At 52.3% G+C, this 57,671-nt stretch carries 45 protein-coding genes and 1 pseudogene (2 of these 46 only partly in view); 18 read left to right on the top strand and 28 right to left on the bottom strand.

Annotated features, from left to right (window positions below; translation table 11 throughout):
* The 5 genes from MKY12_RS07715 to MKY12_RS07695 all read left to right on the top strand — a co-directional run.
* On the top strand, positions 1-1,022 hold the 3' end of the coding sequence (locus MKY12_RS07715) for a hypothetical protein (RefSeq protein ID WP_339313355.1). Its footprint begins 5,698 nt before the window's first position; only the last 1,022 of its 6,720 coding nucleotides appear in the window; the start codon falls outside the window, past its left edge; its stop codon occupies positions 1,020-1,022.
* The gene (locus MKY12_RS07710) at positions 1,019-2,704 is read left to right on the top strand and encodes a DUF11 domain-containing protein (RefSeq protein WP_339313354.1); all 1,686 of its coding nucleotides are present in this window, start codon (positions 1,019-1,021) and stop codon (positions 2,702-2,704) included. The genes MKY12_RS07715 and MKY12_RS07710 overlap by 4 nt, the downstream gene beginning before the upstream one ends.
* Positions 2,705-2,818: 114 nt before the next feature.
* The gene (gene yhbH, locus MKY12_RS07705) at positions 2,819-3,979 is read left to right on the top strand and encodes a sporulation protein YhbH (protein ID WP_209872814.1); all 1,161 of its coding nucleotides are present in this window, start codon (positions 2,819-2,821) and stop codon (positions 3,977-3,979) included.
* Positions 3,980-4,261: 282 nt separating this feature from the next.
* Positions 4,262-4,594 carry a PadR family transcriptional regulator gene (locus tag MKY12_RS07700; protein ID WP_036692768.1) on the top strand — a complete coding sequence of 111 codons (333 nt, stop codon included), beginning with the start codon at positions 4,262-4,264 and terminating at the stop codon, positions 4,592-4,594.
* The gene (locus tag MKY12_RS07695) at positions 4,594-5,169 is read left to right on the top strand and encodes a DUF2812 domain-containing protein (RefSeq protein ID WP_036721413.1); all 576 of its coding nucleotides are present in this window, start codon (positions 4,594-4,596) and stop codon (positions 5,167-5,169) included. Before MKY12_RS07700 ends, MKY12_RS07695 begins: the two co-directional genes overlap by 1 nt.
* A 661-nt stretch (positions 5,170-5,830) precedes the next feature.
* Here the strand turns inward: MKY12_RS07695 and MKY12_RS07690 are convergent.
* The 6 genes from MKY12_RS07690 to MKY12_RS07665 all read right to left on the bottom strand — a co-directional run bounded on the left by MKY12_RS07690 (position 5,831) and on the right by MKY12_RS07665 (position 13,059).
* Entirely contained in the window at positions 5,831-7,336 is a 1,506-nt protein-coding gene (locus MKY12_RS07690) for an alpha-glucosidase/alpha-galactosidase (protein WP_339313353.1), read from the bottom strand.
* Positions 7,337-7,488: 152 nt separating this feature from the next.
* Positions 7,489-8,385 (bottom strand): AraC family transcriptional regulator, encoded by an 897-nt coding sequence (locus MKY12_RS07685; protein ID WP_339314819.1) that lies wholly within the window; start codon positions 8,383-8,385, stop codon positions 7,489-7,491.
* Positions 8,386-8,629: 244 nt separating this feature from the next.
* A complete protein-coding gene (locus MKY12_RS07680) occupies positions 8,630-9,283 on the bottom strand; it encodes a Type 1 glutamine amidotransferase-like domain-containing protein (RefSeq protein WP_339313351.1) in 654 nt (217 codons plus the stop codon).
* Positions 9,284-9,464: 181 nt separating this feature from the next.
* On the bottom strand, positions 9,465-10,313 hold the full coding sequence (locus tag MKY12_RS07675; protein ID WP_076155095.1) for a sugar ABC transporter permease: 849 nt from the start codon (positions 10,311-10,313) through the stop codon (positions 9,465-9,467).
* Complete coding sequence (locus tag MKY12_RS07670) at positions 10,310-11,623, bottom strand: sugar ABC transporter permease (protein ID WP_036721402.1); 1,314 nt, start codon at positions 11,621-11,623, stop codon at positions 10,310-10,312. Before MKY12_RS07670 ends, MKY12_RS07675 begins: the two co-directional genes overlap by 4 nt.
* A gap of 101 nt (positions 11,624-11,724) precedes the next feature.
* The gene (locus tag MKY12_RS07665) at positions 11,725-13,059 is read right to left on the bottom strand and encodes a maltose ABC transporter substrate-binding protein (protein WP_339313349.1); all 1,335 of its coding nucleotides are present in this window, start codon (positions 13,057-13,059) and stop codon (positions 11,725-11,727) included.
* A gap of 855 nt (positions 13,060-13,914) precedes the next feature.
* Between MKY12_RS07665 and MKY12_RS07660 the strand changes: the two genes are divergently transcribed.
* The 4 genes from MKY12_RS07660 (at position 13,915) to MKY12_RS07645 (ending at position 21,245) form a co-directional block, all read left to right on the top strand.
* The gene (locus tag MKY12_RS07660; protein WP_339313348.1) at positions 13,915-15,663 is read left to right on the top strand and encodes an alpha-glycosidase; all 1,749 of its coding nucleotides are present in this window, start codon (positions 13,915-13,917) and stop codon (positions 15,661-15,663) included.
* Between the two features lie 449 nt (positions 15,664-16,112).
* Positions 16,113-17,147, top strand: a complete 1,035-nt coding sequence (locus tag MKY12_RS07655; protein WP_076079097.1) for a LacI family DNA-binding transcriptional regulator — start codon at positions 16,113-16,115, stop codon at positions 17,145-17,147.
* A 425-nt stretch (positions 17,148-17,572) separates the two neighbouring features.
* Positions 17,573-18,235, top strand: a complete 663-nt coding sequence (pgmB, locus tag MKY12_RS07650) for a beta-phosphoglucomutase (protein WP_339313347.1) — start codon at positions 17,573-17,575, stop codon at positions 18,233-18,235.
* A gap of 691 nt (positions 18,236-18,926) precedes the next feature.
* Positions 18,927-21,245: a glycoside hydrolase family 65 protein gene (locus MKY12_RS07645; RefSeq protein WP_339313345.1), complete on the top strand. Its 2,319-nt coding sequence runs from the start codon at positions 18,927-18,929 to the stop codon at positions 21,243-21,245.
* Here the strand turns inward: MKY12_RS07645 and MKY12_RS07640 are convergent.
* Complete coding sequence (locus tag MKY12_RS07640; protein WP_339313344.1) at positions 21,235-21,942, bottom strand: HAD family hydrolase; 708 nt, start codon at positions 21,940-21,942, stop codon at positions 21,235-21,237. The genes MKY12_RS07645 and MKY12_RS07640 overlap by 11 nt on opposite strands.
* Positions 21,943-22,122: 180 nt before the next feature.
* Here MKY12_RS07640 and MKY12_RS07635 point away from each other — a divergent pair, with 180 nt between their 5' ends.
* From MKY12_RS07635 to MKY12_RS07625, 3 genes are all read left to right on the top strand, one after another.
* The gene (locus tag MKY12_RS07635; protein ID WP_339313343.1) at positions 22,123-22,299 is read left to right on the top strand and encodes a hypothetical protein; all 177 of its coding nucleotides are present in this window, start codon (positions 22,123-22,125) and stop codon (positions 22,297-22,299) included.
* Between the two features lie 109 nt (positions 22,300-22,408).
* Entirely contained in the window at positions 22,409-23,269 is an 861-nt protein-coding gene (locus MKY12_RS07630; RefSeq protein WP_339313341.1) for an AraC family transcriptional regulator, read from the top strand.
* 155 nt (positions 23,270-23,424) lie between these two features.
* Entirely contained in the window at positions 23,425-24,270 is an 846-nt protein-coding gene (locus tag MKY12_RS07625; protein WP_339313340.1) for a DegV family protein, read from the top strand.
* Positions 24,271-24,351: 81 nt separating this feature from the next.
* On the opposite strand, the gene MKY12_RS07620 is transcribed toward MKY12_RS07625, so the two are convergent.
* From MKY12_RS07620 to MKY12_RS07585, 8 genes are all read right to left on the bottom strand, one after another.
* Positions 24,352-24,579: a hypothetical protein gene (locus MKY12_RS07620; protein WP_339313339.1), complete on the bottom strand. Its 228-nt coding sequence runs from the start codon at positions 24,577-24,579 to the stop codon at positions 24,352-24,354.
* A 92-nt stretch (positions 24,580-24,671) separates the two neighbouring features.
* On the bottom strand, positions 24,672-25,472 hold the full coding sequence (locus tag MKY12_RS07615) for a class I SAM-dependent methyltransferase (RefSeq protein ID WP_339313338.1): 801 nt from the start codon (positions 25,470-25,472) through the stop codon (positions 24,672-24,674).
* Positions 25,473-25,965: 493 nt separating this feature from the next.
* Positions 25,966-27,783 (bottom strand): ATP-binding protein, encoded by a 1,818-nt coding sequence (locus tag MKY12_RS07610; RefSeq protein WP_339313337.1) that lies wholly within the window; start codon positions 27,781-27,783, stop codon positions 25,966-25,968.
* Positions 27,784-28,024: 241 nt separating this feature from the next.
* Complete coding sequence (locus tag MKY12_RS07605; RefSeq protein WP_339255015.1) at positions 28,025-28,717, bottom strand: ABC transporter permease; 693 nt, start codon at positions 28,715-28,717, stop codon at positions 28,025-28,027.
* A complete protein-coding gene (locus tag MKY12_RS07600) occupies positions 28,710-29,627 on the bottom strand; it encodes an ABC transporter ATP-binding protein (protein WP_076079106.1) in 918 nt (305 codons plus the stop codon). The genes MKY12_RS07605 and MKY12_RS07600 overlap by 8 nt, the downstream gene beginning before the upstream one ends.
* A 104-nt stretch (positions 29,628-29,731) precedes the next feature.
* Entirely contained in the window at positions 29,732-30,667 is a 936-nt protein-coding gene (locus MKY12_RS07595; RefSeq protein WP_209872862.1) for a sensor histidine kinase, read from the bottom strand.
* The gene (locus MKY12_RS07590) at positions 30,664-31,413 is read right to left on the bottom strand and encodes a response regulator transcription factor (RefSeq protein WP_339313336.1); all 750 of its coding nucleotides are present in this window, start codon (positions 31,411-31,413) and stop codon (positions 30,664-30,666) included. The genes MKY12_RS07595 and MKY12_RS07590 overlap by 4 nt, the downstream gene beginning before the upstream one ends.
* A 356-nt stretch (positions 31,414-31,769) precedes the next feature.
* Positions 31,770-34,730 carry an S-layer homology domain-containing protein gene (locus MKY12_RS07585; RefSeq protein WP_339313334.1) on the bottom strand — a complete coding sequence of 987 codons (2,961 nt, stop codon included), beginning with the start codon at positions 34,728-34,730 and terminating at the stop codon, positions 31,770-31,772.
* A gap of 290 nt (positions 34,731-35,020) precedes the next feature.
* Between MKY12_RS07585 and MKY12_RS07580 the strand changes: the two genes are divergently transcribed.
* A complete protein-coding gene (locus MKY12_RS07580) occupies positions 35,021-35,512 on the top strand; it encodes a DinB family protein (RefSeq protein ID WP_339313333.1) in 492 nt (163 codons plus the stop codon).
* A gap of 76 nt (positions 35,513-35,588) precedes the next feature.
* On the opposite strand, the pseudogene MKY12_RS07575 reads toward MKY12_RS07580, so the two are convergent.
* The 4 genes and pseudogenes from MKY12_RS07575 to MKY12_RS07560 form a co-directional block, all read right to left on the bottom strand.
* Positions 35,589-35,684, bottom strand: a pseudogene (locus tag MKY12_RS07575) (phosphoribulokinase); the annotation flags it as partial.
* Entirely contained in the window at positions 35,681-36,808 is a 1,128-nt protein-coding gene (locus MKY12_RS07570; RefSeq protein ID WP_339313331.1) for a glycoside hydrolase family 88 protein, read from the bottom strand. The gene MKY12_RS07570 and the pseudogene MKY12_RS07575, both read right to left, overlap by 4 nt.
* A 35-nt stretch (positions 36,809-36,843) precedes the next feature.
* Entirely contained in the window at positions 36,844-37,878 is a 1,035-nt protein-coding gene (locus MKY12_RS07565) for an alpha/beta hydrolase family protein (RefSeq protein ID WP_339313330.1), read from the bottom strand.
* A gap of 56 nt (positions 37,879-37,934) precedes the next feature.
* Entirely contained in the window at positions 37,935-38,825 is an 891-nt protein-coding gene (locus MKY12_RS07560) for a pectinesterase family protein (RefSeq protein WP_339313328.1), read from the bottom strand.
* Positions 38,826-38,898: 73 nt separating this feature from the next.
* Here MKY12_RS07560 and MKY12_RS07555 point away from each other — a divergent pair, with 73 nt between their 5' ends.
* Entirely contained in the window at positions 38,899-39,768 is an 870-nt protein-coding gene (locus MKY12_RS07555; RefSeq protein WP_339313327.1) for an AraC family transcriptional regulator, read from the top strand.
* A 25-nt stretch (positions 39,769-39,793) separates the two neighbouring features.
* On the opposite strand, the gene MKY12_RS07550 is transcribed toward MKY12_RS07555, so the two are convergent.
* The 5 genes from MKY12_RS07550 to MKY12_RS07530 all read right to left on the bottom strand — a co-directional run bounded on the left by MKY12_RS07550 (position 39,794) and on the right by MKY12_RS07530 (position 45,175).
* Entirely contained in the window at positions 39,794-41,245 is a 1,452-nt protein-coding gene (locus MKY12_RS07550; RefSeq protein ID WP_339313326.1) for a glycoside hydrolase family 28 protein, read from the bottom strand.
* 30 nt (positions 41,246-41,275) lie between these two features.
* A complete protein-coding gene (locus tag MKY12_RS07545) occupies positions 41,276-42,841 on the bottom strand; it encodes a glycoside hydrolase family 43 protein (RefSeq protein ID WP_339313325.1) in 1,566 nt (521 codons plus the stop codon).
* Positions 42,842-43,105: 264 nt separating this feature from the next.
* Positions 43,106-43,474: a hypothetical protein gene (locus MKY12_RS07540; protein ID WP_339255007.1), complete on the bottom strand. Its 369-nt coding sequence runs from the start codon at positions 43,472-43,474 to the stop codon at positions 43,106-43,108.
* 57 nt (positions 43,475-43,531) lie between these two features.
* Positions 43,532-44,272 (bottom strand): GNAT family N-acetyltransferase, encoded by a 741-nt coding sequence (locus tag MKY12_RS07535; RefSeq protein WP_339255006.1) that lies wholly within the window; start codon positions 44,270-44,272, stop codon positions 43,532-43,534.
* Between the two features lie 105 nt (positions 44,273-44,377).
* Entirely contained in the window at positions 44,378-45,175 is a 798-nt protein-coding gene (locus MKY12_RS07530; protein WP_339313324.1) for an AraC family transcriptional regulator, read from the bottom strand.
* A gap of 138 nt (positions 45,176-45,313) precedes the next feature.
* Here MKY12_RS07530 and MKY12_RS07525 point away from each other — a divergent pair, with 138 nt between their 5' ends.
* A complete protein-coding gene (locus tag MKY12_RS07525; protein ID WP_339313322.1) occupies positions 45,314-47,566 on the top strand; it encodes an FAD-dependent oxidoreductase in 2,253 nt (750 codons plus the stop codon).
* A 294-nt stretch (positions 47,567-47,860) separates the two neighbouring features.
* Here MKY12_RS07525 and MKY12_RS07520 read toward each other — a convergent pair whose 3' ends face one another.
* The 3 genes from MKY12_RS07520 to MKY12_RS07510 all read right to left on the bottom strand — a co-directional run bounded on the left by MKY12_RS07520 (position 47,861) and on the right by MKY12_RS07510 (position 51,556).
* Positions 47,861-48,490 carry a hypothetical protein gene (locus MKY12_RS07520; RefSeq protein WP_339313321.1) on the bottom strand — a complete coding sequence of 210 codons (630 nt, stop codon included), beginning with the start codon at positions 48,488-48,490 and terminating at the stop codon, positions 47,861-47,863.
* Positions 48,491-48,609: 119 nt separating this feature from the next.
* On the bottom strand, positions 48,610-49,725 hold the full coding sequence (locus MKY12_RS07515; RefSeq protein ID WP_339313320.1) for a glycoside hydrolase family 88 protein: 1,116 nt from the start codon (positions 49,723-49,725) through the stop codon (positions 48,610-48,612).
* Positions 49,726-49,759: 34 nt separating this feature from the next.
* Positions 49,760-51,556 (bottom strand): sugar-binding domain-containing protein, encoded by a 1,797-nt coding sequence (locus MKY12_RS07510; RefSeq protein WP_339313319.1) that lies wholly within the window; start codon positions 51,554-51,556, stop codon positions 49,760-49,762.
* A 367-nt stretch (positions 51,557-51,923) separates the two neighbouring features.
* Between MKY12_RS07510 and MKY12_RS07505 the strand changes: the two genes are divergently transcribed.
* Both MKY12_RS07505 and MKY12_RS07500 read left to right on the top strand, forming a co-directional pair.
* On the top strand, positions 51,924-52,841 hold the full coding sequence (locus tag MKY12_RS07505; RefSeq protein WP_339313318.1) for a helix-turn-helix domain-containing protein: 918 nt from the start codon (positions 51,924-51,926) through the stop codon (positions 52,839-52,841).
* Between the two features lie 94 nt (positions 52,842-52,935).
* Positions 52,936-54,333 carry a SpoVR family protein gene (locus tag MKY12_RS07500; RefSeq protein WP_339313317.1) on the top strand — a complete coding sequence of 466 codons (1,398 nt, stop codon included), beginning with the start codon at positions 52,936-52,938 and terminating at the stop codon, positions 54,331-54,333.
* A 176-nt stretch (positions 54,334-54,509) separates the two neighbouring features.
* Here the strand turns inward: MKY12_RS07500 and MKY12_RS07495 are convergent, their stop codons facing one another.
* Positions 54,510-55,082 carry a Uma2 family endonuclease gene (locus MKY12_RS07495; RefSeq protein WP_339313316.1) on the bottom strand — a complete coding sequence of 191 codons (573 nt, stop codon included), beginning with the start codon at positions 55,080-55,082 and terminating at the stop codon, positions 54,510-54,512.
* A gap of 243 nt (positions 55,083-55,325) precedes the next feature.
* Between MKY12_RS07495 and MKY12_RS07490 the strand changes: the two genes are divergently transcribed.
* On the top strand, positions 55,326-57,671 hold the 5' portion of the coding sequence (locus tag MKY12_RS07490; protein WP_339313315.1) for a transglutaminase domain-containing protein. 72 nt of this gene lie beyond the right edge of the window; only the first 2,346 of its 2,418 coding nucleotides appear in the window; the start codon lies at positions 55,326-55,328; the stop codon falls past the right edge of the window.

Genomic DNA, 57,671 nt, shown 5'->3' with positions numbered 1-57,671 from the left:
TTACCGATGCCGTAGTGACCGATACCGTTCCGTACAGCATCGCAGTCACCAATAATGGAATTGCACCGGTTAACAATGCAGTGCTGAGCGATCCGATTCCGGCCGGTTCTTCCTTTGTAGCCGGCAGCGTGGTCGTGGACGGCACTCCGCTGCCGGGGGGCAACCCTGCAAACGGGATCTCGCTTGGCACTATCGCCCCTGGTGCGGTGGTCCAGGTCACCTTCAATATTCTCGTCAACAGTCTTCCTAATCCGGCCACACTGAATAATCAGGCTTCGGTCAGCTTCACCTCCGGGGCATTCTCCGGCGCCTCTTATTCCAATAATCTAATTACCCCGGTATTCCAGCCGATTATCGGTGTCCTGAAATCTGCGGATACCACTAATGCCACAGTTGGAGATACTGTCACTTATGCACTCAGCGTCACCAATACAGGTAATCTTGCAGCAGTCGTCACCTTAACCGATTCTATCCCTGCGGGAACTGTTTTCATACCGAACAGTGTACTGGTTAACGGCCAGCCCGTTCCCGGCGCTGATCCGACTACCGGAATCAATCTGGGTACAGTTCCAGCGGGTGCCACAGTTACTATGCTCGTCACCCTACAGGTAACTGTCGCTTCCCTGCCTTCACCGCAGCAGCTGGTGAACCAGGCGGCGGCAACCTTCACCTTCACGCCGCCTGATGGACGTCTGCTCTCAGGCTCTGCACTATCAAATACACTCGTCATTCCAGTCTCTTCACCGGACGTAACGGCAGTCAAGAGCACTCCGGCTGTCGATGCTGTAGTCGGCGATATCATCACCTATACGATTGCCGTAACCAACAACGGCATTGTTCCCGTCAACAATGTGGTCCTTGTTGACCCGATCCCGGCCGGCAGCCAGTTCGTTGCAGGCAGCGTAACTGTGGATGGCACTCCGCGTCCCGGAGCAAATCCGGGCACCGGTATTGTGATCGGAACGATCGCCCCGGGAGCGACCACAACGGTAACCTTCCAGGTTCAGGTCATCGTCATATGACAGACGGCTCACAGCTCCAGCCTGTCGTAAGTAATCAGTCCATGGTTCTGTACAGCTCGGCAGAGGGCACTGAATCGGTTACCTATTCCAATACCGTCAATACGCTTGTGGTGGGCCCGGTATTATCACTGCAAAAGCAAGCAGACCGCCTGAGCGCCTCCCTGGGGGAGACGCTCGTCTACACTGTGACCGCCAGGAATAGCGGCAATACCGGGGCGGTTGTCACCATCACGGATGTGCTTCCCCCAGGCGTCTCGTTCATTGCCAATAGTGTGCTTAGAGACGGAGTCCCCCTTCCGGGGGTCACTCCGTCTTCCGGCATTCCCCTTGGCGTACTCGCCGCCCATTCGGGAGTCAGTATCGCCTTCCAGGTCATTGTTATCTCGCTTCCGCCTTCACTCGCGCTGCATAACAGGGCGGTTGGCACGTATTCCTTCACTACACCTGAAGGAAGAACGGTGAACGGGGAGATCCGCTCCAATCCGGTCAGTGTCTCCCTGCTGTCCTACCAGTTGTCCTCCCTGCTCTCGGCCAGCACTCCCACTACCTTCATTGGGGATGTCGTCACCTATACCCTTCAACTCAGGAACGAAGGCACCCGGCCGCTGACCGGAGTCCTTGCTGCGCTCCCCCTTCCGGAGGGCACCTCCTTCCTTCCCGGAAGTGTTATTGCAGGCGGGATTTATCAACCTGAGGCTGACCCGGCTTCAGGCATCGGACTGGGTTCGCTCCCGACAGGAGCAGGCACCGAGGTCTCCTACCGTGTAAGGGTGGCCTCGAACCCTCCAGGATCGGCGATTATGGCGAACGCGCAGATCTCTTATGAGGTCAACGACAACAGAACCTCCACCACAAGCAACACGGTTCAGATTACAGTCATCCAGCCCGGATTATCGGTAAGGCTGAAGGTTGATCTCTACAGCGCAGCGCCCGGTGACAACTTGCGGTACGAGTTCACTGTACAGAATAGCGGTAATATGGCGGTGAACGCACTGCTGGCGGACGCCATTCCGCCAAGCGTACTGTTCATCTGGGACAGTGTCCGTATTGACGGGGTTCCCCAGAGGGGCGTCCGCCCCGGGGACGGAATTCCGCTGGGCACCTTACGGGCAGGCGCTGTTATGGCGGTAGATTTTCTCGTATCTATTCCAGGTGCCACCGATATCCGCCAGACGCCGGCCATTCAGAATCAGGGAGTGGTCCAGTATACGTTCTCCCTGCCGGACGGGCGCAATGTCGGGCAGCTCTCCCGCTCCAATGCGGTGACCACGTTGCTGTTCACGCCCATCATTTCCATTCAGATTGAGGGCGAGCCGCCCATCGTCGAGCCTGGAGGTATCGCGGAATTCAACATTTACGTGTCCAATAGCGGGAATTATCCGGCAGAGGTCTCGGTGATCCGAATTGTACCGCAGGGTACCGTCATTAATCCCGATATCGTTACCATAAGCGCTATCGCCGTGCCCGGTACGCCATATAGCGGAACAGTTGCTCTGGGAACGCTGGAAGCGGGGCAGACCGTCACACTCACTTACTTTGTCACAATAAATGCGGATTATATGGGCAAGGATCTTCAAGGCTCCACGGCTGCCCTGTATCTGTTCACCATCGACGGACGCCGGTACTCCGGCGAAGCCCGTTCTAACAGCTATAAGCTGCTCATTGAAGAAATCAGTGAATAATACAGCTCACATATCCCCCATCTCCCTGAATATACTTTAGTTACAACCTGCTGCTTCGTCTTAGTCTCCGTAGTGACATTACCGAATAACACAGTCCATGGGAGGTGGTCATCCTTGTCCCAGCCGTCCGGTCCATACGCATTTGTCGTATCCAAAGAAGACTGGTCCCTTCACCGCAAAGGCCATCAGGATCAGGAGCGTCACCAGCAAAAGGTCAGAGAAGCCATCAAGGGCAATCTGCCCGATCTGGTTACCGAGGAGAATATTATTTTGTCAGGCGGCAAGCAGATTGTGAAGGTGCCGATCCGCAGTCTGGATGAATACCGGATTATCTATAATTTCCGCAAGCAGAAGCATGTCGGACAGGGAGACGGGGACAGCCAGGTGGGCGATGTCCTCGGGCGCGACTCCCAGTCGGCCCAGCCGGGCAAAGGGGATAAGGCCGGCGATCAGCCTGGAGCGGATACCGTTGAGGCCGAGGTCGATCTCGAGGATCTGGAGGATATTCTGTTCCAGGACATGGAGCTTCCCCATCTGAAGCCGAAGGATAAGGAAGAGATTGAGGTCAAGTCGATTGTCTTCAATGATATCCGCAAAAAAGGCATGATGTCGAACATCGATAAAAAGCGTACACTGCTTGAGAATCTGCGGCGCAATGCCAGCAGCGGCAATCCCGGAATACACAGCATCAGCCCTGATGATCTGCGTTACAAAACCTGGGATGACATCACGGTCCCTCACTCGAATGCCGTGATTATCGCCATGATGGACACCTCAGGCAGTATGGGCACTTTTGAAAAATACTGCGCCCGCAGCTTCTTCTTCTGGATGACCCGCTTCCTGCGCCGCCAGTATGAGAAGGTGGATATTGTGTTCCTGGCCCATCATACGGAAGCCAAAGAGGTCAGCGAGCATGACTTCTTCACCCGGGGGGAGAGCGGGGGGACGATCTGCTCCTCGGCGTATCAAAAAGCACTGGAGATTATCGACAGCCGCTATCCGCCTGCCAAATACAACATCTATCCCTTCCATTTCTCGGATGGCGACAATCTGACCTCCGACAATGAGCGCTGCGTCAAGCTGATCGGCGAGCTGCTGAAGCGCAGCAACATGTTCGGCTACGGCGAGGTGAACCAGTACAACCGCAGCAGCACCCTGATGTCCGCCTACCGCCACCTGAAGCAGGAGCAGTTCATGCATTATGTGATTAAGGATAAGAAGGAAGTGTATCTGGCGCTGAAGGCTTTTTTCGGCAAAAAAGCAATCGAAGCCTGAGCAGCTGCTCTCCAGACTGACCGTAGAATGAGCGTTACGCGCAGATTCATACTGTAAGAAGGATCCCCTGCAAACCGTGTGAACGGCGGGCAGGGGATTTTTGGTGCGCGGATGTTGGCTGCAAAAACCCTGTTGACTATTATATCGGCAGCCGATATACTAAATGTATCGGTTAACGATATATCGACACATGGTATAACGTCAGATGCTATAACGTCGAATGATACACAGGAAATTTCCGGTCTGTGAAATGAAGCTCAAAGATACGCGATAAGGAAGGTGATGGCATTGTCCGGCAACAATGAATACGGGGCGCTGACCGAAGGCGTCTATTATATCCTCTTGTCCCTGCTCACCCCGATGCACGGCTACGGGATTATGCAGAACGTGAAGCTGCTGAGCAATCAGCGTGTGGAGCTGGGTGCAGGCACGTTATACGGGGCGTTAAGCACACTTGTGGAACGAGGCTGGATCAAGCTGCTGGCTGGCGGAGAAGATTCCCGCAAGAAGGAGTATCAGATTACGGAGCTAGGCAAATCGATCGTCCAGAGTGAAATGACAAGGCTTGATGAGTTGCTCACTAATGGAAGAAAACTACTGGGAGGCGAAGTGTAATGAGTCAGGTGGTGCGCAAATTTTTCATGGATTTCGAGAAGGAAGAAGCGTGGCTGAATGAAATGTCGGCCAAGGGATTGGCCCTGGTGGAGCATTCTTGGGCCCGTTATGTGTTCGAAGAGAGCGCTAAGGGGGAGTATATTTACCGGATTGAGCTGCTGGAGAAGGACCCGAAGGAGGCGGCAGGCTACTTGCAATTCATGGAGGAGACCGGAGCCGAGCGGGTGCCATCCGGGACCCCTACCAAGGCCAATCGTGCCTTCATGAACCAACGCTGGGTGTTCTTCAGAAGGAAGGCCTCGGAAGGCCCCTTCCAGATCTATACCGATGCAGATTCCAAGATCAAGCACTATCAGAGAATCTATAAAGTCTATCTGTCCCTCGCGTTCATGGAGCTGATCATCGGCTCTTTAAATCTCATGCTGATTATGCTGAACACTTCTTCTAACATCTACAAAATCAACCTCGTCGTGGGAGTGTCCGTTATCATTCTGGGCCTGTTCTTCATCTGGCTCAGCCTGCCTATCCGCCGCAAGATCGCGCGGCTGCAGCAGGAGAAGCTGATTCGGGAGTGAGGAACTGCTTTACAATCTCGCAAACCAACGGAAATAGTAGAATTAATACTCCTGCGGGCTAACCATAGCTACAGCATCCACAACCACTGCAGATAACAAGTGGATTAATGCAGCTTAATTCTTCAACGTTTGACGATTATAGGGAACTAAGTGGAAAAACAGCATCTGCTATTGCCGATTTGGCTGCTACCGGGAGAGGTATGAATATTTAAGTGTTGTTTTTCCAACTCTCGCCGGAGTATCGTCTATTTATTGGTTAGCAAGTGCCCAATATCCACCTATTTCCCCCATCACAGCAAGGGGAGCCGTTTTTCGCATACATTTGGCCCGCGTGCCTGCTCTCCAGCACATTGTGTTCGTTTTTTCGCATACATCTGGACCGCGTGCCCGCTCCCAGTAAATTGTGTTCGGTTTTTCACACACATCTGGCCCGCGTACCTGCTCTCCAGCAAATTGTGTTCGGTTTTTCGCATACATTCGGCCCGGGTCGCTGCTCCCAGCATATTGTGTTCGGTTTTTCGCATACACCCGGACCCTGCGCGCTCGCCCCCCACCTCCACCTACCCCAAAATAAAGGGCTATCCCAAGCAGTCATCATGACTTTTGGGACAGCCCTAATTCCAATCTTTCTCCGCTCCGACCAGGCTTATGCCTGCTCCGCTTACTGCACCTTCTCGCGGTCCTTGCCCTTGTCGGATTCCCCGGCGTTCTTGTTCGCGGCTTCGCGGTCCTGCATCATCTCGTCTACTGACTTCACCTTGAGCCGGGCGGCGCCTTCGTTGCCGGCATTCGTCGGGATCAGGTCACCGGAGGCAAGGCGTTCCTTCGCTTCTGCAATAGCTGCGCTGTACTGCGGCAGCCACTGTTCTCCGGCCACCAGCATCTCGTCAACCATCTGCCAGATCTCCTTCGGATTGCAGACGGCGCCGACCAGCGGGTCCATCATGAACGCCTGGCGCAGCAGCTTGTCGTCGCCATGCACAGCTGCTTCTACCGCCAGGCGCTGCACAGAGATGCTGACGTTGCAGACCGCCGCCGGTCCAAGCGGCAGGTCACCGACCAGCGGCATCGAGATGCCGTTGCGGTCCACGTAGCCCGGCGCTTCAATAATGGCATCATCCGGCAGATTGGAGATCACGCCGTTGTTCACCATGTTGAAGTGGCCTCTGTACACACGCCCTGTCTCCAGCCCTTCGATAATAAACGAGCCATGCTCCTCGCCCCGCTTCTCCGGGATGTACTCCAGCGCCGGGTCCTTCATCCAGTTCGGAAAGTCCGTCTCGAACCAGTTGCGGCCTTCCGTGCAGACCCGCAGGTACCCGCCCGTCTCCCCGTTGATCCACACGCCCAGATCAATCCAGTCCATGATCTCGCTCGGGCGCTTGCGGTACCAGGGCACATATTCGCTCAGGTGACCGTTCGATTCCGTGCTGTAATAGCCGAAGCGGCGGAGCATATCGATCCGTACCTTCTCGGTACGGCTGTACTCAGGATGCTTCTCGAAAGCCTCGAGCAGACCTGCCGTCAGATCCTTGCCTTCATGCTTCGCAGAGATGTACCAGGTCTGGTGATTGATCCCGGCACAGATAATGTCCACCTGCGATTTCTCCAGGCCGTACACCTGAGCGATTTGCTGATGTCCATGCTGTACGCCATGGCAGAGCCCGATGGTCTGCACACCGCCGTATTTATTACAGGCCCAGGTCAGCATAGCCATCGGATTCGAGTAGTTCAGCAGTAATACATCCGGCGCAGCTGTCTCACGGATATCACGGCAGATCTCCAGCATCTCCGCAATCCCGCGCTGCCCGTACATAATCCCGCCTGCGCACAGCGTATCTCCTACACACTGATCCACGCCATACTTCAGCGGAATATCCACATCGGTAGCGAAGGCCTCAAGGCCCCCCATACGAATAGTACAAAATACGTACTTGGCCCCCTTGAGCGCTTCCCTGCGGTCCGTAGTGGAAGAGATGGTGATATCCAGACCATTCTCCTTAATATCCCGCTGGCACAGCTCAGTGACCATGTCCAGGTTATGGCTGTTTATATCCATGAACGAAACTTCGATATTACGGAATTCCGGCACAGTCAGCAGGTCGCGCAGCAGTCCGCGGGTGAATCCGATACTGCCTGCCCCGATAAAGGTTACTTTAAAAGACATAATAATCATCCTCCGGCAATGAATTATTGACTCCTGTCCATTGTAACAAGGGGACTGCCGGAAGCGTAACCAATATCATGACCATTTTGCGGGTAACCTGTCAACAATCCTAACCTTATGCGCAGAATAACAAGCCCGGAATGGACGCGTAGCTATCCTTCACTCCAGTAGTGGCGTTCGATAGAGTTGCGGTATTCGATAGGAGTGCAGCCTGAATATTTCTTGAATAGCAGATGAAAATACTGCCTGCTGCTGATCCCCACATAGTCGGCAATCTCCGCAACCGGAATCTCCCCCTGACCCAGCAGCATCCGGGCCTTCTCCATACGCAGCTGGTTCAAGTAGTCCGTCAGGGTCTGCCCTGTGTGCGTCCGGAAGATGCGGTGCAGATAACCCGGGTGAACATTCACGGAGAGCGCAACCTCCTTAACCTGAATGCTCCGGTCATAATTCTGATGCAGGAACTCGATCGCCCGCCGCACATAGAGCTGTGAGGGCTGCTGGCTGGACGGGAGCGACTCCATGCGCAGCCGGGCCAGACGCAGCAGCAGCTCCGCAAAGAGCAGATGCACCATGCTGCTTCCCTTCCGCCCGCGCTGATCCAGCTCCAGCACCAGCGCCTTCAACACATGGAAAACCTCCTCCTGATCGGACAACACCAGACTATCGAACGGATGCCGCAGCAGCTCTGCCAGCACCTCCTCCTCCCGGGCCAAGCTGCCAATGGACGGAACTACGCCCCCATATTCGGTAAAAGCAAATTCCACATTTAGCATCCGGCATGAGGAGCCCTCTTCCACAATCAGCCGGTGCGGCACCTCCGCATCCAGCAGAATCATCTCTCCCCGCTTCAGCCGGAAGGGCGTATCGCCGCCCGCTTCATCCCGCACCTCCACTACACAGCTGCCCGAGATAAGATACATGATCTCCGTGGAGTTGTGATGATGGTAAGCCATCGTATAATTGCTCCATTGCTTATAATAGTAAGCCAGAAAGTGCGGGCTATAATCCCGCTCCAGCAATCCCTGCTCAAAAAAACTCCCGTTCATCTCCGCCACACCGCCCGCCTCCCCTCTGCCAGTATCGATAGCACAAGTGTATCGCTTGAGCGCATGCAGGACAAGCAGCGGGTTAACCCCTCCGGCCCGGATGCCTCCTCCCAACACATTGTGATCGGTTTTTCGATTACTTTCCGCCTACATGCCTTCATACCAGTCTGGAGCCTACATGCCCAGGCTTCCCGGCAAAAAACAAGAGCAGAAGGCCCGCGCCCTCTGCTCCCGTTCATCATCCTTAGTGGATTCTTGTCAATATTCCATTCACCAGACTATACACCCCTCCGCCCTCTATCTCTTCGGGCTGTCCGTTCAGCAGGTAGATGCCGGTCTCTTCGTCTATTCCGTAATTCGGCAGCTCGCCGAGGGTACGGACCGCTGTCCGTAAATGCTCCTCCTCATCCCACTGGGTGAAATGGACGGATAGCAGCAGATCAGGAATCAGATGGAGACCCTTGCGGTGTTTGAATTGTCTGCTCTCATTATCCTTGGCGGAAATTACACACCGCTCCGGGCTAATCAACGCTCCTGCCGAGAATCCCGCAACCGGTATTCCCGCCTCATAACGCTGCCGGATCACCTCACCGATAGGGGTATCCACAATCAGGTCGGCATACAGATCCGTATCCCCGCCTCCGATAAAGATCCCGCCGCAAGCCCGCAGACTCTCCATAGCTGTCTCCATAGCTGTGGATTTCAGCGGCAAATAACGGATCTCGGATATCCCCGCATCAACCAGTGTCTGCATGCAAGCAGCCATATAGTCCGGCCAGTCTTGGCCTTCTTCAAATAATACAACGACTGGTCCTGCTGCCATCACGCTTACGAACCTCCGTGCCAGTCCACGGGTAAACGGAGGACCTCCGCCGTTCAGAAATAAATGTTTGTCCATGACATCACCTTCAGTATTCAGGATATCCTGCATCTAACCTCATCCATCTTATAGAAAAGCGCAGGTTCCCGCAATACACTTCCACACCCGCTCCCCCTTCATCCTTTTATCCCATCAGCCCCTCAGAACTGCTTCAAGGCCGCACCTGTTATTCGTACATACATTCACTAATTGCTATGTCCTACCCCTTGCTGGCCCCCGCCGTCAGGCCGTCAACCAGCAGACGCTGCAGGAAGCCGAAGAGAATCATAATGGGTACAGAGATCAGCACAGCTCCCGCCGCGAACAGCGTGAAGTTGGAATTCTGCATCGTATTGACCATGTCCCACATCCCCACGGCAACCGTCCAGTTCTCCTTGGTCCGCAGAATCAGCTTGGCGAAGATGAAATCGACCCATGGGCCGACAAACAGGGTCAGCGCTATATAAGTGATCATCGGACGGGATAACGGCAGAATAATCCGGGTAAAAATACCGAAGTTGCTCGCCCCGTCAATCCGCGCGGCTTCATCCAGCGAACGCGGAATTGTGTCGAGGAAGCCTTTGGCGATCAGCGTTCCTCCGAGCGGCGCTCCGGCTGCATAGACGATAATCAGCGCCAGATGGGTATCCAGCAGATTGAACTCCTTCAGCAGCAGATAGATGGCAATCATGCTCATGAAGCCCGGGAACATCCCGAGGATCAGCAGAGTGGACATGGTAGTCTTGCGGCTTTTGAACCGGAACCGGGATAAGGCATAGCTGGTCAACAGCGTCAGCACCACCCCAATCAGCATCGAGAACACTGCAATCTTGAGCGTATTCGCATACCAGGTTCCAAACATGTAGACCGGTGAGGTGAACAGTTCCTTATAATGGCTGAGCGTGAACGTTTCGGGAATCAGCGTCTTGCTGTACAGGGATTTACCCGGCCGGAACGAGGCAAGCAGGATCCAGAGTGCCGGATAGATTGCAGCAACCGCCAGTGCAACAAGAACGATATAGCTTAAGCAGAGACGAATAAAATTCGCTGCCTTGCGTCCGATGATCATTGAATCATGTCCTCCTCTTGGAACGATTTGGTCCGGCGGTAATTGTACAGGGAGAACCCGGCAACAATGATGAACAGAATAATGCCGATCGCAGACGCCATATTATTCTTGTTCTGATCCAGCGTCAGCTTATACAGCCAGGTAACGAGCAGATCCGTCGAGCCGGCGTACTGGTAGTTCCCGTTCACCGGGTTCCCTCCCGTCAGCAGGAAGATCGCATTGAAGTTGTTGATGTTACCGGCGAACTGCATAATCAGCGTAGGGGCGGTAGAGAACAGAATCATCGGCAGTGTAACAATCCGGAACTTCTGATAATTCGTAGCCCCGTCCACTTCAGCTGCTTCGTACATATCCCGCGGTATCGTAGTCAGCACGCCCATAATCAGCAGCATGGATACCGGAATACCCACCCACATGTTCACGACAATAACCGTAACCTTGGCCCAGAATGGATCAGTCAGCCAAGGCAGGCCGCCTAGTCCGAAGTAGCCGAGGTACTGGTTTATCGGGCCGAACTGCCCGTTGAACAGATTGCGCATCAAGAGGAGCGAGATCATCTGCGGAATGGCGTAAGGAATGATCAGGAGCATTCTCCACATGCCTTTGAAGCGTATGCCTTTTTGGCTGATCAGCAGGGCAACCAGCATCCCGCCGAAATAAGTAGTTACAGTCGAAAGAACCGCCCAGATAATGGTCCAGGTAAGTACACCGTAAAAGGTATGGCTCCATGATTTCAGCACCAGCAGATTGCGGAAGGTCTCGAACCCTACCCAGTCTACAAGCTTCGCCGGAGGAATGTGGTTCGGTGCAGCATAGTTGGTAAAAGCCAGCATGATCATAAAGATGATCGGCATAATGGTGAAGAACAGAATGCCCATACCAGGGAGCAGCAGGAAGCTCTGGGCGAATTTATAATCGAGGATATAACGTACAGATTGTTTAAATGTATTGGACGGACGGCCGTTTTCGCGTTCTGCTCCGATTTTATAGGCATCCCTAATATTCATATACCAGACGATCAGGAATAACACAAAGAACAGCAGGGTGATCAAGCTTTCAATCAGAATGACGATGGAATGGTCCCCGGGAACCATTTTGGCAATCCCCTTTACCTTTTCCAGACGGCTTGGAGATTCCCCGAGCGTAGTAATCCCCCAGAAGGCTCTTCCCAGATTGCTAATGAAATAGATAAGTGCCACAGCTTCCACAGCTATGAACATAAGCCCTTTGATGAATTGGCGGTTATATATTTGCCCGAGTCCCATAAAAATGGCCGACAGTATTCCAGCTCTCGCTTTGTGTCGCTGCATTTCCCTTCCGTTCTCCTCTCCGTGCGGAATTCAAGGAAACTGCCCGCCGCAGGCTATGCGGCGGGCAACTCTAATTCCACGGTAAGCTGATGGTTGTGTAGTTACTGGGCGGATGCCCCGTTGTTCAAGTCCTTAATTTGCTCTACAGCTTTGTCCATGGCTGCCTTCGGATCGGTATTGTTATCCCAGATGGCCGGAAGTGCTGCATTCACCGGGCTCCAGACGTTCCCCATTTCAGGAATCGAAGGCATCGGCTGGGAGTTCTTCGCCTGTTCTGCGAACGCGGATACGAACTCGTCACCCGTAATCTGCGGATCTTTCAGCGCTTCGAGGTTCGTCGGCACGGAGCCGACCAGCTTGTTAAGTGTCAGCTGCGAATCTTTGCCGGAAGCAAAGTGTGCATAGAGTTTAGCCGCATTCGGATACTGAGTGTAGGCGTTGACGGTAAAAATTTTAATCCCGGAGAAGGTAATGGCGGTTTTGCCGTCAATGGTAGGAACCGGAGCGATTCCAAGGTTGTCGCCCAGCGCTTCTTTATATCCGGCAAGCTCCCAAGGTCCTGTTATATCCATGGCGACATCGCCGCTGTTGAACAGGCTGCGCTTGATGTCCGGGTTAATGTCACCGCTCTTGATCGGCAAGACTTCCTTCAGCTTGGCAAATTCAGTCAGGCCTTTGATCGCACCTTCATTGTTCAGGCCGATATCGTCTTTGTCGGTACCGTCTTTGCCGAACAGGTAACCTCCGGTAGTGGCGATGAACGGATAGTTGAAGTACATATTGCCGACTTCCCACATAATGCCGTAACGGTTCTTGGCTTTATCCGTGAACGTTTTGCTGAAGGCAATAACGTCATCGAAGGATTTCGGAGCTTCTTTGACCAGAGACTTGTTGTAGAACAGCGCATAGGTCTCCGCCGCTCTCGGATAGCCGTACAGCTCGCCGTCATAGGAAGAACCCACGATGGAAGCCTCAGTGTTCTCCGCCTTGGTCTGTTCTGCAAAAATATCATTAGGGAGCAGCAGACTCGCGCTTGCCGCCTTGCCGAGATTATCATGAGGAATGATGATGACGTCCGCAGCCAGGCCGGAAGGGCCATCCTGTGTGAGCTTGCCAACCTGATCCGGCGGGGCTACCTCTTCAATTTTGACCGGAACGTTATACTTGGCAGTGAACTGCTTCGCAACTTCTTCAGCGAACTGTCTTTCTTCCTTACTCTCCCAGATCACAAGTGAAGCGCCCTCTTCCGGGACGATCTCACCTGCTGCCGGTGCGTTGCTGCTGCCTGCTCCTGCATTATCGGTAGCTGCTGCATTATCCGCAGGAGCATTAGTCGCTGCCGCATTTCCTCCGGCATTGTTGTTTGAGCCGCACGCCGTAATTGACATTGCCATCGAGCACGCTGCGGTGAGAACCATAAGTTTTTTGAGATTCATTCCTTTTAACCCCTCCTGTGTGTGTATATCACTTGATTTGACGATGATGCTTCTTTGACTTGACGATGATGCTCCCTGGTTTGCGCAAACGATTTCAGAGGATTCAAAAAAAATTCTGCTTTATCCAATTACCTCTTCCGGATACGTTATACCCGGTTTAGAAAGCGCTTCATTCCTGAATCCATAATACATCAGCTAACTCTCAGTTGTAAAAACGTTTGCACATAGCAAAATCGATGAAATTTAGCCATTTAAAATGTATATTGTTACCTTTACTCTCTTTATCGCATGATTTCTTTAAATAACTTGGATATACTTCGGTTTAAAAATTCTTTTCTGCATTTTTTGTCGTATTTAGACGAATATTGTTGTATAATTGCTAAATATTATCAATTTACAGACTTTGGAAATCGGTTTCCCCTTCCTGAAACTTTGTGCAACTGTTTGTACAAACCTCTTGAACCTCATTTTGTTCCGTGCTATAATCCAAACCATCATGAAACACCTCATTCTTCACCAATCTAAAGGCACTGTCCCTTCTCGGGTACAACCTCGGCGTAGTCTAACCGGCGGTTGTGCCTTTTTGTTGTGTGCAGAATCGGGTGCGTAATCTATATAAATTGAACTACTGGTTTTTATGTTTTGGGATTAGCCGTGACTCCAGAGAAGTTTTGGACTTCCGGCCGCTGTTGTCTGCAGATTTCATGATTTATACCGCTGTTCGCGGTCGAAATCCGCAGACAAAGGCGGTCGCTATCGCTCCTCCAGTTCCAAAATTCCCCTCCGCCACTTTTCCCTTAACTTAATTTTTTAAGTTCAATCTATATAGCCAAACTAAATCTAGGAGGAATTAATATGTTATTAGAAGCCGTGTATCATCGTCCCCGCCTGAACTGGTCGTATGCCTATGATCACAACACCATCCACCTGCGGCTGCGTGCCAAGAAGGGGGATCTAACCGAGGTCTTCGCCTGGGCGGGTGATAAATATGCCTGGGACACCACCAAGGAATTGATCCCGATGACCCTGTTCACTTCCGATGCAATGTTCGATTACTGGGAATGCGAATCGGTTCCGCTCTACCGCAGGCTGAAATATGGCTTCCTGCTGCAGCAGGGCCAAGAACGGATCTGGATGACAGAGAGTGATTTCCAGAAGGAGCGTCCCGCGAACCCCAACCGGCTGTTTGAATTCCCCTACATAAGCCGCGGTGATGTCTTCACGCCTCCGGCCTGGGTCAAGGATGCGGTGTTTTATCAGATTTTCCCGGAACGGTTCGCTAACGGCAATCCCGGCATAAGCCCTGCTAATGTGGAGCCTTGGGGCGGAACCCCCCGGCCGGATAATTTCTTCGGCGGAGATCTGCAGGGTGTCATAGATCATCTCGACCATCTGACGGAGCTGGGCATTACGGGCATTTATTTCACACCGGTCTTCACTGCCACCACCAATCACAAATATGACACGGAGGACTATATGCAGGTCGATCCGCATTTCGGTGATGTGGACACGCTGAAAAGATTGGTCGATGCTTGTCATGAGCGCGGCATCCGTGTGCTGCTGGACGCGGTCTTCAACCATGCGGGCCGTACCTTCGCCCCGTTCGTGGACGTACTGGAGAAGGGCGAGGATTCGGAATATAAGAACTGGTTCCATATCAGGGAATATCCGCTCCAGGTCGTGAACAATATTCCAACCTACGATGCCTTCGCCTTCGAGCCGCTGATGCCGAAGCTGAACACAGAGCATCCTGAGGTGAAGGAGTATCTGCTGAAGGTTGCCGAGTATTGGATCAAGGAGGTCGGCATCGACGGCTGGCGTCTGGATGTGGCCAACGAGGTGGATCACGAATTCTGGCGTGATTTCCGCAAAGTCGTAAAGCGTGCCAATCCCGAGGCTTACATTCTGGGCGAGATCTGGCATGAATCAGCCCCTTGGCTGGAAGGCGACAAATTCGATGCCGTCATGAACTACCCGTTCACAGACGCGGTGCTTGACTTCTTCGTCTACGGAACGCTCGATGCGGAAGGCTTCGCCCATTCGATCGGCAGACAGCTGTCCCGGTATCCGCTCCAGGCCAGTGAGGTCGCCTTCAATCTGCTGGACAGCCATGATACTGCGCGTCTGCTGACTGTAGCCGAGGGCGATAAGAACGTCATGAAGCTGGCTGCACTGTTCCAGTTCACCTTCATGGGCACGCCCTGCATTTACTACGGGGACGAGATCGGAATGGATGGCGGAGGAGACCCGGACTGCCGTAAATGTATGGAGTGGGACCCGGAGCGGCAGGACCGCAATTTATTCAATTTTTACCGTAAGCTGATTGAGATCCGCGGCAGCCATCCGGCGCTGCGCACCGGACGCTTCACCTTCCTTGAAGCCTCAGCCGGGGGCAGCAAGCTGGCCTACGAGCGCAGTCTGGGTGATGATCTGATTATCGTACTGATTAATACGGAGGAGACGGTGCAGACCTTCCGGCTGGACGTTCAGGAACGCAATTGGGAGAACCTGTGGACCGGCGAAGCGATCCATGCCGAACGCGGCAAGCTGTCATTGAGGCTGCCGGCATACGGCTTCGCTGTGCTTCAGGCCAATATGTCCTAAACTCTGATCGGTTTCTTATGGGCTGATTCAGAACATTTTGGCGCAAACGTTTGTAGAATGAAATAGAGCTACTACTTAGTACAGGACACAATAGAATCAATTCTGTTGTGTCCTCTATAGAATGAGTATTTATAGGTGTCTGCTGAAATTTTCGAACCAGCTAATCTTCCGGAGAAGTAATGTTCAACTGCTTACTTTTTAGAGATTGATAAGCCAAACCCTACTCTATTTGCACTAATTTTGCACAAAATCCCCTTCTTCATTGCACAGATTTGCATACTCCTCTGCTCCACTTCCAGATTCACAATAGCTTAAGCCGTATCGCTGTGTAGTGCTCAGAACGTAGAAGCCACGGGGATTACGCCCTATGCGAGGTTTCACTATTTACAATCATCCCCACTTCGATTAATATTACTGTGTAAAGCAAACGGTTCCATTAGGAGGTTTCTATGACAGTTACCATTAAGGACGTTGCCAAGAAAGCGGGGGTCTCACCCTCCACGGTGTCCCGGGTGTTGTCAGGCCATCCCAGAATCAGCTTAGAAACTTCCCGTAAGGTCAAAGTGATTATGGAAGAAATGGGCTACACCCCGAATATGATGGCCAAAAGTCTGGTATCCAAGACCACTAACAGCATCTGCATCATTCTTCCGAAACCGGCTGAAGAGCTGTTCTCCAATTTGTTTTTTATGGAATTAATCCGCGGGATCGTCACTCAGTCCAGCCGTTCCGGCTATGATGTGCTGATCAGCTCCGGAGCAAACGAGAAGGAGGAGCTTGAAGCTGTCTCCCGTCTGCTCAAGGGACGCCGCGTGGACGGCGTTATTCTGCTGTATTCCCGAAAAGACGATGCGGTGATCGATTTCCTGCAGTCGGGCGGTTATCCCTTTGTCCTGGTGGGACGGAGCGACCGCTACGAGGATATTCTGTCAGTGGACAATGATAATATCATGGCCGCCTATGATGCGACGAATCATCTCATCTCCATGGGGCATGAACGCATCGGCTTCGTCAGCGGGCCGCCGAACCTCATCGTCTCGCGCGACCGGCTGGAGGGTTACCGCAAGGCCATGCAGGGCAAGGGTCTGGAAATGAAGGATGAATGGATCGTTGAAGGCGAATTCCTGCAGGACAGCGGCTATAGGGCGATGTCCTTCTTTATGAATCTTCCGAACCGTCCGACAGCGCTTGTTGCGGTGGATGATATGGTCTCATTCGGGGTACTCCGCGGATTGAACGAGCTGAAGTACAAGGTCCCTGAGGATCTGGCGATTGTCAGCTTCAACAATATCCCGCTCTCCGAGCTGTCCAGTCCTCCGATCAGCAGCATTGATATCGGGATTTATCATCTTGGCTATACGGCCTCTCAGGTACTGATTCAGAACATTCAGAAGCCGGATAATCAGGACGGATATACGAATCGTTTTGTCATTCCCCACCGTCTAATCGTACGGGAGTCCTCTATGCATGCTCCGGGAAATTAAGGCATGTACAAGAAAATGAATGAAGCAGAGTTACGCTTCATTTATTTTTTGGAACTTTGCACAAACGTTTGCGCTAAAGTTCAGAATGTTGCTGGTAGGGGGATTCCCGCCTGCGGCTACTGGCGGTGAGGCTGGGGCTGATACACACTTTTTTAGTTTTCACTGTTCGGCCCTCGTGTGAATAGGAATTGTTGCACATTTTGCAGGAATTCCACCAGCAGGGCACGATTCGCAGAGAAATGTTGCATATTTTGCAGGATTCTTGCCCAGTTGGCACCCAGCTTTCACCGATTGTTGCATTTTGTGCAGGATTTCCGCCAGCGGGGCATGATTCGCAGAGAAATGTTGCATATTTTGCAGGATTCTTGCCCAGTTGGCGCGATAACCACATCTAATTGTTAACTAATCATATTAGGAGGTTCAACATGTCAGATATCAAAGCCTGCCTGTTCGATCTGGACGGTGTTCTCGTGGACACTGCCCGGTATCACTATATTGCCTGGAGGGAGCTGGCCGAAGAGCTTGGATTTGTCTTCACAGAGCAGGATAATGAGCGGCTCAAGGGCGTCAGCCGGGCCGCTTCGTTGAATATTCTGCTGGAGATCGGCGGCATCACACTTGGTGAAGACGAGAAAGCCCGGCTGGCCGAGCAGAAGAATAACCGCTATGTCGAGTATATCGCCAAGATGGACAGCTCGGAGATTCTGCCCGGCGCCCTGGACTTTCTGCAGGAATGCCGGACCGCCGGCATCAAGGTAGCCCTCGGCTCCGCCAGCAAGAACGCCATGACCATCCTGAACAATACCGGCCTGACCCCATACTTCGATGCCATCATCGACGGCACGCATACCAGCGCGGCCAAGCCTGACCCGGAGGTCTTCCTGCTGGGCGCGAAGGCTCTGGACACCGTTCCCGCACACTGCGTCGTCTTCGAGGATGCCGCTGCCGGTATCCTGGCCGCTTCCCGTGCCGATATGCGCAGCGTGGGCATAGGCTCACCCGAGACGCTAGGCGGAGCCACACTAGTTGTCCCTTCCCTGCGGCAGCTCACTGTTGCCACGCTGAAGGAATCTTTTGCCACTGTATGACGAATAGTAACAGAGCCTGAGCCTAGCCGTGAGCCCTTCCGCTCAAGCGGCATCTCTAGTCCGCCGGACAGCCTAACTGTACTTTGTACAACTATATTGCCAATTTATCCCCCGGTTATCGGCTTAGTTGTACTTTGTACAATTATGCTATCCCTTTTAAGCTGATATGACCATTTAGGGCAGATTTAGTTGTACAGACTACAGTTATACGACTCAAGTCCCTCTAATCGCACCTTTTAAATGCACAGAATACAACTAACTCTAAGTCTGAACCTCTGAGCTTCGCTCATGGTGCAGAAAGCGTCAATTACTCCCTGCACTCATCCGTTCAGATCATCAATTTAGATCATCAGCTCAGATTATCAGTCAGAGCGAATGCTGCACTTGCATCTTCTACCCTACCATCAGTAAAAGAACTGAAGGTAGTTATTAAACTCATGGGGATGAAGCTGCGGAGTGAAAGTTTGGAGCTGTAGGAGCGTTAGCGACCGCCTGAAAGCTTTCCGTAGGAAAGCTCGCATCGGAAGCATATGCTTGAATCAGATTTCATCCGCTGAGAACCACTTCAATAAAGAAATCTGATTATAACAGCGGCCGGAAGCCCAAATCTTTCGCGCAGTGGCGATGTAGTCCCCATAATTTTATTACGAGGTTCAGTTCATTTCATATCCCCCTTAAAGGAGCCAAAATCATGAAACAATACTTAACAATCAACGAATGGTCCATTATCGAAGAATCCTTTGATCCGCAGACCCAGGAAATATCCGAAAGCGTATTTAGTATCGGGAACGGATACATGGGCGGCCGAGCCAACTTCGAGGAGCAGTACAGCGGACCCAGCCTGCAAGGCAGCTATATGGCCGGCGTCTATTACCCTGACAAGACACGGGTCGGCTGGTGGAAGAACGGGTACCCGGAGTATTTTGCCAAAGTGCTGAACAGCACCAACTGGATCGGAATTAACATCGGGCTGGACGGAACCCCGCTGGATCTGGCCAACTGTACGGTCAGCGAGTTCCGCCGCATACTCAATATGAAGGAAGGCACGCTCTCACGCAGCTTCACCGCAACCACTCAAGACGGCAAAGAAGTGAAGGTTGAGAGCATCCGCATCGTCAGCATGGTCCGTCAGGAGATCGGGGCGATCCGCTATTCGCTCACTCCGCTCAATTTTGCAGGGAATATTACCGTAACCCCTTACCTGGACGGCGATATCAAGAACAAGGACTCCAACTATGACGAGAAGTTCTGGAACGAAGTGGAGAAGAAGGCCGGACCAGAAGGCGGACATTTGACCCTGAAGACCAAAAAGCTTGATTTCCATGTCACCTCCGCCTTCGTCTTCGACATTCTGCTGAATGGGGAGCCGGTTGCGGCCGAAGCAGAGGTACTGGAGCAGGACAAATATGTGGGCAGTACAGTGAATGTTCCGGTACAATCCGGCGAACAGCTGGTTATTTATAAGTATGCTGCGAATGTTACCTCCCGCAATTACGGGCTGGGACAGCTCGTAGATGCCGCCGGGTCGGCACTGCAAAGTGCGCGGGAGGCGGGGTTTGTGGCGCTTTTGACAGAACAGGCTGCGGCTTGGGGCGACAAGTGGAAAGAGAGCGACATTATTATCGAGGGTGATGTGTCGGCGCAGCAGGCGATCCGGTTCAATATTTTCCAGCTGAATCAGACGTATACGGGTGAGGATGACCGGCTCAACATCGGGCCGAAGGGCTTCACCGGGGAAAAATACGGCGGCAGCACCTACTGGGATACGGAAGCTTATTGTGTGCCGTTCTATCTCAGTACCGCCGACTCCGCGATTGCCCGCAATCTGCTGATCTACCGCTACAAGCACCTGGAGAAGGCCAAGGAGAACGCCCGTAAGCTCGGCTACCGCAAAGGCGCGCTCTATCCGATGGTCACGATGAACGGTGAGGAGTGCCACAACGAGTGGGAGATTACGTTCGAGGAGATTCACCGCAACGGCGCGATTGCCTATGCCATCTATAACTATGTGAATTATACCGGCGACAAGGCTTATCTGGCTCAATACGGCCTGGAGGTGCTGGTGGAGATTGCGCGCTTCTGGGAGGAGCGTGTGAACTATGTGGCGCATAAGGACAAATACGTGATGCTGGGCGTCACCGGCCCGAATGAATACGAGAATAACGTCAATAACAACTGGTACACGAACCGGATGGCCGCCTGGACGATGGAATACACGCTTGAGGCTCTGGCCTATGTGCAGGAGAATGAGGGTTCGCGTTACGCTGAGCTGGCCGACAAGCTGGAGCTGCTGGAGAGTGAAACGGCCAAGTGGAGTGAGATTATCGGCAAAATGTACTATCCCGCTGACGAGGAACGCGGAATCTTCCTCCAGCAGGACGGCTTCCTTGACAAGGAGATCATTCAGGTCAAGGATGTGCTGCCGGAGAACCTGCCGCTGAACCAGAAATGGTCATGGGACCGGATTCTGCGCTCCTGCTTCATCAAGCAGGCAGATGTGCTTCAGGGACTCTACTTCCTCGGCGACCGCTATGATCTGGAGACCAAGAAGCGCAACTTCGACTTTTACGAGCCGATCACCGTGCATGAGTCCTCCCTCTCCCCTTGCATCCATTCCATTCTGGCCAGTGAGCTGGGCTACAAGGAGAAGGCGTATGAGATGTACCTGCGGACCTCACGCCTGGATCTCGACAATTACAATAACGATACGGAGGACGGCTGCCATACAACCAGCATGGCGGGTACATGGATGTCCGTTGTTCACGGCTTCGGCGGACTTCGCGTGCTGAACGACCGGCTGGTTCTAAACCCGTCTAATCCTGGACACTGGACCTCCTATTCGTTCAAAATTATGTTCCGCGGCTCCCGGCTAAAAGTGACCGTGACCGATGCACAGGTTACCGTCAGCAACGAAACCGAGGTTCCAGCCTCCCTCACCATTCACGGCAAGGAGTATATGGTGAACGGACTAGGCACTGTCAGTGCCGGGGGCGCTTCTGTCACGGTGTAAGCTTATCAGCCCCGAAGATGTATGGCTTCTTCGGGGCTTTTTTTAATAAGAGCTCCACTAATTCTGCCAAATCATCAATAACTGCATCCGCTTCGGCCACTGTGACAAACTGTTGATTCCGTTTCCAGACGGCCTTCATTCCCGCTTCGCGGCTTGCCCGAATATCGTTATCCGGATGATCGCCAACAAAAAGAGCATTGCCCGCGTCTACACCTAATCTTGTTAATGCACGATGAAAGATGGCCGGATCTGGTTTACGGAGTCCCTCCCATTCGGAGATAAGCACCTCATCGAATAAATGCCCGATGTTCAATGCCTTGAAATTATCGTATTGAAATTGACCATAACCGTTCGAGATTAAGGCAATCTTCAGATCATGATTCTTCAGTTCAGTAAGCATACTTAATAAATTCGGGAAACCTGTACAGTGTTGCTGGAAGTTGTATAAGTAATCATCCAATAGCAAGTTCCAGTCCAGCTTCGAAATAGAGAACTCTTGTAAGATCTGTTGATATACTTTGTCCTTCCACAGGTAACCGTGATTATCAAGCTCGATAAAGCGCTGAACAAACAAATCATAATCAACAATCTGAAGCTCCGGGTAACGCCGGTATTGATCTTGTACGAACTTTAACAGGGATGTATCCCGGTCTAGCAATGTTCCATCCAAATCAAAAAGAACCGCTTGAATTGTCAATCCAATCCCTCCATTCCCTTGCAACCTATAAACCTAATATACCATGGTAATCGAGCTACATTTATGAAAAGAGCCTTTTGGAAAGAAGCCGTAGTCTACCTGATCTGCCCGCGCTACACCGAGATTAATGTGCAGTAGGCGCTGGCTGATCCGGACTCGGGATTTTATTATTATCAAGAATTGATTCGTCTGCGTAAGCAGCATCCCATTATGGTCTATGCCGATTATGAGCTGCTGCTGCCGGTGCATGAATATATCTATGCCTATACCCGCACCCTGGAAGGTGAAAAGTGGCTAATCCTAGAGCCTGCCGGATCGGGTAGTCTAACGAATGCTGACAAACCCCTTCAAGTATGACATCATAGGTGGATAGGACGCAGGCGGAACCCTGTCATTAATGAGCAGAGAATAACAGGAACATCTGTGCGGTGGTATGATAGGATGATTTCAGAAGGAGATGGGGAGCTTGGAATGGCTGATCCGAATGAAGAATGCACTGGACTATATGGAGCTGAAAATGACTGAAACGCTGCGCATTGAGGAAGTGGCTGAGGTGGCCTTTGTCTCACCGTTCCACTTCCAGCGCATGTTCAGTATGCTGACCGGCTTCACCGTGGCCGACTATATCCGCAAGCGCAGATTGACGCTGGCCGCCCAGGAGCTGGCCGTGTCCAAGGTCCGTGTGCTGGATGTGGCGCTGAAATACGGTTACGACTCGCCGGAGTCCTTCGCCAAGGCGTTCCGCAAAGCCCATGGGATTACCCCCTCGGAAGCGCGTAAGTCCGGTGTACAGCTCAAAGCCTTCCCCCGCATCTCGTTCCACCTATCATTGAAGGGAGATCAGGACATGGACTACAAAATCGTGGATAAACCAGCTTTTACCGTCATCGGCAAATCAATAGAGGTAACTACCCGTGACGGGGAGAATTTCCGCAGAATCCCGCAGTTCTGGGACGAATGCAATGAGGACGGCACTTCCGATAAGTTGATCGAGCTTTCGTCTTCCCGCGAATGGCTTGGCATCTGCACGGATATGGATATGAAAAAGGAACAGCTTACCTACTGGATCGGGGTGGAAGGAACGCCGAAGACAGATGCACAAGGGTATGAGACCACTGTCGTTCCGGCCGCCAGCTGGGCAGTCTTCCGGTCCGAGGGCGCTTTGCCGCATGCCATTCAAGGAGTCTGGCAACGCATTTTCCAGGAATGGTTCCCGGGAACCGGCTACGAGCATACCGGCGGCCCTGAGATCGAGTTATACCCGCCCGGCGATACGAAATCAGAGGATTATGTCTGTGAAGTATGGATTCCAGTGATGAAGAAATAAGAGCAGTGCTGATATTTGGGGAACGGCTTCGCTGTCTGCTTGGACAGTGGAGCTGTTTTTTTGTTTTGAGATTCTTCCCAAGCTTGGTATAATAAATAGATTATAGTTTTCATAATCTAGTGTATTCTCATCCGAGATCGGTGAAGGAGATATTCATGTCTATCGTAAAAATCTTTTCAGACAGCACTTCCGATTTGCCGCAAGGCTGGAAGGACACATATGATATCGGCATTGTGCCGTTATATGTAGTTTTTGAGAACGGTACCTTCAAGGACGGGGTCGAAATCACCCCCGAGGAGGTCTACCGCCGGGTTGCTGCGGGCGGTGCCCTGCCTAAGACTGCTGCGCCTTCCCCTGCTGATTTCATCGCCGCGTTCCAGCCGGTGATCAGCAGCGGCCATGATATTGTCTATATCAGTCTATCCTCTGCTCTATCTTCTACATATCAGAATGCACTGCTGGCAGCGGGTGAATTCCCGGAGGGCCGGGTGCATGTCGTAGATTCTGAGACCTTATGCGGCGGAATTGCGCTGCTGGTCATGAAGGCTGCACGTGCCGCAGCCGCAGGCGAGAGCGCTGCCAACATCGCAGCAATGATTACCGAAGCCCGTAACCGGGTAGAATCAGAATTCGTTGTCGATACGCTGGACTACTTATACATGGGTGGCCGCTGTTCTGGAATGCAGAACTTTATCGGCAGCCTGCTGAAGATCCGTCCGGTTCTCCGGCTGGTGGACGGAGCCATTGTCCCCGTTGCCCGCATCCGCGGCAAGAAGGAGAAGGCCGTGGAACAGATGCTCCACCATGCGCTGGCGAATGCCGCCGATATGGACAAGGAGCTGCTCATTATTGCCCATACGCTGGCAGAAGAGGATGCCAAGATGCTGGAGACCGCGCTGCGCGCGCAGACTGATGTTGAGGAAATCGCCGTCATTCATGCCGGCTGTGTCATCGGGAGTCACTGCGGACCTGCTACGGTAGGTCTGATGTATATGCGCTAGAGCGGGTGGGCCCACACAATACATTTGGGCCCACTTGCCATAGCGCCAGTACAATGTGATCGGTTTTTCGATTATATTTGGCTAACTTGCCTCACGATTGCACAATGTGATCGGTTTTTCGATTACATTTGGCTCACTTGCCTCACGATAGTGCAATGTAATCGGTTTTTCGATTACATTTGGCTCACTTGCCTCACGATAGTGCAATGTGATCGGTTTTTCGATTACATTTGGCTCACTTGCCTCACGATAGTGCAATGTGATCGGTTTTTCGATTACATTTGGCTCTCTTGCCTCACGATTGCACAATGTGATCGGTTTTTCGATTACATTCTGCCTACTTGCTTCAAGCTAACAGCAGGTCCCCAAATGGAGACCTGCTGTTAGCTTGCTTGATACTATTACGTTGTCCTATCAGGATATAACGGTCTTAACAGTACCTCAACAGCATCGGCAACCAGCGTGTAGAATTCGGGGAATCCCGGGTGCTCGGCACTCTTGATTTCTTCGAAGGTACGGATATATAATCCTTGCGAAGCGACAGAGGTCAGGATATCCCCCAGCGTCCAGCTCCGCACCACCACTTGTCCTAAGCCGGAACGCTCCTCTTCAGGAAGCAGCTTGGCGAACGCAACTTCACTTTCTCTAAGCGTATCGTCAAAATAATTGCCGGTGGGATGCTGAAGCGTCTTCGTGGTCAGCCATGCCCTGGCGAACGGGTGAAAGTCGGTCAGCAGAAGTCGTCCATTTACCTTCAGCCGTCTGCGGACCAAGGCAAACACCGCATTCAAATCAGTGAAATAATGCAAAATCCCAAACTCCATCAGCACCACGTCGAACGTTCCCAAGGCTTCTTCTTCTGGGATATTCATGACGTCTGCACAGATGTAATCCAGCTTCACCCCCGCTGCTTCCGCTACCTCGCAGGCATATAAGCGGTTCTCTTCCGAAATATCCACGACGGTAACATCAGCGCCAAGCAACGCGAAGCAAATGGCCTTCCTGCCGTGAGAGCCAAGCAGATTGAGCACCTTCAAGCCTGACGGATCGCCCGTGTACTTGAGCCAATACCGCAGCGTATGTGCGGGATCCTGCTGCAGCTGCACTGCAAGCTCCTCAGGTGAACCATGGTACTGCGTCCAAGCCTGATAGGCTTTTGTCTCCCAAGCCGCCTTATTCGTAAGTGACATCTGCTCTTGCATGTTACTCCCCCTTGTAAGAAGAATTTGGAAATGGCACTTTCTGATTTTACTATACTCCGCTTATAATGCAACAAGCGGAATGGCCGCGCCAAATAAATTCTTACATATGAACCAAGAAGTCTGAGAAAAGATGGCCGTTGCCAGCAAGTAAATAGAAAAACGTAGCTTATTTCGCCGGATTCAGCGGATCATAGAGCAACAAGTGGAAAAACAGCAACTAAAATTGACATTTTTTCCTCTCAAGCTGAATTGGGCTGAATTAAGTGCTGATTTTCCAACTGCTGTCCCAGTAAGAGCCTATCGAAGATAAGCAAGTGGAGAAAATCCAATTATTTGCGCTGCCCATGCGTCAGAGTGGATATAGCGGACAGAAATAACCCGCCCCACTGTATCTTGGGAAACGGGTTGTCTGGCTTGATAGTTGAGAATACAGGTGATTGTCCTCGATATACGAGAACACAAGTGAGCGTCAGCCCCCGGCTCCGGTTAACCCTCAGGAGAGTAACTCCGGCTCCAGCTCCGCCTCTTCCTTCATAAAAGGCAGCATGAACCGGAAGATCGATCCCCGGTCCTCCTCGCTCTCCACGAAGATCGTTCCGCCCATCAGCTCCACGAGCTGCTTACAGATGGCAAGTCCCAGTCCGGTTCCGCCGTATTTGCGGTTAATGGACGGATGCAGCTGGGAGAAGGACTGGAAGAGCAGATTCAGCTTGCTGTCGGCAATGCCTACACCGGTATCACGGACCGAGAACTCCAGCAGATATTCCGGTGAGGCAGGCAACGGGATGTTCTTGACTGACAAGGTGACACTGCCCCGATCGGTGAATTTCAGCGCGTTGCCTACCAGATTGACGATAATCTGGCGCAGCCGGCTCGGATCGGTCGTGACGATGTCCGGCACACTGGTATCTGCCCACCAGCGCAAAGAGAGCTTCTTCTCCTCCGCCTTTGGAGTGAACAGATCAATAATGCCCTCCAGCATCTCCCGCAGATCGAAGCGTTCGGATTGCAGCGGCATCTTGCCCGCCTCCATCTTGCTGAAATCAAGGATGTCATTGAGAATCTGCAGCAGGCTGTAGCTGCTGCTGCGCAGAATCTCGGCGTAGCTGCGCTGCTCCTCCCCAAGCTCGGTCTCCAGCAGCAGGTCGGCCATACCGATCATTCCGTTCATCGGCGTACGGATCTCATGACTCATCATTGCCAGGAAATCCGACTTGGCCTGTGCGGCCCGCTCTGCCGATTCCTTGGCGCGGAGAATCTCCCGCTCGTTCGTAATATCGCTGAAGGAAATAACCACACCGCAGATCATCCCTCTGTCCAGCAGCGGAGCGATCCGGTAATTCACGAAGAAGCTGGTCCCATCCTTGCGCCAGAACACTTCATCCGCCTTGCTGCGGGTAACTCCGTCTTGCAGGGTAAGCGTGATGGGACACTCCAGCAGAGAATGGAGGGGCGCGCCTCCATGCATGTAATGGATTATCTCCATCATCGGCAGCCCGGTCAGCTCTGACGGCTCGTAGCCCAGCATCTCTGCCCCTTCACGGTTAATGAATATGGTCCGGCCGAGGTTGTCCAGGCCGAAGATTCCGGCAGAGACGGAGTTCAGAATGAGGCTAAGCCGTTTGTCCTCGGCCATCTCGAACACGAATTCGGCCTGCGGCAGCTCCTCGTCATCCTTCGCGGCGGCCACTTCATCCGCGTACGCAGAACACTCGTCTCCTGCCTGCACATTCCGCTCAACACCTGCCGCAAGACTGCTGCTCATGCTCACCCAGCTATGCAGCAGTCTGGACAGGGGGCGGTTCCCGGGATCATGGAGGATAGCGAATACACCGGCAATGCCTTCGTCTGTGTGAAGCGGCACATAGCGTACCGTAACCCCTGAACCGCAAGCACTTCCCGTCCCCTTGGCACTTCCAGAACTCCCAGCACTCTCAGCACTTCCAGCACCAGCACTTACCACATTTCCAGCACTGGTACTTCCCGCACTTCCAGCACCATAATTTCCCCCAGGCTCAGCACCGCCGGCCCCTCTCCCCGTCTCTTCATGTCCTTCCGAGGCTTCCACGGCCAGCTCGAAGCTCGATGTAATCCCGGCCAGGGCAGCTGCGAAATGAGCCTCACCGGGCGGATGCATCCGGCAATCGTTCAGTCTGCCTGCCTCCTCGGCACTTAACATCCGGTTACTGTCCCTGTACCTTCCCTGCCTGTCCAGCACAATGATGAAGTCCGGATGATGATCGAACAACGCCCTATAAGCACTTTCACCAGATAGCGCGTTGTCCAGAATAGAAGCCCAGTCCTTAAGCATAGCCCACCTCCTCCGCTGCTCCTTCAACCCTGCTATCGTTAGCGTCCGAAGACTGCAGAAACGCTCTGATTATGTAGAACCCTTTGAATTAGTTCCTATTATAGCAAAAAAAACGTTAGCGGTCGCCAGAAAAACATAGCATTAACCGGGCTGTACAACAACAAAAACAGTGCAAGTCCTTCAGGAGGACCGCACTGTCTGCTTCATTTCTAAGAGTGGACCGGCTTCGATTCCGGCAGCCTCAGCTTACATCCTGATGCTCGATATTGCGGATCGAGAAGTAGGCAACCGCCACCCCGGCCAGGGCCAGGCCAACCGAGATCCCGAGCAGGTCACCCATGCGGAAGCCGCCGAAGCTGTTGCCAGAGGATATCAGCGAGACGATCAACACGGCGGAAACAATCGTGGCCGTTACGGATTTGCGGCGCATTCCGAAGTATAACGGAATCAGCCCGATGCCTGCCGCGTATAGCGCATCCGTCCCCGCGCTGAGCAGGTGAGTAGTAATCAGCTCCCGGGTCAATGTCTCCTGAATAACATTCGGGAACACATACAAGCTTCCTGCTAGAAGGCTGCTGATGGCAATATCCGACAGCAAAATGCCGAAGAAGGTAAACAAAAAGACAATGATCAGCTTGGCGGCCATGAGCATTTTGCGCGGTACCGGGTACGTGAACAACACAGTAATCGTATTGTTTTTGTATTCGTCGATGACCAGCTTGCTAAGCAACACAGAGGCGAAGACGATATAAGTCGCTTTTACAAATATGAATACTCCTTGAAAAATCTCGCCATAAGTATCGAATTCCCCATCATCCATCCCTGTAAAAATCAGCAAGATCATAGCAGTAAGAATGGCCAGATCCGCAATCAGCACGCCCTTAAGAAAAGTGAATTTACTCTTGCGCAGCTCCAGCCGGATTAACTTAAACATGGTTGACGCCCCCCATCAGTTCCACAAAATGATCCTCCAGCGAATGATGCTTCTTGCTCATACTCTCCAGCTCCACCTCTGCTGCGGACAGGGCCCGGCTCAGCTCTAGCTGCGGGATGTCTTCATAGACACGAATGGTCCGCGGGTCAAGCACCTTGTAATTGCGGAGACCCAGCTTCCCCTCCAGGACGAAGACGGCCTTCGTGCACTCGCTGGTCACCAGCTCGATATACTGGGTTTGCTGGCTCCGGATCGTATCCATTGCCACCTGCTCCACCAGCACCCCTTCACGAATTACGCCGATCGTGTCGGCAATCTGCTCGATTTCGCCCAGAATGTGGCTGGAGATCAGCAGGGTCATGCCATAATCACGGCTCAGCATACGGAACACCTCGCGCAGCTCCTTGATTCCAAGCGGGTCCAGCCCGTTAATCGGTTCGTCAAGAATCAGCAGCTCCGGCTTGGTCATGACCGCTCTGGCAATGCCCAGCCGCTGCTTCATCCCCAGGGAGAAATTCTTCACCGGTTTGCTGTCCACGGCTCTCAGCTTCACTAATTCGAGCGCTTCCTCTATCGCATTGGCATCATAAAAGCCCATATACTCCCCATGCAGCGCCAGATTCTCGCGGGCACTCAGCTTGTCGTAGAACACCGGGTATTCAATAATGCTGCCCATGCGCTTAAGCATGTCGTAAGAGCGGTGGGTCATTTTCTCCCCGGCAAATTCAATCTCGCCCGCCGTCGGCTTCACCAGATTCGTGATCATTTTCATCACCGTTGTTTTGCCGGCGCCGTTCGGTCCCAGGAACCCGTAAATTTCACCCTGCTTAATCTCCATATTCACACTGCTAACAATTTCCTTATCCTCATAGACCTTGGTCAGATCCCATGTCCGGAGTATCGTTGTCATTTTCCGTTATCCCCTTTAGCATCGTCTTGTTCTTCCTGGTATTTATTCTACAGGGCGGAATTTGCTTTTTTCTTACTGAAATCTTACTTAATTCTTAAGAAGCTTCAGAAGGACTGTCTGGGAAAAGAGAGCGTAAATGCCGTACGCACATTCGGCTGGCTGCTCAGGGAAATAGTCCCGTTCATCTGCTCGGTCAGCCGCTTCGTAATCGTCAGTCCCAGGCCGCTGCCCTGATAGTCGCGGTTACGCGAATCCTCCAGGGTGTACAGCCGCTCGAACACCTTATCCTCGTGGCCTTCGGCGATGCCCTTGCCCCGGTCCCACACTTCTATGCAGACCCGTCCGGCGTCAGGGTACAGCTTCAGCCCCAACACTCCCCCTGCATTACCGTAGGTAATCGCGTTGGAGAGCAGATTCGTCAGAATCCGGTCCAGTGCCTCATCGTTGCCCATGATATGAAGCGGCTCTTCCGGGATCTCGATCTGCACTTCCGTGCCGCTCTCACTAAGCAGATCATAGAAGGAGAGAATATTCCGGCGGCAGACCTCGCCCAGCTCTACCCGCGAGAGCGGGATATCCCGGTCCCCCGACTCCAGCTTCGCCAGATCAAAGAACCGGTTCATCAGCACAATGACCTCACCGGCCTTGGTATGAATCGTCCGCAGCATCCGTTCCTGCTCTTCCTTGGATATCGCCTCATCATGCAGCAGCGTCTCAATATAGCCCAGCACCACCGTCAGGGGCGTCTTCAGATCATGCGACACATTCGCCAGCATTCCGCGCATGGATTGCTCCAGCTTACTCCGCTTAGCCGCTCCCTGATGATTGACATCCAGCAGCCGGTTCAGATCGGTCAGCAGCTGCTGCACCTGCGGACTGCTGCTCATCAGCAGCAGCCGCTCATGCGATCCGCCTTCTATAATGCTCTCCAGCTTATAGTGAATGTAGTCCAACTGGCGGGCATGCTGCCGTGATTTCAAGAACTGTAACGTAGTGACCACAAGCAACAGTACAAGCAGAACCAGCAACAGAATGATCACAGCAGCACATCTCCCAGCTTGTAGCCGATCCCCCACAGCGTTTTGATATACTCCGGATGGGAGGGATCATCCTCAATTTTCTCGCGCAATCTGCGCATATGTACATTAATTACATTCTCATCGCCATAATAATCCTCTTCCCAGACTTGGCTGTAGATCTGCGCCTTGGTGAATACCCGGCCCGGACTGCTCACGAACAGCTTCAGGATGTGGAACTCCTTGGCGGTCAGCTTCAGCTCTTGCCCGTTCTTCCGCACCGAGAAATTATCCAGGTCCACACTCAGCCCGCGCAGCTCGATTCCCTTCGGCTTCTCCGGCTGTGTCTCTCCGCCATCCTGCACCCCGCTCCCGGCAGCAGCCTGGCTTCCAGATGCAGCATACCCCGCCCGGCGGATCGCCGCCTTCACCCGGGCTGCCAGTTCAATCATCGAGAACGGCTTGGTAATATAATCATCCGCGCCGAAGCCCAGCCCCAGCGCCTTGTCCACATCGCTGTCCTTTGCCGACATAATCAGCACCGGCACAAGGCTGCCGCTGCGGATCATCTGCAGCACATCCGTGCCGCTGCGCTTCGGCAGCATCAGATCCAGCAGAACCAGATCATAAGGAAGACCTCCAACGAACTTGCTCACCGCCGCTTCCCCGTCATATGCGGTCTCTACCTCATAGCCCTCTTTGGTCAAATAAGAATGAACCATTTCGCTGATCGCTTCATCATCCTCGATCAGCAGCACCCTCTGTTGCATAATGAACCTCCCGTACTCCTATTTGACGCCGCCTGTAGCAGCAGGCAGCTCTAAGAAACTAACACCGGCTTCTACAAGCCGGATTATATAAATCTGCGACGAGCCACAATCGCTGATTTCGATGACAATACCGTTCAGCATATCTTATACAAGTGGCTGATTCACCGTAGAATTCATGATTGGATGGAGCTTTGTTAAAGTATACCAATGCTGCAGACGCGATTCTACTAAAAAGAGAGCTATCGGAGGACTGGCGTTACAACAGTGACCCAGTACTGCATGCAACAAAGCAGCGGCTCTCTTGTAACGGGAGAAGCGCTGCTCTGTTTTTCCAGATCATCTGCTGTATTCGTTTATTATTCCTTAGTCAAAATAATATCGAGGGGATCAACAAGCAAGCCCTCTTTAACTTTAAATTTACAATTGATTTCGATCCTCTTCTGATGCTTGGTGTCCCAATAGATAAATACATCGTATTCCCCATCCGGAAAATCAGCACCGAAAACCCCGTTTTTCAACTCAACCGTTTTGATATAATCCATACCGTCAAGGCCACTGCCTAATTCAATATAGCCGTCCGGCAGCGCGGTCCCATCTTCATATTTCAAAGTACCGGTGACATTATTCGCCGGCAAATGAATTACAAGCTCACGCGGATCAGACTGTCCATCCAGCACCGAGAACCTGTAATACGGGAATTTGGCATTGTAGCTGGAGTACATTTCTTCTGCTAAAAGACGTACACGGTATGCGCCATCCGGCAGATAGAAATCAAACATACCCTTCTTAATAGTGGCCGAATATAGAAGCGGTGAAGCAGTACCAACCTCTTCGATCATTAATACTCCACCAGCATATGGAGTTCCGTCCTCATTATAGATCTTGCCTGATATTGCTAAAGGTACTTTAATATCAATCGGCCCGGCGGCAGGTTCACCGTTAACAATTTTTATCTGCGTACGCAAATCTATAGTTCTTGCCTCGTCAGTGTTTAACGCCCGAATGTTATAATCGCCATCCGGTAAATAAAGATCAAACTTACCTGCAACCACAGGGACCCTGTAAATTCCGTAATTCTGAGCATTCATTTCTCTAATTTCCAGCCATCCATCGTCAATCGGGGAGCCATCCACGAAGCTAATGTTTCCTTCAATTTTTGGAGGCAATTTTATATCCAGATTGCTCTTCCCGTCAATGACCTCAAATAAATAATTAATTCTTAATTGATTGTTGGTTTCGCCATAGATTAACATTTCTACGTTATAATGACCGTCCGGTAAATAAAAATTAAAGTTGCCTGCTTGGATTTCGGCACTATACCAGCCAAGCGGTCCGCTGTCTAAGCGCTGTACAATAATTTCCCCATTCTCAAATGCGGTCCCGTCCGAATACTGGATCGTACCTGACTGCTGCTCAGGAATGAGAATATGCACTTCTCTATCTGCCTTGCCATTCATAACGTAAAACATATAGTAGAGTGAAATGATCTCTTGTGTAGTTGTGGAACGCAGCGAGTAAATCTTGTACGGCCCATCCGGCAAATCTATTGAGAATTCCCCGTTCGTCAGTGCAGCGGTGTAAATCATATGATCGCTATCCCGTTCTAGGTACAAGATGCCTGTATCAACAGCCTTCCCGTCTGCACGCTCAATGAAACCTTTTACAACCCCATGATTTACAATGGGCGGTGTGGGTGCCACCGTTGACCCAGGTGTTACTATGGGTGTTACTACCGGCCACGAGGATGGGGATGGCGACGGTGAATTCACCGCTGTGGGTGCTACTGTAGCTGTTGGTATTGGTGTTGCTATTGGTGTCGGCGTTGCCGTTGGTGCTGGCGTTGCTATTGGTGTCGGCGTCGCTGCTGGCGCCGGTGTCTCTACCGTACTGCCACCTCCATCGCCTCCACCAGTTCCTCCCCCTCCGCCGCCAACTAGTACAGCCGCTGTTGGGGCCGCCGAAGACGTAGCAACCGTTAGATCAGAACCGGCTATATTTACTCTCACATCTGCCGGAACATCTGTGCCGATCGTAAGTTTACCTGGAGCATTCTCCATTGTAATGCCCGAAGCGTTGACAACCGCATTCCCGATGTTGCCTTTACCTGATATTTGTATACCGGCGTTCATTGTCATGGACTTGATATTGCTGCTATTGGACAATTTATTACTGCCCGCTGTTTTATCAAGATTGACTGCCTCCACAGTGCCCCCGCTGAGTTCGATGTTAAGGCGTGAGGCAAGAATATTTACAGCCTTGAAGCTGCCGGTCAACAGAATGCGGGCATCCGCTGGAATTTCAGGAGATAACGTGAGAGTGCTGATCTCAGCTCCGGTGAGGGATTCAATGGCAGCAGCGGACTGAATCTGAAGGTTATGGATTTGGGTCTTTCCTTCAGCGACCACTCTTACACTGCCATCTTCCTTGTCAACACGTACAGAACCCAGTGTGGAATCGGCAAGATGAATACTGTTCACCCCGCCGCCTTCAATTGCGGTATTGCCTTTTACTGTTACATTCTGGAGCCGCACATCGCCTTCAGCTATACCTTCTCCCAGCAGCAGATCTCCAGTGATATTCATATTACGGAGTGTGATACCCGGCACGCTGACCACTACATCACTATCTACTTCCGACATTCCTGACAACGGACCATATATACCTGGTGTTTCATAGATGATTACATATTCATCGGAATCTGCATTTAGCACCGATAGAGCCCTATCCAAAATGACTACGGTCTCTGCCCGGGTTGTATAAGCGAGAGGCCGAAAGTTCCCATCACCGGAACCCTTCATGATACCTTGTTCGCTGACAGCCCCGATCGCACCTTTGCTCCAAGCTGCACTCTTAGTAATATCCTTGAAATCAGGAGCCGCAGCCGGTGCTGTCAGCTTAAGCAACTTGCTGATGATCACAGCCAGCTCTTGCCGGTTGATCTTCTGATCAGGCTTAAAGGTCCCATCCTCGTAGCCTTGTATGTAACCTGCAGCATTAGCCTGCAAAATACTTGAATAATACCATTTACTGCTGGAGATATCGTTAAAATTAGCTTTTTTCGTTTTAGTGAATCCAAAAGCCCTATTAATCAAAACCGTTAATTCCGCCCGGGTGACCGGGTTATCCGGCTTGAATTCCCCATCCGGGTAGCCGGAGATCAGACCTTGATCCATCCACCTGCTGATTTGATCCTTCGCCCAGTTTCCTGCCAGATCCGGCGCATTACCCGCAAAAGCTGCGCCTGCCGGCAATATCGCAAGACATATGGCTAGTGCTCCAGCGACTACTTTTTTGCTTACACTTCTTTTGATAAACAAACTGATTCCCCCGACTATGTAGTTATAAAAGCATACAAATTATAAATTTCCTTGCTCTAACTAATCCTTAAGCCCTATGAATCCGTTAAAATTATAGCATGATTCCGGTAAAAGATTGGTATATTTCCGGATTTTATTTTCTAACCGGGAAAGTGAAAAAAAACCTCCTAATGACTGATTTATCATCCAGTCTATGAATTCTGCGAACCTGACAGGCTGTCGTCCAGTTCCTCCTATTATAATGAATGATATAATCTCTTATTCAATCTGACAGACAAGGTGGTATGATCATGGCAACCAAAACCAACAAGCAGCTCATTCTTGAATTCGAATCCTTCATCCCCTATATTCAATCGCTGGACAGCATGGAAGATGCAGACTGGGAGGCTCCGCTGGAGGCCGGAAAATGGTCCCTGCAGGATGTCCTTTGCCACATCATGCTGTGGGACAAATACTTTTATGAGGAGGCCCTGGTCAAAATTCAAGAAGGCCTGCCGCTGACAGCCGCACATCTGGACTTCAATGCATTCAATGCCAATGCGGTTCTATACGCCAGGACAGTAACCCGGCAGGAAGCCATCCGGCAATTCGTCCTGTACCGGACCAAGATTACCGGACTTGCGGCCTCCTTCAGCGATGCGGCGCTAGAACAGAATCATCCCGATGGGGACGGCAAGAAATTCAGCATCCGCAAGTATCTGAGAGATTTCATCTCCCACGACAAGCATCATAAGAAGCAGATAGAGAAATATGCAGCATCAGTTGCGGTCCCTAAATCATAAAACTGCGGCCCCGTCTGTCCTCTGAAATCTGGATAGATGGAGCCGCAGTTTTTATCATTCTTTTGAATATAGATGCTTAATCTTGATTCCTAATCACAATATCGAACCTCTCATGATACGGATGCATGAATAATTCATACTGAATTCTACGCTGTTCGTGGGACTTCATTATTGCCCGGCAACATACCTCTCCACTTCAAGAGAAGCCAGCAGCAGCGGCGCAACACCCATAGGTACATCTGATACAACCGCTTCGGAAATGTAGTAATCGTAGGAGCCGTTGCGGTCTTTGCTGAGCCCTGCCCCGTGACAGATCTGGTGAAGATGAACGCCTTGTTCATCTTCGGTGATCAGATGCTTAAGGATTCCCTCGTAGCCGCTTAGCATCGCTGCCTTGAAGGAAGGCTCCAGATAACGCAGCCGCAGGGCTTTGGCCATCGCATAGACGAACATGCAGGAGCCTGTTGCTTCAAGGTAGTTGCCCTTACGTCCCGCCTGATCCAGCACCTGATACCACAGGCCGCTCTCCTTATCCTGCACCTCAACCAGCGCACCGCACATCCGCTGAAAAATCCCCATCACCGTTCCCCGCTGCGGATGGGTCAACGGGAAGTGCTCCAGGCAGTCCACGGCGGCCATCGCATACCAGCCCATCGCCCGGCTCCAGAAATGGGCCGACAATCCGGTGGAGGAATCCGCCCACTCCTGCTCCCGGGATTCATCCCAGCCGTGATAGAACAGGCCGGTACGGGGATCACGGGTTCTGCGCTCAATTAGCAGCAGCTGACGGGCGGCTTCATCGATCAGCTCCGGACGCCCGAAGACTGCCCCGTATTCGGCCAGGAACGGCGAAGCCATGTATAATCCGTCCAGCCACATCTGGAAGGGATATATTTTCTTATGCCAGAAGCCGCCTTCAGAGGTCCGGGGCTGTCCGATGAGCTGCGCTGCCAGCAGATGAGCGGCTTCCGCGTAGCGCTGCTCACCCGTCTGACGGTACAGCCAGAACAGATTCTTGCCCTGATTGATCTGATCCAGGTTATATTCCTCCAGCGAATAGGAGCGGATGCTTCCGTCCTCCCCGATGAAGCTGTCCATATGCCGCTGCATGAACGAGAGGTACTCAGGCTCGTTATGCTGCATCCCGGCCCGGGCCACTGACATCAGCAGCATGCCGGGGACATACGCCCAGCGCTCCATTACATACTCGTGTTCCCCTTGTTCATTGCATTGTCCGATGAAGGTATCCGCGATTCTGCGGGATAAGCCTGTGCTTACTGCTTCTGATATAGACATCTCTATTCCTCCTGTCATTTGCGCTAACTGTTACCCTACTCCTGCGGACCGGCAAGCTGCTTAAGCAGCCACGCATACGCCGGTTCCCCATGAATCTCATGCCCCCCTGTGAAAAAATCCGCCGCAAGCCGCCCTCCATAGCCCTCTGCCGCATAAATCAGCTCCAGCCGGTCCAAGGCTTGCCTCGCGGCGGCGGGACCAAACAGATGGTCCGCATCCCCCGCCTCCAGGAACAGCCCGCGCGGTGCAATCAGGCCCAGCAGATCCGGCATCTCCGCTTCCAGCAGAATGCCCGGAATGTAATTGTCCAGACAATGATTCCGCGTGAGAATGCTGTCTTGGAACGTATTGGCGTAGCCGCTGACCACCGCACTACTGATCCGTTCATCCAGTGCAGCCGTGAAGCCTGCCACCAGCCCGCCGCCGGAGATGCCCATAATGCCGATCCGCTCACCGTCCACCTCATCCCGCTGCTGCAGATAATCCAGCGCCCGCATCGTCTCATAGATGCGGAAGCCTGCCATCGTCTGCCCTGTCATCAGCAGCGCCGCGGACAGGCGGAAGCAGGAATTACGTCCGGGCTCGCCGCTGGCAAGATCCTCAGCCAGACGCCTGTCTCCGAATCCGAGCACCTCAGGAGCCGCAACGACGAAGCCCTGCTTCACCAGAGAGACGGCAAAATCCTTATGCAGTCCCGGGTCCCCCGTCCGCTCCGACCCGTCCGGGTTCAAGCCGGTAATCTCGCGGCTGCCGTAGCCATGCCCGTGAATAGCCAGCACAGCCGGGCAGGGAGAGCCTGCCGGCTCTTCCGGGATCAGGAGATACAGGGCCATTCTAAGTCCTTCATAGGTGGTGATCTCTATACGTTCACGGATATATCCGCTGCAGACTGTACGCTCCAGCCGTACCGGTTCAAGTGCCGCCCTCTGAGCAGGGAATCCGCCCAGCCGCTCTATGAACCTCGCGGTAAGGGATGCCCGCCATTGTCCGAATGGAAGGTCTGCGCTGAAGGCAGAGCTGCGCGGTGCAGACGCCGTCAGTTGATTGATATATTGTTCAAGTGATTCCATCAGGGAAATCCTCCAATCCTGAATGCCTGGGTCCGGGTGTACCACGGTCCAAGTGATTAATAGCCCTCGGGATGCCAGCCGTCCAGCACAGACAGGATCCGGTACTGTGCGGCTTCCTGCGCAGTTAACTGGCGAGACCACGCCACCCGGCCTTCGGGGCAAGCGCCCGGGCCGCTGCTGCCGTACTCTTCATAGCGGCTGGACTGCTCCCGGTCCGGCTGCCCCCAGTTATGCCAGCCTTCTCCGGTCACCGATCCGTCCATCACCGTGCGGATGAAGGCGACATGCGCGTAAGGGCGCCAAGGGCGTCCGAGATAGCACTCACTTACCCCTTCGCCGCCGGTAATCCGGCAATCCAGGAACACATAACCGAAGGCGGCTCCCTCCGGCGTTGAAGCCGCTGTGATATACCCTCTGGAGCGCTTGTTATGGAGATGGCAGCGGTCAAACAACGCGGTGGCCGGGCCAAAAATATAATCCACATCCCCCTCAATGTAGCAATCATCATAATATTGCCGCCCCGGCCCGGTATATAGGGTATCCTGGTCCCCTAACAGACGTACACGCCGGAACACAGCCTGCCCGGCATCCACGAACGCCGCGACCGCCTGTCCTGTTCCCGGGCCGGAAGTGTTGCGGATGGTCAGATTCTCGGCAGTGAAGCCTTCTGCGAACACGTTCAGCGTCCCGGTGCGGAAGGTACGCAGCGGTTCACCGTCCGCACCGAGCGTATGGGCATTATCATTCCACGAGATAATCGTGGAATGCTGATCCTCTCCCAGCAGCAGGATGGGCGGGGCTTCGCGGGCGACCGTAACCTTTTCCTCATAGATCCCGGGCTTAATCCGTATGGTTACGGCTTGCTTCTCCCCCGGCGGAATGGAAATCAATGCCTCCTGCAGACTGCTGAATCCTTCTCCGGCATTCTTCGAGACTATCATTAACATGGACGGCTCCTTTCACAGCAACCTGAATGTATTCTATAATAACTGTAACAGCTTCCAGGAGAAGAGGAGATGTATGAACAGCGTATCTGGCCCTAATCCCAAATATTATCTTGAAGACGGACGCTTCAGCATCCAGCATATGAAGCGCAAAGGCATCACTGCGATGCCGCGCCCCCACAGCCATGAATGGACTGAGCTGTATTATCTGACGGACGGGGAGCGTGTATATTTCGTGGACGACCGGGTGGTTACGGTCCACAAAGGCGAGCTGATTCTGATTCCCGGCCGCGAGCTCCATTCCACGGCAAGCTCCGAGAAGGCCGAGTTCGAGCGTATTCTGATCAACTATGACCCGCTGCTGCTGCCTCCGGTGCTGAGGGATGAGCAGCAGTGGTTCCAGAGCCGCCGCTACCGCTTGTTCAGGCTGACCCTGCGCGAGCAGAATGAAGCGGAGTCCCTGCTGAACCGCATGCTGGAGGAATCCCGCCTCCGGCGGCCCTTCTACGAAGCCTGTGTCACTGCGCTATTGACCGAGCTGATGATTCTGCTCCAGCGTTCGGAGAGCACGGCCCAGGCCGGCGGAACCCGCCATCCGCTGCACCATCTGGTAACCGAGGTCGCCACCTATATCCGTGCCCATTACCGGGAAGCGCTTACGCTGGAAGAGACCGCCAAGGACTTTTTCATCAGTCCCTCTTATTTGAGCCGGGTATTTCATCGCCTGACCGGCTTTCATTTCCGGGAATATATCGTCCATATCCGGGTCCGCGAGGCCCAGCGCCTGCTGGCCGGAACCCCCGCCAGAATCCAGGAGATCGCAGGGGCAGTCGGCTTCGAGCATCTGTCCCATTTCAATAAAACTTTCAAGAAATCAACCGGCCTGACCCCGCTCCAATACCGTAAGGAAGCGGGGGCGCAGCCTGCACCGGAGTCCGGAGGATAGTATCCGGTCCGCCCCGTACCTCTGCTTAATGCTCTGTGATGGCTAGCTCTCCTGAACGGACAAGCTCAACATCACTGCACTTATGCATCTGTACCTGCGGCTCCTCCTGCGTCTGCAGCCTGATCCGGTCCAGCTTCAGACCTGCGGCATGGCGCAGGATGATTCCCCGCCTGCTTATGGCGCTGAAATTCTCCACCGTAAGCGCAGCAAGCGGCATTTCCGGCAGCCCGTTCACCAGCAGCGCGGTTGCCGCCCCATGGCAGGTCATATTCCGCAGCGTAATGTTACGGAACTGCGGAGTCTCCTCCGTGACCAGGACCTCCTGCTCATCATAGCCCTCAGACCCCTCAACCCCGGCATAGAACAGGTGGAAGGAGACCGCTTCATGGACGATGCCTGACATCTGTATATTTTCTACCCGGATATCCTCTACTACGCCGCCTCTTCCCCGGGTACTCTTGAAGCGCAGCCCGATGTCCGTACCCATGAACACGCAGTCGTTCACCCGGACCGCATGTACACCGCCCGACATTTCACTGCCGATCACTACCCCGCCATGTCCGTGATAGACCGTACAATGGCGGATCGTAATGTACCGGCAAGCTCTTCCTGCCCGGCGGCCCTCCTCATCCTTGCCCGATTTCAGACAGATGGCATCGTCGCCTACATCGAACCCGCAGTGCTCGACCAGCGCATGTGTACAGGACTCCAGATCCAGCCCGTCCCCGTTCTGGGAGTACCACGGATTGCGCACTTGAATATGTCTGATCGTAACCTGCTCACAGCCCATGGGGTGCAGACACCAGGCAGGAGAATTCTGAAAGGTCGGCCCCTCCAGCAGCACTCTACGGCAATTCCGCAGGCTCAGCAGCGCTGGACGCAGATACGCACGGGCAGGGAGGTAGGCTTCCATGGCTGTCTCGCCTTTTTTCTTCAGGCTCAGATAACAAGCTTCTCCCGCAAGCGCTTCCTTGGAAGGCCACCAGATCTCACCCTGTTCATCCAAGGCCCCCCCGGAGGCAAGCAGGCTATTCCACTCCAGTTCCGTCCGCTTGAAGCGCTTCACCGGACGCCAGGCCTCACCGCTGCCATCGAAGATGCCTTCACCGGTAATGGCTACATCGCTCAGATCCTCTCCGTCCAGCGGAGCCTGGCACCGCCAGCCGGCAGTCCCTTCGTAATGGGAGAACAGCAGGGGATACCGCGAATAGTCGGGTTCAAAGCATACCAGTGCCCCCCGCTCGGCACACAGATTAATTCGGCTGTGCAGCGTCAGCGGCCCGGTACGCCAGATTCCCGGCGGGATGACCACCGTTCCTCCTCCCGCAGCTGCGCAGGCATCCAGGGTATCCTGTATAGCAGATGTACAGAGCAGCCCTTCACCTTCTGCCCCATAGTCTGTAATACGGAAGGTCCGCTGCGGAATCTGCGGCAGCTCGGGGATTGGATAAACTTCGTAATCATGTATATTAGTCATCGTATTCCTCCATCTCTGTCTAATCAAGATCTATTCAAGCTCTTCATAGCTGAACCAGCCGTAATCCGCAACATTGCTGCTCTGCGCTCCGCCCGCACTGGCGTACATTCCGATATAGGCCCCTGTAAAACCTCCGGCCCAATCCGTGCTCAGCACCCGGCCGTCAGCCTGTTCATGCAGTGCGGTCCAGGTGTCTGATCCTGAAGCTCTATAATAAAAGCTGTAATCCTGCCCCCTGGCTTCTACCTTAAGCTGTACGGTATCCAGCGGATAAGGCGCAGAGGCCAGCAATTGCTCAGCTCCTCTGCTGCGCACAGTCAGCTTCAGCAGCTGCCTGCCATCCTCTGCCACCCGTTCATAGCGGAAGTGGTTGTCCGCATTCTGGATCAGGGCCAGTCCGGCGCTCTCTCCTGCGGCCTCCGGCTGGAAGCGCATCTCCGCTGCGGCTCTGAAGCTGAGATGCTGCTGCCGTCTTCCGATATAAGCCGGATTGCCGGTCTCTGCCAGCACCTCCGGCTTCAGCCGCAGCCGCAGATGTCCCGGATGCTCGCTGAGGCTCCAGAATTCACCGCGCGGCGTGCGCAGGAAGTTCCAGGCGGGGCTAAGCTGCCCGTCAGCAAAATCATCACGCACCGGCAACAGCGGCCACTGCGTCATCGGCAGATTCGGCGCTGGCCCCTCAAGCTCCAGTACGCCCTTACCGGGATTCACTACCGGCCATTCGTCCTCCCATTTGACCGGTGCCAGGAAGGTCTCCCGGCCCAGGTTGCGGTAATATCCCCCGCAGGTCCGGGAGGCCAGGCAGAGCATCCACCACTGCCCATGCTGCGTCTCGACAAGTTCCCCGTGACCCGTATTCACTATGGGGTACTCCCTGCCGAGATGGCGGTGGGTCAGGATCGGGTTGGCCCGGTGCCCCTCATAAGGCCCCGTCACGTTCCGGCTTCTGGCAACCGTTACCGCATGGGTATGGCCGGTGCCGCCCTCAGCGATCAGCAGATAATACCATCCTCCTATGGAATACAGATGCGGCCCTTCCTGGGCATGCGCTGTCTTCAGCGCACCTTGCCAGAGACTGTGCTTCGGGCCGGTAAGCCTGCCTTGCGCCAGATCAATCTCCTGCAGCCAGATGTCCATATGCTTCGGATAATCCTGGCCCCCGGGAGGCACCCGGTTACCAGTGTAGTAGACCTTGCCGTCCTTATCGAAGAACAGGGAAGGATCAATGCCGGGCGCATCCTCCAGCCAGACCGGATCTGACCAGTCTCCCGCCGGATCAGCTGTGGTTACATAGAAATTATGCGGCTGCTTGTGATTATCAACAAATGTCGTGATCATATAAAAGAGACCTTGATGGTACCGGAGAGTCGGTGCCCAAATCCCTCTCGACGGGAGAATTCCGTCCAGATTGAGCTGGGACGGACGGTCCAGCACATGGCCCAGTTGACGCCAGTGGACAAGGTCCCTGCTGTGAAAGACCGGAACCCCGGGGTAGAATTCAAAGCTTGAAGTAACCAGATAATAGTCCTCTCCTACACGGATAGCCGAAGGATCAGGGTAGAAGCCCGGCAGCACCGGATTACGGAATGTTCTCAAATTCGGAAGTCCTCCTTCACACGGGCGTTATGTACAAATACTCAATCAACGATAGGTAAGCATAACCCATTATAGTTCGGATAAGTTTAATTTTCTTGCGCTTTCTATGTTCTTTTTCTTGTTTTTTATACTTTCTTGTCCTGCAAACAGAAACAGCGACAGCAGAGGACGGATAACGTCTCTGGCTGTCGCTGTATTATGGAAGCAGAATTCACTTTGGCAACGGCTTACTGGAATGAATAAATCAGACTGAATCAGATTGCATTAATCAAGTGTTTTAGCATACTCTCTCAGCTGTTCAGGCTCACTTGTGTGATACACCATTTGTTCATGATCAAAAATCACAATTACGGGCCGTTTCGCTTCCAGGCCCAGTAGCTCCAGCCACTTCAGCTTCTTCTCCTCTGTATGCACAGTCACATGCGGGATATGCTCCACAAGCGCAGGCTCGGAATTAAGCGCCTCATTTACTTCATCATCCCAATCCCGTGAATTGGAGAACATATGCAAGTGGAGTACATTCTCTTCCTTGGACACTAGCTGATCAATGACATCTGCTTTCGTAGGGCCGCAGCCAGCAATCAATAAGAATACTGCAACCAGCAAGAACAGTCTATGCCAATGCTTAAGCATGCAATTCCCCCTCCCTATTCCATCTACATACCCATATATTACTACAATAATTCAGCCTTACTTCCTCACATAGAGCGAATAGGTCTCTGGAGCGGCAAAATGTAGTTTCTGCGCTAACCGGATAGAGGCAGTATTGTGAAGGTCACAGTCCCATCTTGGCGTGATCTGACGTTCTAAGCACTCCAGGATAAAAGCTTCGGCAACACATTGAGCCACGCCCTTTCCCCTAAACAAAGGATTCGTCACTATATCAATTTCAGCGTACTGTTCGGACGAGAATATAGAGACACATTCCCCAGCAAATACATCGTGTTCCGTAACAAAGAAACCGAAGCCCTTGTCCGCAAAACGCTCCACCGATCCCCAGTATTTCCGGATGTACGCTGCATCGAACTCTCTATTCACCTCAAGCGATTCCTTGTTTGTCCTGTTCAGCCGGAAGCCATCCGGTATACCCACTCTTTGCGATTGCATGAAACGGTGCTCATTGAATGTAAAAGAATACCTCGGCATCCGCTGCAGCTTCGCCCCTAAAAGCTCATTGATTCTGCGATCCCATCGTTCAGAGGATGAAAATAACGTAAATCTCTGATTAAGCATCTCTCTACGCTTGAATTCGTGCATAAGCATGGGTGCAAAATCATCATTTGTCTCATCCCCAACCACTGTATAAATGCCTGAAGAAGTACCGATCAGCGCCGAAGACTTATCGACGATGATGTCCCCGGCAATATAATGGTCTAATACCGAATACGCAAATGTGGGATAATCCTTACCTTGGTTGGCATCTATTATCATTACAGTCCAATCCTTTCTACAGAACAAATCATTTGGTTCACATCAAATTAGATAAATAACTAATTACATGATAGTATAATGTTCTGAAATATACAATCGTTTTAATTATACGCGGTGTAGCTTACGGTACCGGGATGGCGTTAATCCCAGCTTCGCCGTGAACACCCGGCTCAGGTAGAAGCCGTTCTCGTAACCGCACTGCTGGGCGATCCCTTCAATGGGCAACCTTGAATCCTCCAAGAGCTGGCAGGCCCGTCTGAGCCGGAATCCGGTCACAAAGTCTGAAGGGGCCATCCCATAGGCTGCACGGAAACGCCGCGTTAATTGTACCGGTGTAATATCAAGGGTAGCAGCCAGCTCCTGCAGGGTCATAGGTGTACAGGCATGCTCCAGCAGCCATTGCTTAGCCTGCTGCATCAGCGGGCCCGGGCTTGTCTCTCCAGAGCGCAGCTCCTCGGATGCACTGCTGCGCTCGATTTCAAGCAGCCTCCACAGATCCTCCAGCATATGCTTCATCCGGCTATAGCCCGGTTCCTCCTGAATCCCTCTTCCGATACTCCGCATATAGCGGTAGGTAGACATCAGGCGCTCCACATCCCTGACAGTCCATCTGCCTCCAAGCGTTGCGGCGTCCTCCGGTCCCCCCTCTTCCTCCCATTCGAATTGTATGAAATGAAAGGTCAACGGACTAAGCGTTCTCCGGTAAAAGGTTGTCCCCGGCGGACATACAATGATGTCCCCGGACCCTCCTTCCCCTTCGTGGTCTCCGAAGCGGTAAGCGAATTGCCCCTGCTCCACCGCAAATAAGGTCCACACAGGGTAGGTGTCGTGCTCCAGCAGGAACTGTTTTTTCTGCTCCCAATAGATGTGGGCTGCCGGACGAACCGACCAATTCATGCGCATGTTCTGACTCCCCTCAGATGCATTATTCAATGAAATAAAGTGTATAAATCAAGAAATTATATGCATGTCATTTGATTATTGATTATTCTATCATGAAACTACGGATATATTAACACACACCAAAGGAGAGGTTCAACAATGCGTAGTGAAACGGTCAACACGGATGTAACTGTGGTAGGCGGCGGACTGGCAGGGGTATGCGCGGCGATTGCAGCAGCCCGTCTGGGCCAGCGTGTGGCGCTGATTAATAACCGTCCGGTGCTCGGCGGTAACTCCAGCAGTGAGGTGCGGGTATGGGTATGCGGTGCAACCTCGCACGGTATTCACCGGTATGCCCGTGAAACGGGGATTATGGGCGAGCTGTTTGTGGAGAACCAGTACCGCAACAAAGACGGCAATCCGTATCTCTGGGATATGGTTGTGCTTGAAGCGGTTAAGGCCGAGCCGAACATTCAGCTGTTTCTGAACACGGATGTTCATGAGGTCGATGCTTCCGAGGATGGCAGCGGCAAGCGGAGCATCCGGTCCGTGACCGGGTGGATGATGGGGTCGGAGCGGAGAATTACTTTTGAAAGCGCGGTCTTTCTGGACTGTACGGGAGATGGCCTGGTAGGCTTCCTGGCAGGGGCAGAGTACCGGCTGGGCCGTGAAGCACGCGAAGAATATAATGAGGAATGGGCGCCGCTGGTCGCAGATGATATTACGCTCGGCAGCACACTGCTCTTCTATACCAAGGACGCAGGTCATCCGGTCAAATATATCGCTCCAGCCATGGCAAAGGATATTACACAAACCTCTATTGCCGAGCGCCGCATCATCCGCAGCGGCGACAACGGCTGCGCCTACTGGTGGATCGAATTCGGCGGCGAGCAGGACACTGTTCATGACAATGAGGCCATCCGCGACGAGCTGTGGTCTGTGATCTACGGGATCTGGGACTATATTAAGAACTCCGGCAAATTCGACGCTGACAACATGACGCTGGAATGGGTCGGCTCGACTCCGGGCAAGCGGGAGTACCGCCGGTTCATTGGCGATTATGTCCTGAATCAGAATGATATCCTGGCCCAGCGCGAATTCCCGGACCGCGTTGCGTTCGGCGGCTGGTCCATTGACCTGCATCCGCCGCAGGGAGTGTACGCTACAGAGTCAGGCTCGAAGCATATGTATTCGGACGGTAGCTATCACATCCCGTTCCGTTCGCTGTATTCGGTGAACGTGAACAATCTGCTGATGGCCGGCCGCGACATCAGCGCCTCGCATGTCGCGTTCGGCACGACCCGCGTCATGGCTACCTGCGCGGTCATCGGCGAGGCCGCCGGTATCGGCGCGGCACTCTGCGCCGCCAAGGGAATATCGCCGCGCGAACTGCATGCGGCCCACCTGAACGAGCTGCAGCAGACGATGCTGCGCCAGGATGCTTCCGTCCTCGGGCTACTCAACGAGGATGATGCCGATCTGGCGCTGAAGGCTGCGCTCAGCGCTTCCAGCGAGCGGAGCCGGTTCGGTGTGGAGCATTCCGCATTCAGCGTCCCGCTCACAGCGAACATCGGCATCACCGTTGCGGCCGATCCGGGGCTGAACGGAATTGAGCTGCTGATCGATGCGGCCGAAGCCGCAGAGCTGACGGTCGAGCTATGGGAGACCGGACGGCCCGAGAATTATATTCCCCATACGCTGATTCAGTCCGCGTCAGCTCCCGTTCAGACCGGAGCCGCCCAGTGGGTGAAGCTCCCGGTTCAGTGGAAGCCGGAGTCACCGCGCAATGCGTTCCTGATCTTGAAGGCCCATCCTGCACTGTCGCTGCATATGGCGGATGAGCCAGCTTCGGGTATGCTCGCCTACGGGCATAATGAAACCCCCGCAGCCTCGCGGGATTTCGGTGAGAATCCGCCTGCACAGCCCGTAGTGCAGTGGGACAAAAAGAAATTCGATCACAAAGCCCCGTGCCTCCGTCTGTCCGGGATAACGAGTGCCTTCGCTGCGGATAAAGTTATCGACGGCTACCTCCGCCCGTACGGCGGTCCGCATATGTGGTCCTCTGACCGGATGGCCTCCGGTCAGCCGGAGTGGCTGGAGCTGGCCTGGAACGAGCCGGTAACTCTGCGCGAGGTTCACGTTACCTTCAACGACGATGTCAACGAGGACCTGATCAACCTGCATCATCATATTACGCCTTACGAAATCCTGCCAACACTCGTTAAGGAGTATCGTATTGAAGCTTACATGGATGGTAAATGGACCACAGTTGCCGGGGAACGTGACAACCACAAGCGCAAGCGGGTACACACGCTGAACGAAGCTGTGACAACTGGCCGCCTGCGCGTCGTGATTGAGTCGACTAACGGAAGCCAGTATGCGGAGATTATTGAGGTGCGGGTGTACGGTTAAGGGAGCGGACTAAATTTAACACATTGAAATTTGAAGCGGAAGGCTATAGCATTTAAAATGTAGACTTCGGTAATACAGCTAAAACAAGTATGGATGGCAAACATGGTCAGTTAAGAATATCCCGCTTAATGCTGGAACCGCTGTAGGAACCCATACGGTATATGTTACTTTTGTGAAGTCCGATTCAACCACAGTTGCAAATTCAACCTGGTTCCAGTTCAAATAAAATGCAAACTGTTTGATGTATGTTGAGCGGGGCCTGACTGCGGTCAGGCCCTTTTGACGCTGAAGGAGCTATTGATCCGTCCACTGCTCAAAGAGGTTGTACAATTCATCAAGGCGTTCCTCGTCTTCGGCCGCGAACATTAGCAGATGGCCACCGTTGTTGTTCATAATCATAATCAATTCACCCGGCCGGCCAAAAAAACGTACGCCCGTGTACAAATCTGAATCGGCTTGGCGGGATGGAAAGTTCTGCTCAATTCGCTCCGCAACAGCCTCATCGATATCCCAATATTCTTCGCTGCTATACTCCATCGCCAGCACTGCCTGCAAATGGGCCATGGCCAGCAAAAATTCCTTAACAGACGAACGCAGGCGCTCCCATTCGGCTCCGCTGCGCACATAGACGGGAGGATTATCAAGCTTCATATCCGCTGCACGGATTCCCCACACGCAGGCTTCTTGATTTTCGGTATAAAAGATGCAGTAATCTTCTTCCATATAACGCGGAAAATTGTGAGGCTGAACCAGAAAATCCTGAGTCGCGTTCAATGCAGAGTGGGCCCCAAGCTCCGTATAATACGCCCGCAACACCTGCGGAATATGCCCGTAGCGTTCCATCCACGGCGTTAACGATTCATGATCAAATCCGCACGGTTCCGTAATATGGAACAGGTCTCGAATCACTGTAAAGTCTGTCATTACTTATCCCTCCCCGTTCGTCGATATCCAAGTGTTAATTAACGTAATCTTAACATAGTTTATTGTGAAAAAAGCCTAATCCTTTGGCGTAAATGCTCAAGGATTAGGCTTTTTGCAGTTTATTTTAAAGCTTCATATAACGCAATAAGAGCCAAGGACTGTCCGTACGCCATAGGTCTGAGAGCAATGTTCTTGTAATGCTCCTTATCCATTCCCATACCGGTTCCCGCTGACACATTCAGCACGGTTCCGTCTCCGCTAATATTTTGACATACCGACTGAATGGCCTTGTCTGCCACAACCTGATAGGAGGAATCCAGAATATCGGCCTTGATGCCTTTGATAATCCCTGCGGCAATTGCGGCCGACCCGGATACCTCTTCATAGCTGGATGGGTCCTGCAGGACGGTATGCCATAGACCGGATGCTGCCTGGAGAGATACCAGGGCATTGACCTGAGCAGTATACGTATCAATCAGAAACCGGCGGAACCCCGGACTAATCGAATCCTGGCAGGCTTCCAGGTAATCGACGATTCCATAGGTAAACCAGGAATTGCCGCGGCACCAGAAGATACTGCCGAAATTATCATTGCGTTCGAAGCTCCAGCCGTGGAAGAATAAGCCGGTATGTTTGTCGAACAAATACTTGATATGGAGCAGAATCTGGTGTTCAGCTTCGTGTACCCACTCCGGCCGGTTAAACTTGCGTCCCGCCTGGTTCAGGAACAGAACCGCCATGAAGAGCGTATCAATCCATAACTGTCCATTGTGCAGGTGAATTCCATCCCGGTTGCCGATGGCAGTGACCGTATGCTGAAAGCCGCCTTCTTTGGTTTTGGGCAGCTCATGAATGAGCCAATCCGCATGTTCCCGGCATAGCTTCTCCAGTTCACTGGAAGACTCAAGCTGATCAAGGAGCAGCACCAGAGGCAAATAAGGAGCGGTCGTATTAATGTTTTTGGAAGGGAGTCCCGCCTCCAGATTACGGGAAACCCAATTCCGGAAAAATTCCATGTAACGCGTATCGCCATAATACTTTTGCAGCTTGTACAGACCATAAAGACCTACGCCCTGAGGCCAGTCCCATTCTTCAATGCCGAAATCACGCTGCACAATTCCTACTCTGGTATCGGCCTGAACCACGGTTTTATCCTTTTCATAGTCGCTGCCGCCCAGATTCATTAGTCTGTCTACTACCAGCCCGATCTTCTCAAGCAATATTTCATTTGTCATCGATTATCAGCTCCTTATTATTCCTTAGGTCCGCTTAAATGGTCCGCAGATGCCACTGATCATTAATTTCTTTAATTAACGCCAGATCGCATTTGGGTGTCCGGTCATAGGCTACCAGGCCGTTAATCTCCTGTTCCACATCCGTTAACTGTGTATAACAATATCCATAAATAATCTTGGACGCGTATACCGCCTTCATGATTCTTCCGTATTCCTGAACAAGATCCTCTGCAGATTGTGCACTGGTATATCCCCAGCCATCGTCAGCGCCAGCCTTGTAGCTTATACCACCGAATTCAGTCAACAAGATCGGCTCGCCCCGATGCTCATATCCGTCTGCATATACACTTCGGGCCGATGGCTTGGAAGCAAGCATGGTATCTTTGGTAGAAAGAATCCGCTTGAACTCTTCATGCTTATCAGGCTCATCTGCTCTGCCATGCTGATAATTGTGAACCGCACAAATGTCCGTCAGCGTCATTTCCCATCCGTCATTCGATATGACTAACCGGGTATCATCCAAGGAATGAATCAGACTATACATGGCTACGCTGTGATACTGCTGCTGCTTATCCGATTTCACCAGCGGAATGCCCCAGCTCTCGTTAAGCGGGACCCAGGCCACAATCGAGGGATGATTGAAGTCACGGTCAATAATCTCAATCCATTCTTTAGTTAAACGGGCTACAGCATCATTATTGTAAGAGGCGTTCGCCGCACATTCTCCCCATACCAGGAACCCTATCCGGTCAGCCCAGTATAAAAACCGGGGGTCCTCGACCTTCTGATGCTTACGGCAACCGTTGAACCCTAGTTCTTTGGCTAATTCAATATCTGTCTTCAGGTGTTCATCCGTTGGCGCTGTAAGCAGTCCTTCCTGCCAATACCCTTGGTCCAGTACAAGCTTTTGATAATAAGGTTTGTTATTCAGATAGACCATACCGTTCTCTGTATGAACCTTCCGCATGCCGAAATACGATTGAATCGAGTCCACCTCAACCCCGTGATCGTACAGCTTCATTTCCACATCAAACAAATTAGGCGTCTCTGGACTCCATGTCCAGCCGGCACGGTGAAAGTTTGTGCGAAATATTTTTAGACCAAACAGATCTACTATTCTGCGTGTTATAGGCTGTAATAATCGTACCCGGTCCTGAATAACCAGTTCTCCGCCAAAAGAAATACGAAGTTCCAAATCTAATTCTTCTGATCCATGTCCCTCCGATTTAACCTCTATCCCAACACTCCCTTGGTCCAAATCCGGCGTAAATTTCACCTGCTGAATATGCACAGGGTTGACCGCCTCCAGCCACACGGTCTGCCAAATCCCTGTTGTGCGGGTGTACCAGATGCTTTCCGGCTTCTCTAACCAGAACTGTTTGCCCCGGGGGATCGTCTCATCCGTTGAAGGGTCCTCCACGTGAACCGTTATCTGTTCCTCCTGTCCGGTCAAGGCATGGGTAATATCAAACGAAAATGAAGTATGTCCGCCCTCATGCATCCCAATATATTGACCATTCACATACACCCAAGCCCGATAATCTACCGCTCCAAAATGTAATATCACCCGCTTCTGATACCAGTCCGGATCGAGTGTGAAATTGCGTTTATACCAGACATAGTCATGAAAAGTGGTATCATGTATTCCGCTGGCAGGGGTCTGAAAAGCAAAGGGAACCTGAATGGTCTGGCTGAAATTCTCACCTGGATCAAACCACCGCTGTGCGGCTCCCTCATTCCTGTCATCAAATTCAAATTGCCAGGTTCCATTTAAGTTAAGCCATGCGTCTCTGACGAACTGCGGACGCGGATATTCCATCCTGTGTGTCATCTAGCTTCAGCTCCCATCTTAGTAGTCACAACAATAAAAGTTAACTTTTTGTAGTTTAGATAGTAAATCTTCCTCGCGGGCAAGCAAATATTACCATGATGAAAGCGTTCTTTCAAGCTTATATCAGCGTTATCTTTGATTTTCAACTTTGTGGTATACAAATAAAAATCCATACTTAATTAGATCGTTTATTGTAAACTAAAAAGTTAACAATATGTTATAATGCTCAACAACTGATATATAGACTGTACTTGTATTGTTTCTGTTATGGGATTTCCAAAATTCTCCTCCGTCACTTTTCCCTATCTGTATATTTTCAAGTTCAATCTTTATTGAAGCTAGATTTATCCCGTCAGGAGGTATAATTATGTTCTTAGAACTCGACGATCATGGTATTTCTGTTTTGAAGGCATTGGCATCAGACACAAGAGCTTCGATGCTTAGACTATTGTTACATACACCGCTTACTGTCAGTGAGCTGGCCGCAAAACTTAACTTAAGCAAAGCGATCGTCTCACGCCATATCCGGTTACTGGAGGACGCCAAAATCATCAAGCTCCAGGACAACCTGGAGGCTGCCGACAGCCGAAAAAAGAATTTCATTGTTGCTGTGGATCATATTGCCCTCAACTTACCCCAGAAGCTCCATCTTCCTTTTAAAGTCATTACGAATGAAATCAAGCTGGGATACTATTCTAATTTCTCAGTCACCCCTACCTGCGGATTAGCCAGCCAGGCTAAAATTATCGGCAAGTTAGATGATCAACGGACCTTCGTCTCCAATGACCGGATCGATGCATCCTTACTTTGGTTTGCCGAAGGCTTCGTTGAATATATGATTCCGAATGATTTCAACCATAATTTCACTGCAGAATTATTAGAGTTATCCTTAGAGCTCTCTTCAGAGTTTCCTGGCTCCAACAATAATTGGCCCAGTGATATCGCTTTTTATATCAACGATGTTTTTTTAGGCACCTGGACGGCTCCGGGTAATTTTTCAGATGTGCGCGGGAAATTAACACCAAACTGGTGGGATAACGAGCTGAGCCAGTATGGCCTTTTGAAGCATTTAAGAGTCACCAAGAAGGATACTGGAATAGACGGTCAAAAAATATCCTCGGTTACACTCGCCCAATTAAAAATCGAAGATTCCCCCTTCATCAAGCTGAGGATTGGGATTGACGGGAATTCCAAAAACAAAGGCGGACTTACCATCTTCGGGGAGCACTTTGGAAATTATCCGCAGAATATGCTGCTTAAACTATTTTACACAGAAGCAGAGTAATGGATATTTAGGCTGGGCCTGCCCATCATACTCCCTCCCCTCCCCCCATATACATAGGAAGAACGGTTTACAAGCTGGAAGGAGAGATGGATGCATGCCCGGTGATGATGAGATTAAAGCGCTGGAGCGGTCGATTGCCGAGATTACGGAGATTGCTTCCGGGTTCGGGCTCGATTTTTATCCGATGCGTTATGAGATATGTCCGGCGGATATTATTTACACCTTCGGTGCGTACGGGATGCCTACCCGGTTCGGGCACTGGAGCTTTGGCAAGACTTTTCATAAAATGAAGGCTCAATACGATTTCGGCCTGAGCAAAATTTATGAGCTGGTCATCAACTCTAATCCGTGCTACGCCTTTCTGCTTGACGGCAACTCCCTGGTGCAGAACAAGCTGATTGTCGCGCATGTGCTGGCGCACTGCGATTTCTTCAAGAACAATATGCGCTTCTCCATGTCCAACCGGGATATGGTCGAGAGCATGGCGGCCACCGCCGACCGCATCAATGATTATTCCGTCACCTATGGTACAGACACCGTAGAGAGCTTCATCGATTCCGTGCTGGCCATCCAGGAGCATATCGATCCCAGCCTGATCCAGCCGCGCAAGCTGGGCAAGACCCATCTGCTCGAAGCCAAGATGAAAGAGCGCAAGGACTCCCCTCCCGGCGGGCCTGGACCGGCTAATGCTTACAGTGAGCTGTGGGATTTGGAAAAGAGTGATGACGTCCCGCCAGTGCCGGAAACCGCCGGCAGACGCACCTTCCCCCCGGAACCGGAAAAGGACATCGTCTGGTTCATCCAGCAGTATTCCACCGCTCTGGAGGACTGGCAGCGCGATATTATGACTATGCTGCATGACGAGATGCTCTATTTCTGGCCGCAGATGGAGACCAAAATCATGAACGAAGGCTGGGCCTCCTACTGGCATCAGCGGATCATGCGCGAGCTGGACCTTACCCCAGAAGAGACTGTCGAATACGCCAAGCTAAATTCATCGGTGGTGCAGCCCTCCCGTCAGAGCCTGAATCCGTACTATCTGGGGCTGAAAATCTTCGAGGATATCGAACGCCGCTGGGACCGGGACAAAATGTTCGAGGTCCGCGAGCTGGATTCCGACATCTCCTTCATCCGCAGCTATCTCTCAAAGGAACTGGTGAACGACCTGGACCTCTATGTGTTCGAGAAAAAAGGCCCGGAGTGGAAAATCACCGACAAGGCCTGGGAGAATGTACGCGACCAGCTGGTGCTGGCCCGTGTAAACGGCGGCTCCCCGTACCTCGTCATCCAGGATGCCGATTATGAGCGGAACGGCGAACTGCTGATCGCCCACCGCTATGAGAGCATCGAGCTGGATCTGAAATATCTGGAGCGGACGCTCCCGCATATCTACGCCCTGTGGGGCCGTACCGTGCATCTCCAGACCGTTGTGGAAGACAAAAACGCCCTGTTCACCTATGACGGCAAAAAGGTGCAGCGACGGTTTATGTAAAGAAACATATGGGTTCGCACACTAAGCCGCAGTGTAGTTGCTATGTGCAATTACGCTGCGGCTTGTTTTTGAAAATATAAGAATTTATACGTTGCACATGATAGCTTATCCTTCTATTTCTCGCTGAAACGGTACCGTCCTTTAAGAGGACGGCGAAGCCGTTTCGACTTATTGTATCAGATTTGGAGGTCAAACAGCTTGCCCAGCGGCAGCTGAAAATCCTTAAACACATTTGACCGCACGCTATCCTGCTCTGAGTATAAATCCCTCACCTGATACACGCCATCCCGCAGCGCATATACATGAACCGTGCGGTTGCCGGGATCGGCAATCCAGTATTCCTGGACGCCATACTTCTGGTACAGGTTGAACTTCTCATTGAAGTCATTGAGCGCTGTTGACGGCGATAATACTTCGATAATCAGAGTAGGAGCGCCGTGGCAGCCGTTCTTGGAAATCTGATTCTTTGAACAGACCACAGACAGATCCGGCTGTGTCACATGATCAGGCATCGAAGAAGCAGAATCATCCTCGCTGAAGAATACATCGAACGGAGCGACAAACACATGACAGCTCTTATTTTCCAGGTGCGTACGCAGTGCAAAATATAGCTCTCTTACAACGTACTGGTGCAGGGCTGTAGGCGCTGGTGACATATTATAGGCTTTGCCGTTAATTAATTCCCATCCACCGTCCCATGACAACCAATCCTGATACGAATGCTGCTTCTGCTCATCCGGATTCGACACTTGGATCTGCCTCCTTCGCTTCCTAGCGGATTACGTGTAAGTGAATTATAACATGAATCACCGCCAATACTCATCGCCCCCTCTCCCCCATATCCCCTGCTGCAAAAAATACTTAAATATAAATTATCCCAATTTTGTTTTAATAGTATCCGAATGGGTTAAATATCTCCTGTGATTTATAATGGGTAATTCTGGATGGTCTATAATTACCCTCATACAGAAACCAGACGGGAGAGGACGTAAGTGAAAGTGAAACAAATGGCAATACTGCTGCTCATCATGTGTGTGATTCTGACAGGCTGCATGGGGGGCAACAAAGAAGGAAGTCCAGCGCCTTCATCCAGCCCCGCCGCCACGGCAGCTGCCGAGACGAAGAACACTTCGGGGAACCCTCCGCCGGAGGCTTCACAGACCGTGTACGATCTGAAGCAGAAGTATGATTCGGACGAAGCAGATCACAATCCGGGCATCATGCCTATGTATAATGTGGAGCAGGATATGGAATTCATCTTCAGATTCAATACCGATCTTGGCTCAGAAGCCATTGGCAAGACGTTATCCGTACATACCGATATCGAGGCGCTGCCGGAGAGCAAGGTCGCGACCCTTGAGGATTCACAGCTCGTAGACGGCAAAAGCGTGTACTCCATCAAGCCGCTCGGCTTCGGCGTCCTTCCCTCCGATTCTCTTCGTGCCACGGGAGACAGTTCCTGGGGGAACGCCCCGGTCTACTACATCCGGCTTAACTATGACCTGGATGCCAAGTCGCCTACTCTGCTGAAGCAGCCGTTGATCATCCCGTTTACGGTGAAATCGGATCTGCCCACGCCGACGCTGCAAGCCGACATCAGTCCTGACGGAAGACTGACTCTGGTGTGGAATGAAGTTCCGGGCGCGGAAAGCTACAATATTTACAGCGCCTCCCATATTACAATGGAGAACATCAATGAGCCGCTCAGCGGCGCCGAGCAGGGCTATGCGGATCAGCGTCCGCTGAAGATTGCAACGGTACAGGGCAATGCGTATAACGACTTCATGAAGGACGGCCGCGGTGCGCTCGGGATTGTGGATGAGACCATTACAAGCGTCCAGAACAACAATGTGCAAGGGGAATATTACGTTACTGCCGTTCAGGGAGACAAAGAATCCAGATTCAGCCGCTCGGTGGACACCGTGGCATTATCCAAACGGCTGCCGCGCACCGTGGCTCCTGAGGATAACATCAACCTGAAATTGTACAAGAATGCCAAAGAGCTGCCCAAGACCGTTCCGGTCCAGTTCATTGACGGCTCCAAAGCCTCAGTAACAGTGATGTACGATACCGGAGCTGTGACTCTTAAGGCTTCCGGTCCAACCGATGTCCCGTACACGATACAAGGTACTGCGCTCAAAGGCTATGTCCAGGTTACGCAGTTGACGGAAGCGGATATTACCAGTCTTGCAGCCGCCCAGAGCAACAAGGCGAATCCCGGGTATGTGGAGCCGCAGAATGACACGGATTATGTACCTGCACCGGATGTACCGACCATCATTGACAACAACAATAACGGCAACGCCAGTGAACCTGGAGATAATGTCATCGACCAGCAAAAAGAAAATACTAAAAGCAAGGTAGAGGAAGGCAATAAACAGGCGGTTCCGGGCACCACGATACGGGCAGATCTGATTCATGCAGACTCTGCGCTGGAGGAGTATCTCGCGTTGACCCTGATGAACGGCGACACTGAAATCTCGCTGCAAGCCTTCCCGGAGGCGCAGAATGCCCGTACCCTGGTGGATGTAATTGAGAAGGTAGTCTACCAGAACCCGCTCATTCTCGGCTTCCGCGGCTATGGCTACGATTATGAGAAGCTGACGCTGAATGTGAAGTACGATGATTCTGCCGAGATCATCCGCTCCAAGCAGAAGGAGATCCTTGCCGAGGCAGATAAAGTAATCGCTGCTGTGATCAAGGAAGGCATGAGCGCGGATGAGAAACAGATGGCGATCTACGATTATCTGAATGATAACACCGCCTATGACGATGCTGCACTGGAGAATGCCATGGAGCAGGAGTTCAAGACAGTGGATGCGAAGTATAACGATTCTTTCAATACCTATGGTATTCTAGTTAAAAAAGTCGGCGTATGCATGAGCTATGCCCATACCTTCCAGCTGCTCTCTGATCTCGTCCAGGTCCCTTCGATGGTCGTCACAGGAACCATGAGCGGCGTGAATCACGCCTGGAACAAGGTGAAGATCGGCGACGAATGGGTCAACGTTGACCCCACCAATAACGCCACCAATACCGGACTTCCTTATCTGCTCTATAACTCCAATGACGCTACAGCCTCCGATGTAGAGTATGTGATGGACAAGGGCTACTGGCTGGACCATGAGCTGCCTCTGTTCAAGTCCACCAGCAATGCCTACGATTATTACGTGACGCAAGGACTGGAAGTAGATTCCCTGGAAGCCTACAAGACCAAGCTGGCCGAACAGCTGAAGAAAGGCGAAACGCTGGTAGTTCTGCGCGTTCTGGGCAATACCGACAGCTCGGAGCTCATGCAGAAAACCGCCGAGGTCATCAAGCAATACGATGCCGCCAAG

The organism is Paenibacillus sp. FSL M7-0896, assembly GCF_037975415.1.
In the GTDB taxonomy this organism is placed as follows: Bacteria; Bacillota; Bacilli; order Paenibacillales; family Paenibacillaceae; genus Paenibacillus_AQ; species Paenibacillus_AQ silagei.
Note: the sequence above shows the minus strand (reverse complement) of the source record. Positions and strands in the feature narration are given on the sequence as shown.

Coding starts and splice junctions, on each gene's coding strand:
- MKY12_RS07690 (WP_339313353.1), bottom strand. CDS start 7,336: ATGTCTTTTAAAGTAACCTTTATCGGGGCAGGCAGTATCGGATTCACC.
- MKY12_RS07675 (WP_076155095.1), bottom strand. CDS start 10,313: ATGATCATCGGACGCAAGGCAGCGAATTTTATTCGTCTCTGCTTAAGC.
- MKY12_RS07660 (WP_339313348.1), top strand. CDS start 13,915: ATGTTATTAGAAGCCGTGTATCATCGTCCCCGCCTGAACTGGTCGTAT.
- MKY12_RS07530 (WP_339313324.1), bottom strand. CDS start 45,175: ATGCGCATGAATTGGTCGGTTCGTCCGGCAGCCCACATCTATTGGGAG.
- MKY12_RS07510 (WP_339313319.1), bottom strand. CDS start 51,556: ATGACACACAGGATGGAATATCCGCGTCCGCAGTTCGTCAGAGACGCA.
- MKY12_RS07665 (WP_339313349.1), bottom strand. CDS start 13,059: ATGAATCTCAAAAAACTTATGGTTCTCACCGCAGCGTGCTCGATGGCA.
- MKY12_RS07680 (WP_339313351.1), bottom strand. CDS start 9,283: ATGGACAAACATTTATTTCTGAACGGCGGAGGTCCTCCGTTTACCCGT.
- MKY12_RS07570 (WP_339313331.1), bottom strand. CDS start 36,808: ATGTCTATATCAGAAGCAGTAAGCACAGGCTTATCCCGCAGAATCGCG.
- MKY12_RS07555 (WP_339313327.1), top strand. CDS start 38,899: ATGAACAGCGTATCTGGCCCTAATCCCAAATATTATCTTGAAGACGGA.
- pgmB (WP_339313347.1), top strand. CDS start 17,573: ATGTCAGATATCAAAGCCTGCCTGTTCGATCTGGACGGTGTTCTCGTG.
- MKY12_RS07515 (WP_339313320.1), bottom strand. CDS start 49,725: ATGACAAATGAAATATTGCTTGAGAAGATCGGGCTGGTAGTAGACAGA.
- MKY12_RS07600 (WP_076079106.1), bottom strand. CDS start 29,627: ATGACAACGATACTCCGGACATGGGATCTGACCAAGGTCTATGAGGAT.
- MKY12_RS07670 (WP_036721402.1), bottom strand. CDS start 11,623: ATGCAGCGACACAAAGCGAGAGCTGGAATACTGTCGGCCATTTTTATG.
- MKY12_RS07505 (WP_339313318.1), top strand. CDS start 51,924: ATGTTCTTAGAACTCGACGATCATGGTATTTCTGTTTTGAAGGCATTG.
- MKY12_RS07645 (WP_339313345.1), top strand. CDS start 18,927: ATGAAACAATACTTAACAATCAACGAATGGTCCATTATCGAAGAATCC.
- MKY12_RS07550 (WP_339313326.1), bottom strand. CDS start 41,245: ATGACTAATATACATGATTACGAAGTTTATCCAATCCCCGAGCTGCCG.
- MKY12_RS07525 (WP_339313322.1), top strand. CDS start 45,314: ATGCGTAGTGAAACGGTCAACACGGATGTAACTGTGGTAGGCGGCGGA.
- MKY12_RS07685 (WP_339314819.1), bottom strand. CDS start 8,385: ATGAACGGGAGTTTTTTTGAGCAGGGATTGCTGGAGCGGGATTATAGC.
- MKY12_RS07500 (WP_339313317.1), top strand. CDS start 52,936: ATGCCCGGTGATGATGAGATTAAAGCGCTGGAGCGGTCGATTGCCGAG.
- MKY12_RS07625 (WP_339313340.1), top strand. CDS start 23,425: ATGTCTATCGTAAAAATCTTTTCAGACAGCACTTCCGATTTGCCGCAA.
- MKY12_RS07535 (WP_339255006.1), bottom strand. CDS start 44,272: ATGATAATAGATGCCAACCAAGGTAAGGATTATCCCACATTTGCGTAT.
- MKY12_RS07710 (WP_339313354.1), top strand. CDS start 1,019: ATGACAGACGGCTCACAGCTCCAGCCTGTCGTAAGTAATCAGTCCATG.
- MKY12_RS07580 (WP_339313333.1), top strand. CDS start 35,021: ATGGCAACCAAAACCAACAAGCAGCTCATTCTTGAATTCGAATCCTTC.
- MKY12_RS07590 (WP_339313336.1), bottom strand. CDS start 31,413: ATGCAACAGAGGGTGCTGCTGATCGAGGATGATGAAGCGATCAGCGAA.
- MKY12_RS07520 (WP_339313321.1), bottom strand. CDS start 48,490: ATGACAGACTTTACAGTGATTCGAGACCTGTTCCATATTACGGAACCG.
- MKY12_RS07565 (WP_339313330.1), bottom strand. CDS start 37,878: ATGGAATCACTTGAACAATATATCAATCAACTGACGGCGTCTGCACCG.
- MKY12_RS07610 (WP_339313337.1), bottom strand. CDS start 27,783: ATGCTTAAGGACTGGGCTTCTATTCTGGACAACGCGCTATCTGGTGAA.
- MKY12_RS07540 (WP_339255007.1), bottom strand. CDS start 43,474: ATGCTTAAGCATTGGCATAGACTGTTCTTGCTGGTTGCAGTATTCTTA.
- MKY12_RS07700 (WP_036692768.1), top strand. CDS start 4,262: ATGGCATTGTCCGGCAACAATGAATACGGGGCGCTGACCGAAGGCGTC.
- MKY12_RS07655 (WP_076079097.1), top strand. CDS start 16,113: ATGACAGTTACCATTAAGGACGTTGCCAAGAAAGCGGGGGTCTCACCC.
- MKY12_RS07560 (WP_339313328.1), bottom strand. CDS start 38,825: ATGTTAATGATAGTCTCGAAGAATGCCGGAGAAGGATTCAGCAGTCTG.
- MKY12_RS07605 (WP_339255015.1), bottom strand. CDS start 28,717: ATGTTTAAGTTAATCCGGCTGGAGCTGCGCAAGAGTAAATTCACTTTT.
- MKY12_RS07695 (WP_036721413.1), top strand. CDS start 4,594: ATGAGTCAGGTGGTGCGCAAATTTTTCATGGATTTCGAGAAGGAAGAA.
- MKY12_RS07615 (WP_339313338.1), bottom strand. CDS start 25,472: ATGCAAGAGCAGATGTCACTTACGAATAAGGCGGCTTGGGAGACAAAA.